Annotated in this window: 56 protein-coding genes and 2 pseudogenes (1 of these 58 only partly in view); 34 read left to right on the top strand and 24 right to left on the bottom strand. The window is 63.6% G+C overall.

The window, feature by feature from the left end:
- The 19 genes from SPI01S_RS10335 to SPI01S_RS10245 all read right to left on the bottom strand — a co-directional run.
- Positions 1-840: the 5' portion of a conjugal transfer protein TraH gene (locus tag SPI01S_RS10335; RefSeq protein ID WP_066721865.1), read on the bottom strand. 543 nt of this gene lie to the left of the window's left edge; only the first 840 of its 1,383 coding nucleotides appear in the window; it begins with the start codon at positions 838-840; the stop codon falls past the left edge of the window.
- Positions 841-929: 89 nt separating this feature from the next.
- A complete protein-coding gene (locus SPI01S_RS10330) occupies positions 930-1,778 on the bottom strand; it encodes a conjugal transfer protein TraF (protein ID WP_084253384.1) in 849 nt (282 codons plus the stop codon).
- Positions 1,779-1,794: 16 nt separating this feature from the next.
- Entirely contained in the window at positions 1,795-2,157 is a 363-nt protein-coding gene (locus SPI01S_RS10325) for a hypothetical protein (protein WP_066721864.1), read from the bottom strand.
- 31 nt (positions 2,158-2,188) lie between these two features.
- Positions 2,189-3,967, bottom strand: coding sequence for a conjugal transfer protein TraN (locus tag SPI01S_RS10320; protein WP_066721863.1), 1,779 nt, complete (start codon positions 3,965-3,967; stop codon positions 2,189-2,191).
- Positions 3,964-4,728, bottom strand: a complete 765-nt coding sequence (trbC, locus tag SPI01S_RS10315; RefSeq protein ID WP_066721861.1) for a type-F conjugative transfer system pilin assembly protein TrbC — start codon at positions 4,726-4,728, stop codon at positions 3,964-3,966. The genes SPI01S_RS10320 and trbC overlap by 4 nt, the downstream gene beginning before the upstream one ends.
- A gap of 13 nt (positions 4,729-4,741) precedes the next feature.
- Positions 4,742-5,761, bottom strand: a complete 1,020-nt coding sequence (traU, locus tag SPI01S_RS10310) for a conjugal transfer pilus assembly protein TraU (protein ID WP_066721859.1) — start codon at positions 5,759-5,761, stop codon at positions 4,742-4,744.
- 91 nt (positions 5,762-5,852) lie between these two features.
- Complete coding sequence (locus SPI01S_RS10305; RefSeq protein ID WP_066721857.1) at positions 5,853-6,125, bottom strand: hypothetical protein; 273 nt, start codon at positions 6,123-6,125, stop codon at positions 5,853-5,855.
- Positions 6,125-6,763, bottom strand: coding sequence for a type-F conjugative transfer system protein TraW (gene traW / locus SPI01S_RS10300; protein ID WP_066721855.1), 639 nt, complete (start codon positions 6,761-6,763; stop codon positions 6,125-6,127). The genes SPI01S_RS10305 and traW overlap by 1 nt, the downstream gene beginning before the upstream one ends.
- Positions 6,760-7,302 (bottom strand): S26 family signal peptidase, encoded by a 543-nt coding sequence (locus SPI01S_RS10295; RefSeq protein WP_066721853.1) that lies wholly within the window; start codon positions 7,300-7,302, stop codon positions 6,760-6,762. The genes traW and SPI01S_RS10295 overlap by 4 nt, the downstream gene beginning before the upstream one ends.
- Positions 7,286-7,966: a TrbI F-type domain-containing protein gene (locus SPI01S_RS10290; RefSeq protein ID WP_066721851.1), complete on the bottom strand. Its 681-nt coding sequence runs from the start codon at positions 7,964-7,966 to the stop codon at positions 7,286-7,288. The genes SPI01S_RS10295 and SPI01S_RS10290 overlap by 17 nt, the downstream gene beginning before the upstream one ends.
- Positions 7,959-8,339 carry a hypothetical protein gene (locus tag SPI01S_RS10285; protein WP_066722022.1) on the bottom strand — a complete coding sequence of 127 codons (381 nt, stop codon included), beginning with the start codon at positions 8,337-8,339 and terminating at the stop codon, positions 7,959-7,961. The genes SPI01S_RS10290 and SPI01S_RS10285 overlap by 8 nt, the downstream gene beginning before the upstream one ends.
- A 5-nt stretch (positions 8,340-8,344) precedes the next feature.
- Positions 8,345-10,921, bottom strand: a complete 2,577-nt coding sequence (gene traC / locus SPI01S_RS10280) for a type IV secretion system protein TraC (protein WP_066721849.1) — start codon at positions 10,919-10,921, stop codon at positions 8,345-8,347.
- Positions 10,918-11,856, bottom strand: a complete 939-nt coding sequence (locus tag SPI01S_RS10275) for a TraV family lipoprotein (protein WP_066721847.1) — start codon at positions 11,854-11,856, stop codon at positions 10,918-10,920. The genes traC and SPI01S_RS10275 overlap by 4 nt, the downstream gene beginning before the upstream one ends.
- On the bottom strand, positions 11,853-12,734 hold the full coding sequence (locus SPI01S_RS10270) for a DsbC family protein (RefSeq protein ID WP_066721845.1): 882 nt from the start codon (positions 12,732-12,734) through the stop codon (positions 11,853-11,855). Before SPI01S_RS10270 ends, SPI01S_RS10275 begins: the two co-directional genes overlap by 4 nt.
- Positions 12,721-14,067: a TraB/VirB10 family protein gene (locus SPI01S_RS10265; protein ID WP_066721844.1), complete on the bottom strand. Its 1,347-nt coding sequence runs from the start codon at positions 14,065-14,067 to the stop codon at positions 12,721-12,723. Before SPI01S_RS10265 ends, SPI01S_RS10270 begins: the two co-directional genes overlap by 14 nt.
- Positions 14,068-14,069: 2 nt before the next feature.
- Entirely contained in the window at positions 14,070-14,882 is an 813-nt protein-coding gene (locus tag SPI01S_RS10260; protein WP_066721843.1) for a type-F conjugative transfer system secretin TraK, read from the bottom strand.
- Positions 14,879-15,451 carry a type IV conjugative transfer system protein TraE gene (locus SPI01S_RS10255; RefSeq protein WP_066721842.1) on the bottom strand — a complete coding sequence of 191 codons (573 nt, stop codon included), beginning with the start codon at positions 15,449-15,451 and terminating at the stop codon, positions 14,879-14,881. The genes SPI01S_RS10260 and SPI01S_RS10255 overlap by 4 nt, the downstream gene beginning before the upstream one ends.
- 1 nt (position 15,452) lies before the next feature.
- Entirely contained in the window at positions 15,453-15,740 is a 288-nt protein-coding gene (gene traL, locus SPI01S_RS10250) for a type IV conjugative transfer system protein TraL (RefSeq protein ID WP_066721841.1), read from the bottom strand.
- 56 nt (positions 15,741-15,796) lie between these two features.
- Entirely contained in the window at positions 15,797-16,111 is a 315-nt protein-coding gene (locus tag SPI01S_RS10245) for a TrbC/VirB2 family protein (RefSeq protein ID WP_066721840.1), read from the bottom strand.
- A 361-nt stretch (positions 16,112-16,472) separates the two neighbouring features.
- Here SPI01S_RS10245 and SPI01S_RS10240 point away from each other — a divergent pair, with 361 nt between their 5' ends.
- The 4 genes from SPI01S_RS10240 to SPI01S_RS10225 all read left to right on the top strand — a co-directional run bounded on the left by SPI01S_RS10240 (position 16,473) and on the right by SPI01S_RS10225 (position 20,799).
- Positions 16,473-16,934: a hypothetical protein gene (locus SPI01S_RS10240; protein WP_066721839.1), complete on the top strand. Its 462-nt coding sequence runs from the start codon at positions 16,473-16,475 to the stop codon at positions 16,932-16,934.
- Between the two features lie 88 nt (positions 16,935-17,022).
- Entirely contained in the window at positions 17,023-17,550 is a 528-nt protein-coding gene (locus SPI01S_RS10235; protein ID WP_066721838.1) for a hypothetical protein, read from the top strand.
- 836 nt (positions 17,551-18,386) lie between these two features.
- Positions 18,387-19,730: a plasmid replication protein RepC gene (gene repC, locus SPI01S_RS10230; RefSeq protein ID WP_066721832.1), complete on the top strand. Its 1,344-nt coding sequence runs from the start codon at positions 18,387-18,389 to the stop codon at positions 19,728-19,730.
- A gap of 166 nt (positions 19,731-19,896) precedes the next feature.
- Positions 19,897-20,799, top strand: a complete 903-nt coding sequence (locus SPI01S_RS10225) for a replication initiator protein A (RefSeq protein WP_066721830.1) — start codon at positions 19,897-19,899, stop codon at positions 20,797-20,799.
- A gap of 26 nt (positions 20,800-20,825) precedes the next feature.
- Here SPI01S_RS10225 and SPI01S_RS23030 read toward each other — a convergent pair whose 3' ends face one another.
- The gene (locus SPI01S_RS23030; protein WP_281179436.1) at positions 20,826-21,248 is read right to left on the bottom strand and encodes a lytic transglycosylase domain-containing protein; all 423 of its coding nucleotides are present in this window, start codon (positions 21,246-21,248) and stop codon (positions 20,826-20,828) included.
- Between the two features lie 577 nt (positions 21,249-21,825).
- On the opposite strand from SPI01S_RS23030, the gene SPI01S_RS10220 reads away from it, so the two are divergent.
- Entirely contained in the window at positions 21,826-23,112 is a 1,287-nt protein-coding gene (locus tag SPI01S_RS10220) for a DUF8535 domain-containing protein (protein WP_066721828.1), read from the top strand.
- Between the two features lie 13 nt (positions 23,113-23,125).
- On the opposite strand, the gene SPI01S_RS10215 is transcribed toward SPI01S_RS10220, so the two are convergent.
- Positions 23,126-23,395, bottom strand: a complete 270-nt coding sequence (locus tag SPI01S_RS10215) for a hypothetical protein (protein WP_066721826.1) — start codon at positions 23,393-23,395, stop codon at positions 23,126-23,128.
- Between the two features lie 207 nt (positions 23,396-23,602).
- Between SPI01S_RS10215 and SPI01S_RS10210 the strand changes: the two genes are divergently transcribed.
- The 10 genes from SPI01S_RS10210 to SPI01S_RS10165 all read left to right on the top strand — a co-directional run bounded on the left by SPI01S_RS10210 (position 23,603) and on the right by SPI01S_RS10165 (position 36,829).
- Entirely contained in the window at positions 23,603-23,854 is a 252-nt protein-coding gene (locus SPI01S_RS10210) for a hypothetical protein (RefSeq protein ID WP_066721824.1), read from the top strand.
- Positions 23,851-24,711 (top strand): DUF7146 domain-containing protein, encoded by an 861-nt coding sequence (locus SPI01S_RS10205; RefSeq protein ID WP_245653548.1) that lies wholly within the window; start codon positions 23,851-23,853, stop codon positions 24,709-24,711. Before SPI01S_RS10210 ends, SPI01S_RS10205 begins: the two co-directional genes overlap by 4 nt.
- 36 nt (positions 24,712-24,747) lie before the next feature.
- Complete coding sequence (locus SPI01S_RS10200) at positions 24,748-28,965, top strand: strawberry notch family protein (protein WP_066721822.1); 4,218 nt, start codon at positions 24,748-24,750, stop codon at positions 28,963-28,965.
- Positions 28,966-29,069: 104 nt separating this feature from the next.
- Entirely contained in the window at positions 29,070-31,367 is a 2,298-nt protein-coding gene (locus SPI01S_RS10195) for a ParB/RepB/Spo0J family partition protein (protein ID WP_066721820.1), read from the top strand.
- A 78-nt stretch (positions 31,368-31,445) separates the two neighbouring features.
- Entirely contained in the window at positions 31,446-32,336 is an 891-nt protein-coding gene (locus SPI01S_RS10190) for an ArdC family protein (RefSeq protein ID WP_066721818.1), read from the top strand.
- A gap of 14 nt (positions 32,337-32,350) precedes the next feature.
- Positions 32,351-32,638 carry a hypothetical protein gene (locus tag SPI01S_RS10185; RefSeq protein ID WP_066721816.1) on the top strand — a complete coding sequence of 96 codons (288 nt, stop codon included), beginning with the start codon at positions 32,351-32,353 and terminating at the stop codon, positions 32,636-32,638.
- Positions 32,639-33,229: 591 nt separating this feature from the next.
- Positions 33,230-35,152 (top strand): reverse transcriptase domain-containing protein, encoded by a 1,923-nt coding sequence (locus SPI01S_RS10180; protein ID WP_020819409.1) that lies wholly within the window; start codon positions 33,230-33,232, stop codon positions 35,150-35,152.
- Complete coding sequence (locus SPI01S_RS10175) at positions 35,149-35,553, top strand: DUF6927 domain-containing protein (protein ID WP_066721814.1); 405 nt, start codon at positions 35,149-35,151, stop codon at positions 35,551-35,553. Before SPI01S_RS10180 ends, SPI01S_RS10175 begins: the two co-directional genes overlap by 4 nt.
- A complete protein-coding gene (locus tag SPI01S_RS10170) occupies positions 35,544-36,074 on the top strand; it encodes a thermonuclease family protein (RefSeq protein ID WP_066721812.1) in 531 nt (176 codons plus the stop codon). The genes SPI01S_RS10175 and SPI01S_RS10170 overlap by 10 nt, the downstream gene beginning before the upstream one ends.
- A 107-nt stretch (positions 36,075-36,181) precedes the next feature.
- On the top strand, positions 36,182-36,829 hold the full coding sequence (locus tag SPI01S_RS10165; RefSeq protein ID WP_066721810.1) for a hypothetical protein: 648 nt from the start codon (positions 36,182-36,184) through the stop codon (positions 36,827-36,829).
- Between the two features lie 938 nt (positions 36,830-37,767).
- Here SPI01S_RS10165 and SPI01S_RS10155 read toward each other — a convergent pair.
- Together SPI01S_RS10155 and SPI01S_RS10150 are read right to left on the bottom strand one after the other, a co-directional pair.
- The gene (locus tag SPI01S_RS10155) at positions 37,768-37,959 is read right to left on the bottom strand and encodes a hypothetical protein (RefSeq protein WP_053556559.1); all 192 of its coding nucleotides are present in this window, start codon (positions 37,957-37,959) and stop codon (positions 37,768-37,770) included.
- Positions 37,960-38,397: 438 nt separating this feature from the next.
- Positions 38,398-38,784 (bottom strand): MerR family transcriptional regulator, encoded by a 387-nt coding sequence (locus tag SPI01S_RS10150; protein WP_019368266.1) that lies wholly within the window; start codon positions 38,782-38,784, stop codon positions 38,398-38,400.
- Between the two features lie 73 nt (positions 38,785-38,857).
- Between SPI01S_RS10150 and SPI01S_RS10145 the strand changes: the two genes are divergently transcribed.
- The 19 genes and pseudogenes from SPI01S_RS10145 to copM all read left to right on the top strand — a co-directional run bounded on the left by SPI01S_RS10145 (position 38,858) and on the right by copM (position 55,329).
- Complete coding sequence (locus SPI01S_RS10145) at positions 38,858-39,508, top strand: cation efflux transmembrane domain-containing protein (RefSeq protein WP_066721800.1); 651 nt, start codon at positions 38,858-38,860, stop codon at positions 39,506-39,508.
- A gap of 65 nt (positions 39,509-39,573) precedes the next feature.
- A complete protein-coding gene (locus tag SPI01S_RS10140; RefSeq protein WP_066721798.1) occupies positions 39,574-39,867 on the top strand; it encodes a hypothetical protein in 294 nt (97 codons plus the stop codon).
- Between the two features lie 60 nt (positions 39,868-39,927).
- Positions 39,928-41,205 carry a TolC family protein gene (locus SPI01S_RS10135; RefSeq protein ID WP_066721796.1) on the top strand — a complete coding sequence of 426 codons (1,278 nt, stop codon included), beginning with the start codon at positions 39,928-39,930 and terminating at the stop codon, positions 41,203-41,205.
- Positions 41,205-42,383, top strand: coding sequence for an efflux RND transporter periplasmic adaptor subunit (locus tag SPI01S_RS10130; protein WP_004212877.1), 1,179 nt, complete (start codon positions 41,205-41,207; stop codon positions 42,381-42,383). The genes SPI01S_RS10135 and SPI01S_RS10130 overlap by 1 nt, the downstream gene beginning before the upstream one ends.
- 3 nt (positions 42,384-42,386) lie before the next feature.
- Positions 42,387-45,632, top strand: a complete 3,246-nt coding sequence (locus SPI01S_RS10125; protein WP_066721794.1) for an efflux RND transporter permease subunit — start codon at positions 42,387-42,389, stop codon at positions 45,630-45,632.
- A 53-nt stretch (positions 45,633-45,685) separates the two neighbouring features.
- Positions 45,686-46,174 (top strand): SRPBCC family protein, encoded by a 489-nt coding sequence (locus SPI01S_RS10120; protein WP_066721792.1) that lies wholly within the window; start codon positions 45,686-45,688, stop codon positions 46,172-46,174.
- Positions 46,171-46,545: a hypothetical protein gene (locus SPI01S_RS10115; RefSeq protein ID WP_066721791.1), complete on the top strand. Its 375-nt coding sequence runs from the start codon at positions 46,171-46,173 to the stop codon at positions 46,543-46,545. Before SPI01S_RS10120 ends, SPI01S_RS10115 begins: the two co-directional genes overlap by 4 nt.
- A gap of 45 nt (positions 46,546-46,590) precedes the next feature.
- Positions 46,591-46,932 carry a flagellar hook-basal body complex protein FliE gene (fliE, locus tag SPI01S_RS10110; protein WP_066721790.1) on the top strand — a complete coding sequence of 114 codons (342 nt, stop codon included), beginning with the start codon at positions 46,591-46,593 and terminating at the stop codon, positions 46,930-46,932.
- Between the two features lie 31 nt (positions 46,933-46,963).
- Positions 46,964-47,851 carry a bestrophin family protein gene (locus tag SPI01S_RS10105; RefSeq protein ID WP_066721789.1) on the top strand — a complete coding sequence of 296 codons (888 nt, stop codon included), beginning with the start codon at positions 46,964-46,966 and terminating at the stop codon, positions 47,849-47,851.
- Positions 47,848-48,240, top strand: coding sequence for a hypothetical protein (locus SPI01S_RS22880; RefSeq protein WP_066722018.1), 393 nt, complete (start codon positions 47,848-47,850; stop codon positions 48,238-48,240). Before SPI01S_RS10105 ends, SPI01S_RS22880 begins: the two co-directional genes overlap by 4 nt.
- Positions 48,241-48,243: 3 nt before the next feature.
- Entirely contained in the window at positions 48,244-48,930 is a 687-nt protein-coding gene (locus tag SPI01S_RS10095) for a ZIP family metal transporter (protein ID WP_018251225.1), read from the top strand.
- Positions 48,927-49,535 (top strand): cation efflux transmembrane domain-containing protein, encoded by a 609-nt coding sequence (locus SPI01S_RS10090; protein WP_066721788.1) that lies wholly within the window; start codon positions 48,927-48,929, stop codon positions 49,533-49,535. Before SPI01S_RS10095 ends, SPI01S_RS10090 begins: the two co-directional genes overlap by 4 nt.
- Positions 49,532-52,033: a heavy metal translocating P-type ATPase gene (locus tag SPI01S_RS10085; RefSeq protein ID WP_066721787.1), complete on the top strand. Its 2,502-nt coding sequence runs from the start codon at positions 49,532-49,534 to the stop codon at positions 52,031-52,033. Before SPI01S_RS10090 ends, SPI01S_RS10085 begins: the two co-directional genes overlap by 4 nt.
- Positions 52,030-52,779, top strand: coding sequence for an HAD-IIB family hydrolase (locus SPI01S_RS10080; protein ID WP_066721786.1), 750 nt, complete (start codon positions 52,030-52,032; stop codon positions 52,777-52,779). The genes SPI01S_RS10085 and SPI01S_RS10080 overlap by 4 nt, the downstream gene beginning before the upstream one ends.
- Positions 52,780-52,893: 114 nt before the next feature.
- The gene (locus SPI01S_RS10075; protein ID WP_066721784.1) at positions 52,894-53,349 is read left to right on the top strand and encodes an MgtC/SapB family protein; all 456 of its coding nucleotides are present in this window, start codon (positions 52,894-52,896) and stop codon (positions 53,347-53,349) included.
- 98 nt (positions 53,350-53,447) lie between these two features.
- Positions 53,448-53,825: a hypothetical protein gene (locus SPI01S_RS10070; RefSeq protein ID WP_019368200.1), complete on the top strand. Its 378-nt coding sequence runs from the start codon at positions 53,448-53,450 to the stop codon at positions 53,823-53,825.
- A 12-nt stretch (positions 53,826-53,837) separates the two neighbouring features.
- Positions 53,838-54,433, top strand: a pseudogene (locus SPI01S_RS10065) (DedA family protein).
- A 220-nt stretch (positions 54,434-54,653) separates the two neighbouring features.
- A complete protein-coding gene (locus SPI01S_RS10060; RefSeq protein WP_245653546.1) occupies positions 54,654-54,884 on the top strand; it encodes a hypothetical protein in 231 nt (76 codons plus the stop codon).
- 58 nt (positions 54,885-54,942) lie between these two features.
- Positions 54,943-55,329: a CopM family metallochaperone gene (gene copM, locus SPI01S_RS21755; RefSeq protein ID WP_306305025.1), complete on the top strand. Its 387-nt coding sequence runs from the start codon at positions 54,943-54,945 to the stop codon at positions 55,327-55,329.
- Positions 55,330-55,491: 162 nt separating this feature from the next.
- Here the strand turns inward: copM and SPI01S_RS10055 are convergent.
- Positions 55,492-56,142 (bottom strand): annotated as a pseudogene (locus SPI01S_RS10055) (ArdC family protein); the annotation flags it as partial.
- Positions 56,143-56,160: the final 18 nt, after the last annotated feature.

The following is a 56,160-nucleotide window of genomic DNA, read 5'->3' as shown; positions in this document are numbered from 1 at the left end:
GTCGCACTTGAGGATCTTGACCGGAGGGCCGCCGTCGGTGCCATCCAGTAGGGCGGTGACCACCGCGTCCTCGCCGGGACCGAAGTAGCGAATGGAAGGCGTCCCGTCGGTTGCCGCGGTGTTCACGACAACAGTCCCGACCAGCGTCATCAGGTACTCGGAAAACTGCGTGTCGTAGCCGCCAAACTTGTTGGAGCGCTTGATGGCTTCCCAGGTGTAATTCCGCGGCTCGCCGGGGATGTGATCCGCCATTTTTGGATCGTTGTTGCCGGCAAGGATGGAGTCCTGCTCGCCATCCGCGTTGCAGCCCTGGCGCGATCGCGCCCAATCGCTGAACTTGCCCTGAGAGTTAGCGACCGCCGTACAAATCGTGGACCGAGCGCCCTGCATCTTCGGCCAGACCGAGCCAACCAGGCCCTGCGCCGCTTCGCAGGACGAGATGTTCATCTGGTTCATCTGCTGAGCGGCCTGCTGAAACTCGCTCATCACCTTGCCAATCTGCGGCGAGACGCTGTCGATCGCGAGCTTGAAGGCGAAGCCGAGGGCGTTGTTCGCCGTCGCCTTCAGCATGGCGATCATCTCGGAGGCGTTGATGAACGAGAAGGAGCCGGTGAACAGGTCGATGCCGCCGCAGCCGGCACGCGCGCTCGGCAGCTGCAGGTTGAAGGGCGAGACGCTTTTCTGCGGGAATCGCGTCCAGACATTGCCGCCGGTGTAATAGCCGGCGGTCTGCCCCTGATATGCCGACGGGCCGCTGACATTGGCGGCGCCGCCAGCTTCATTGAAGAAGCTGTTCATCTGCCCTGCGACGTCCGCGCGGGCGATACCGATAGGGATCATGCTTGCCGCCGCAAGAACGGCGACGCTCGATGACAGCTTTCGGCCTAAGGCGCGGAGAAGGGGGAAGCGGGGGGGCTGGGGAGGGCGCATCAGTAGTCACTCCCGGGCTTGGTTTGGGTGAGGGTGAAGATCCGGTCCATGATTTCGTCGGCCGTGAGGATGCCGTAGCCGATCGGGACGGTGCGCTTTGTGGCGGTGTCGAACAGGACCAGCGCCGGCGTCACATTGCCGGGAACGCCCATCCGAGCTCGCTGACCGGAGTCGACGACATAGTTTGGGAAGTCCTTGCTCGGTCCACCGTCCATCGAGACCGCCATCACCGCGATGCCGTTGCTGTCGGCGACCGAGCGCAGGATCGGGCCGAACACCTCGCAGGCGCCGCAGGACTGCGCAAAGAAGTAGAACATGCCGTAGCGCTGGCTCAGGTGCTGCAGGGCCTGCGTGCGGTCGGCCTTGCGGTTATCTGTCCACGCGCGCTTGCCGACCGTCGAGACGGGGCGCTGCAGCGTGTAGTCGATGTCGGGGTTCTGCCACAGGGCGCGCTGCCAGGTGTCGGAGAACAGCGAGGCGCGGTCGAGCTGCTCGCGCTGGAAGCGAACATAGGCGATAATGTTCTCTTCCGTGGGATTGAGAACGGCACGTGCCTTCAGCTCGTCCAGCTCCTTGCCGATTGCCGCCAGCTGCTCCGTTGCCGTCTTCTGAGGAGCAGGGGCCGCCTGCTGCTGCTTCGGCTTCTCCACCGTCGGGCGCTCACAGTAGAACCACTGTCCGAGGCGGCGCTCGCGGCAATAGAAGTCGTCGCCCTGCTGGACGTCGCCGGCGTCGCGATCCTGGTCGACCGCCTGAGCCGGCTCTGGCCCGTCTGTCTGAGCGGCAGCGTGCATCGGCGTGCCGAGCCCGATCAGGGCAACGAAAGCGAGGCTCACAAGTTTGCGCATCGAGAGATCCTTCCCCTCAATCAACGATGGTTTCATTGTCGATTTCGCCGTCGAGCTCGTGGGCGGCGATGCCGACCAGCGAGAGCATGACGGCCGCGTCCAGCATCTTCGTGCCGGAATCGAGCATCTGGACAACGCCGTAGAGATGCGGCCGCGCATGGCGGCGGCCGTGGCTGGTTGCGCGGACGAAGCCGCGGGCATGGTTGGCGAGAAAGCCGCGACTGACCATGCCGACGAGCATGTCTCGGAGATCCGCGCCGATGATGTCGCAGCGGAACCAGATGCTCAGCGTGGCGGCGATTTCCTCGGCCGAGCTGGGCTTGCCGGAGCGGTAGACCCGCATGAAGGTCGCCAGCTCGAGCACCGACAGGTCGATCACGCAAGGATGCCGCGGCGTCGCCACGGGCAGGTCATTTGCCGGTGTTAAGGTCATAATAGTCCTGAATTTTCTTCTGGATGTCGGTCATGGTCTGGACTTCATCCGGAAGCTTCACGGCCTCGGTGAACTCGGCATAGACCTCGGAAAAATCCATCTTCGACAGGTCGAGGCGCTGGAACTCCTCGATCGTGAAGCCCTTGCACTGCTCGTTCTTGGGGCTGCCCCACGGCTTGTTGATCTGGGGGCGACCCTGGACCTGCAGGATCCGGCTCAGCTTGCTGCCGAAGCAGCAATAGGCATCGCGCGACGTGATGCAGACGCCAAGGATCTTGGAGGCGCAGTAGGACCCGACCTTGTAGCAAAGGCCCTTGTCGTCCTTCTTATCCAGCTCCTTCTCGGCCGAGCTGCACAGCCAGGGGGTGAGCAGCGGCACGCCCTTGCCGGAACAGCAGTTGGAGGCGCCGAAGATCTGCTTGCTGCAGGTGTCGCGCTCGCCGGTGAAGACGGTCAGCTTGTCCGGATCGAATTCCTTGCCCGCTTGGCCGAGCGCGTTCAGGGCGACGAGCGCGTCCTTGAATTCGGTCGAGGCCTCGCGCTCGATCGGCTCGCAATTGCCGTTCATGCAGTAGACGTCGTTGCCGCAGATGTACTCGCTCTGCCCCGATGCCGGCGCATCGGGCAGCGGGCAGCTGTAGACGCGCTGGTTTACCTGACAGGCACCCGACTGCGGATCATCCAGGCACTCGTTGCGCAGGAACTTGCACTTGGGATCGGCATCGAGCGTGCTGCAGTCGCTGGCCTTGACGATGCGCTGGCACATGAACGGCTTGGACCAGGCCCAGCAGCTCTGGGTGACCGACACGCCCTCGATGACGCGGGTCTCGGGGCCTTCCGTGCAGACCTCGGATCCTTGCGCGGTGCAGTTGGGGTCCCCGTCGAGCGCGCCGCAGGTGGTGGTCCGGTGGACGTCAACCGTCTTCGTGCCCTGCTTGGCATACCAGCTATAGCCCGTCTTGCTCGGGCTGAAGGTCGCCATTTCCGGGAAATCGGCCTTGCAGATGTACTCGCGCGCCGTGAAGTCGCCGCAGAACTTGTTGCGGGCGAAGCCGAACATGTCGTGCGCGGTGCAGCCGCCATAGGAGGCACCCGACGCGCGGCACTGGCCGGAGGCGACGAGCGGATCCACCTGCGATTGCCGGGTGAGGGGGGTGCCATAGGCGTTGCTCGGCACCACCAGGTACTTGAACTCCTCGGTGTTCTTGACCTCGGTCTCAATTCGGCTCGTGCAGCTCTCCTGGCGCTCCTCGGGCTTGGAGCCCTGGTTGCATGTCGCCTCGTAATAGCCCTTCTGGCCTGCACCCGGGGGGAGCGGCTTGCAGGTCCCTTGCGAGCCGCCGAGGCTTTCGCCGCCAAGGTAGCTGTTCGGATCCTGCTCAACGGCGGTCGCGCGCTTGGTCGTGTCGATCAGCTCGTTGTTGGTGAACTGCGCACGCGTGCCTTGCTTGTCGATGACGGTATCGAAGGTTTCATTTGCCTGCGCCGCGATCGCGCCGTCCGTAGTCAGCTGCTCCGGATTGTTGAAATAGCCAGTCTGCGGGAGGTTCGTGCCGGCGTAGCCAGGCACCTGGTTTTCCATCCCGTTCGTGGGCTTGTCCGCGCCGGCACGGGTCGCCTTGCCGAACGAGTTGCCCTCATCGCGCGCCTGCTGCGTGGTCTGCGTGGTCTGCGTGGTCTGCGCGGACTGCTGCGCGACGCCCGCGGCCGAGCCGAGCGCGACCGAGATCAGGAGGGTGAGGGCGAGGCGCTTCACGACCCGGCCTTTGCCATATTGGCCAGCGCGATCTTCGAGACGGCGGCACCTGGTCCACGCGCATCGGAGAAGGTCTCGAGCGCATAGCGAACGGTCACGTTGCCGGTCATCCGGTCATAGGGCGGCAGCTTGTCCTGGCAGGTGAAGCCCGAGCACAGGTCGAAGTCTGAAGAGACCGCGACATAGGCGGGCACGGCCTGCACGTTGAAGGCGCGGAAGAGGCGGGGATCGATGCCGACGTTGGAGAGCTGATCCTCCTTCTTCACGACGTTCCGCATCGCCGCGCTGAACTCCTTCAGCGAGTTGTTGGGGAAGCCTCGGAACACCACGATGCCGCCGGCCTTGGTCGTGTCGGCGATCATGCGGCGAAGCGATTCCGGCGGCATGGAGAGGCTTGCAAAGGCGATGATCTGCGGAGCCTGGCCGCGCGTCGTGGTCGCATTCTGGCTTGCGCCCTTGATGATCTCGTTGAAGTCGAAGGCGCCTTCCGGTCCGCGCGGCAGATCCGTCTTGGCAAGGTTCGTCAGGGTTTGCGGCAGCCTGTCCTGCATCTCGAGTGCTTCGTCTCGGAAGGCATCGCCGCGATTGCGGACATGCTCGGCGAACTTGGCCGCATCCTCCTGCATCGCGGCCGCACGCTTCTGGATGGCGTTCACGTCGAGGTCTTGGACCTGCTGCATCACCGCCGGGGCATTCTGGGCGAGCGCCTGAATGCCAGCACCGGCGGCGAGGGCAGCTGCTACGATCAGGAAGCGGCGCATGTCTGGTGTCTCCTCAAAGCACGCAGCAGTTGCGCTTGCGCCACACGAGGTAACCCATGTCCTCGCCGATGACGGGGAAGGCACGGCCTGTCGTGGCGAGCAGGGTCGAGCCGCCGAGCGGCCCACAGGATCCGGGACCGAAGACGGTCGGGATCGGATTGGTCATCTGGACGCGGTATTGCTGCTTGCGCAGCACCGGCATCAGATACTTGTTGCACAGACCCGCCGAGCCCATCGTCCCCCAGGCCAAGCCCTCGCGGTGCAGCTTGAAGGCGAAGCGGGTGAGGGCGAGGCGTGACGCCTGCACATGGTCGACATGCGCCGGCACGTTGCCGTTCACCGGGTACATCGGGCCCTGACAACCAGCGCACCAGAAGAGCGGATCGAGGGGCAGTCCAACCGTGCCCGCGATGCAATCTGCGGCGCACGCCGCCTGCGCGATCGGGTTCGAGAAGAGGACCGCTTCGGGGTTCAGGATCGTGGTAAGGCTGTCATCCTGCCACAGCGGATCGATCTCGGTGATGTAGGCAATGTCAAAGCTGGTTTGCTCGAAGCAGATGAAGTCGGTGAGAATTTCCATCCAGTAGAGCAACGGGTAGATATACCAGTGGACGTGCCACTTCGACGTGCTCTGCGACTTGCCGCCGATCTGCGATGGACCCTGGACGTAGCCATTGCCGATGTTGAAGTTGGGCGCGATCTTGGCGCCGCCGAGTGAGACGAAGCACCAGGGCTTGGTCGACACATCGGCGAGACGGACAGGCTCCCAGAAGCCAGCGGCGATGCCGATGCGCGGCACAGGCGACCCGCATGCGCAGATCGGTAGGGCGGGGTTGCTGGTGTCGGGGCGCGTGCTCGGCCAGATCGACAGGCCGCCGATCGACAGCGGAAAGAGGCACGACCAGCAGACGTCCGTGATGGGGTTCACGAACCGCCCGCTGCACGTCGTTACCTGCGCGTTGGCACGTGGTGCGATGGTGGCGCCGGCGAAGATCGCAAGGAACACGACCAGGAGGTGGCGGAAGGCCTTCATCGCCGCATATCCGCGACACTGATCAGCACGACTGCGGCTGAGGCGAAGGTGACGATCGCGCACGCGACCTGCCAAGGATCGATATGTGCGATCACAGGCCGTCCTCCGTCACGGTCTCGAGGTAGCGATCGTCGGCGGCCTTCTTTCGACCGAGATAGAAGCAGGTCTTGATCGCCGTCATGGCGAGAAGGGCGCCCACCAAAACGGCTGCGGCGCTGCCCAGAAGCTTGGTCAGCGGAACGATCAGCAGAACCGAGGCTGCGGACGCGACACAAAGCGCCTGCCAGATCCGGCGATCGGCGCGGAGGGCAGGGGTCTCGGGCGCTGCCATGGGCGTGCGAAGCATGTCGAGCCAGAGGGGCATCAGTCGGCTCCCTTGAGGACGATTTCGGAGATCTTCAGGACGCGGCCCGCCTGCTCGACGATTGCCGGCGTGTGGCGAATGCCAAGCCGACCCGTGAGGCGACCCTCCTGGTCGAAGTAGAAGCGCCGCTGGCGATTGGTCATTTCCTCGAGCGGTGCGCCGCTCACGAGGATGATCTTGGCCTTCAGGTCGCTGTAGCGCTCGGTCGCCCAGGCCATCTGCGGCTTGCTGTCGCCGTCGACGAAGACGAGCGCCTGATGCATGGTCACGAAGTCGAGCGGGTTCACCGCCTGCCCCGCGCGAGCGATCATGTTGCCCTTGGTGTCCCGCACGTCGTGATCGACGGAGACGGAGGGGTCATAGTCCCACACACGCGCCTCGGTGGCGCGGGAGATGCCTGCCACTGGAACGGGGCGACGCACCTTCGCCTCCGCACGCTTGGCGAAGACCGCGTTCATGCGGTCGATCTCGCCGGTTGCCTGCAGGTGCTTGAGGCGGCCCTCGATAGTCGCGAGCAGATCCGGCTCGATGATGGGGAAGGTCTGCCCCATTGTGCCATGATCGCTGGCCTGGATCGACGAAGTGAGGCTCACCGAGAGCAGCGCCACGATCGCGACGGACTCGAGGGCGCGCTTCACAGGATCGGCACTCCCGTGCCGATGATCTTGCCCGCGCACGCATAGCCGATCTCGGCATAGCGACTGTCGAAGCCGTCCTTGTGCGGCGTGCCGACATAGTAGCAGCCGGCGGGGATCTTGCCTGTCGGACCAGCGGTCAGCGGCTCGCCGGCCTTGGTCAGCGGCTTCATGTGGGCGACGAGCTTCCCGTTCACGAAGACATCGGCCGCATGATGCGTCACCGTGTCGCCAGGCATGCCGTAGACGATCTTGCCGAACATCTCCGGCTTGTTCCCGAAGTGTCGGACGACGAGGGCATTGGCGGGCGGCTTGAAGAACACGTACTGGCCGCGCTCGGGCATATGGTTCTTGTGGATCCAGAAGGCCCAGACCGGCAGCGAGTCCGTGCGGTTGATCAGGAAGGCATGCTCCTCCCGCCACGCGCTGATGCCCTGGTAGCAGGCGGTGCCGCCGATCATTAGCGCCACGGCCGCCCAGAGGTGCTTGCGAGGCCGCCAGCGCTGAGGCGCCGCTGCAGCTGCTTCAGTAGCCGCCGGCATCGGGGCCTCCGAAGGACTGCATCGCGGCGCCGACAGGTCCGTTCGACGACGCTGCGGCTGCAGGCCCGCCCTGCGGCGCCGCGAAGCCGCTCATGTCGGGTGCGGCAGCTGCGGGCGCGGGCATCTGCGGGGCGAGCTGCTGCTGCGGCGCAGCCTGCTGACCCGTCTGCATCTGCTGGCGCTGGATCGCCGCGCGCAGCTCAGCCTCAGAGGCAGGCTTCGGCCGATTGACGCCAGAGGCGTATACCGCCTTCGCAACGTCGTCGGTGATGTCCGGCACGCCCTTCGACAAGACTGCCTCGCCGACGAGCACGACCTGGCCCTTGGCCCCGCGCCGGCCAAGCTCGGCGTCGAGCGAGGACATGAACTGCTTCATTTCGGTCTGGACGCGCTCGGGCGGGGTGAGCGTGCGCGACTGTGCCGTCACATACTCTCCAACGATACGGGAGAGGTCGGCGCGAACGATGTGCTGTTCGCGCGGCATCATCAGCGTGCGCGTGACCCAGATCCCCCAGATGGCGAGCGCTAGGATCACAAGGCCAAGGAGCAGCTGGGCGGCCGTGTAGCCGGCGAAGACAGTCCGAGCCCGCTTGACCTCAGCCGCGGAGGTCGCGGACGGGGTCGGCGAAGCAGCGGGCTCGGTGCTCTCGATCACATCAGACATGGGTCTGGCCTCCTGCGAGCGAGGATGCGGGGGTACGCGGCGGCAGGATCGCACCGCGGCGGAAGAACATGATCGCCAGCGCAATCAGCATGCCGGCGCCACCGATCATCAGCTTGAAGCTCGCCACGCGACCCGCATCGGCTGCGATGTAGCGCGACGAAAGGTTGGCGAGGTGGTGCATCATGCCGTCGATCGAGAAGTCGCCGATCGCCAGGAAGGCGAGCACGAAGACGCCCATCGTCATGAGGAGTGTGGTGGCGATGAAGCCGGCGAAGTGGAGGAATGCGTACGCGACGAAGCCATAGTCGGGCTTCGGGGGCTGACGCCTGAGGTGCAGATGCACCACCTTGGGTTCCGTCTGTGCAAGCGACATGTCGGTCACTCCGCTGCCATGGCGAGGCCAGTATCGGCGCCGCTCCATTTCTCGGGATTGTCGGGGAAGGCGATCCGCTCGATCGCGGCTTCCATGGTCAGGCCCTGCGCCATCAGCGACTTGATGTCGGCGAAGGTCTGCGGGCTTGAGGAAAAGACGGTCGCCGAATAGGGATCGAGTACGAGCCGACCCGTGGCGAGCATGTCCGGACCCTTGATGAGAATGTCCGAATACTCCCGGCCCTGGCGCTTAAGCGAGCGCAGGAGCGCGTCGGTGTGATCGTCCATTTCGAAGCGATCGTGCTTCTTGAAGTCGGCGATCGTCTCTTCCTTCTGCTGAAGGATTACGAACCAATCGCTGTTCTCGAGCGCGGCTTTGGAGCCGTCTGACTTGTAATAGTCGTTGAGGCTCTGCGTGGCGGTCACCAGCGACGCGCCGTACTTTCGGCACGTGCGGGCATAGGCCTCAATGAAATCGGCCATGGAGCCGCCTTTAAGCATCTGCCAGGCCTCATCGAGGAGCAGCGCCTTGGGTATCGAGCGATCGACCTTGCGCATCATCTGGCTGGCCAGGAACATGATGGCGGTCAGCACCACCGAACGCAGCTCTTCGCGGGAGGAGAGGTCCGACAGCTCGAAGACGGTAAGATCGGCCTTGAGCTGGAACGACACCTCACCTTGGAAGAACCGGCCATAGGTGCCGGCGGCCGAGAAGGGCCGCATTGCGATTCCAAGGTCGCGCGCCAGATCTGTGCCGGCTCCGTTGAGCGCCTCGATCACTTCGTCAATCGAGCCCTGACGGCCGCTGGTTGACCACACATGGTTCACCGCCCCGTCAATGAGGCCGCGTTCGGTGTCGTTGAGCTTGTCGATGTGGCGGGCCATCTGGCTGATGATCGACTTGAGCATCGCCAGGCAGTCGAGGAGGTAATCCTCGTCGTTTTCGGCCTGCACCGGGTCGATCATCGAAAAGGGGTTGATGCAGAACCCCGAGGACATCGTGAACTCGACGAACGCGCCGTTCTGCAGCTTGGCCGAGTGCTCGAACGAGCGCCCGTCATCGATCACGACAACCTTGGAGCCGGCACCGCACAGCGCTGCGCAAAGCTCCTGGAGCGCGACCGACTTGCCCGACCCCGATTTGCCGAAGACAGCCACGTTGTGGTTGCCGGCGCTGTTCTCGAAGGGCGACCAGTAGAAGGGTTGGCCCCGCCTACCGATCAGCATGAGATGCGGGATATGCCCGCCCAGATACTCGCCCTGCATCGGCGCGAGATTGCCGGCGGTCGTGCTGAGCATCGTCCGCATCCGCTTCATGTTGCGCAGGTCGTAAGAGAGACCGTTGCTCATGGTCATCGGCATGGCCGCGAGCAGGCCCTGAACCTGCAGGTAGCGATCGTCGAGCAGATCCCACCCGGCAGACCGGTAGATCGACTTCAACACACGCTCGTTCGCGTCGCCCTTGCCCATGGGGCTGAATGCCGTGACCGAGTAGAATACCTGAAGGAGCCTGCGGCCTTGGCGAAGTTCGTCTCTGACGTGCTGCCACTCGGCAGACTGGTCCTTCAGCTGTGGGAGCAGCCGAGCCGACTTGCTGTCGGCCAGCGAGGTCGTTCGAAGGAACTTTCGCCCTGCGCGCTGCGCCTCGGCCTCGGCATCAGGGAAGTCGATCAGCAGGTTGGTCGAGACGGGGCAGGGGAAGCGCAGCTTGTCGGCGAAGATGTCGCCGATGAGCTTGGCACTATCCCAGGGAGCCCAACGGGGCGGCAGATTGCGGACCGAGAAGCTGCGGACGTCGAATACGTCAGGGTAAATTTCCCCGATCTCCGGCGTGTTATCGACGGTGCGACCAGTGGGGCGAAAGCGCTCGGTGCGGAGGAGCACCCGGTCCGGCTCGATTTTCATCTCGAGGTCCTGACGGACCGCCTGATCGGCGATCGGATCGAAGGGGTTGTAGGCGATCGTATCGTCACCTGGCGCCGTGGTCGGCGAGATGATGTCGTCGATCCACCCGATCAGACCGACAGGATCGATCGCCCTTGCGTGGACGCTGATCGATTCCAGCATCGCGAGAAGCGCATCAAGCGTAGCCGTGATTTCTTCGTTGGTGACGCGGCTCGTCTCGGGCGTGGCATAGGCGATGAGGAGACGATGGTTGCGCAGGTGCATCGGTGAGGACGACGAGAGCGACGACCAAACGCCATTCTGCAGATACTCCGTGCGGTGCTTCGCCATCCGCTCGTAGATGCCGGCGGCGGCGTATCGCGGCATGTACCACTGGGAGAGGCGGCCGCCCACGCGCGGGCTCTGCCAGGAGTGGAACTCTAAAGATCCCGGTGCAGGCACCGCCTCCGAGAGGAACTGCGTCATGATCTCGCCGGTGCGCTCGCTGGCGCCGACCATAGGGGTCGCTTCCACGACGAAGCCGCGCGAGCCGGCGTTGTAGAAGATGTTCGTCTTCGGATCGAAGCTTCGGTAAGGCAGCCAGTTGCAGAAGCGCGGCACCGCGGTCGACGGACGCTCGGACTCCGGCGTCGCGGAATCCCCGAGCATCAGGTTGAGCATGTTGCGCACGAAGCTCATTGGTCGCCTCCGGTCACACCGGGGAAGGAGGGCGCACGGAGGGTCGGCACCGGCACCGAGCCAGCTGCGGCGCGCGTGTCGCTCTCAAGGGTTGCAGCCGCCGAGCGGATAAGCGGGTTCGCGTTCATGGCGCCGATCGCCGCCTTGCCCGCCTCTGTTGCCCGCGCCGGCACGATCGTGCCGTTCGCACGAGCAGGGGAGAGGTTCGCGGAAGAGGTGGGCTTGGGCTGGGCGGACGGGAGGTTGAGCGACACCTTGGGGATTGGATTGGAGCCGGCGTTGGTGGAGCGGACCGCCTCGGAGGGCTTGGCGGGGGAGAGCCGCCGCGCCACGTCTTCCTTGATCGCGCCGATCGGATCCGAAGGAGTCGGCGCCGTTGATGCGCTAGCCCGCGATCGTGCCGCCTCGACCGCAGCAGGATCAGGAATTGCAGCGTCGTCGCCGTCGGCCACGGGCTCTTCTGCGCGCTCGACGGCGGCCAGGAGCGTGCCTGAGCCGGTGGCGGCAGCGACCTCGGCGGGGCTGGTTGCGACCGTGTCCTGGGCGGCAGCGCTCTGCCAGTCACCGCGGTCGACCACGGCATGCACGACCGACCGCTCGTGAAGGCGGCCGATGCCGTCGATATAGGACGGGAAGACGATCCGGAGCACCTTCTCGCCAGTGCGAGCGGGATTGGCCGAGGCAACCGCGCGGATCGTCTGCGCCGCATCCTTGGGAGCGCTGTAGGGGCCAGCTGGGGAGAGCTGGGTGTCGCCCTGGTCTCCTGCGATCATCGACAGCGCCTTGTCGTCGATGATCGACGTCGGGGCGCAGCTGCCACCTTCAGGCGCGCCGCAGGTGAAGCTGCCCTTGATGTTGCCGCTGAGGCCCATGCAGCTGGACAGCGTGGCGGCGCTGGCGAGGAGAAGCGCGGTGCGCGCGAGGTTCGCGTTCACGAGCGACCTCCATCGATCCAGGCCTTCAGGAACTCCTTGGGGCGATAGCCTTCGATGACGGCACCATCGGAGCGGACAATGACGGGCGTGCCGGCGAGGCCGTTGGCACGGGCGTACTTCTCGTTCGCATCCAGCCCCGAGGTGTCGCAGGAGCCGACCGATTGGACCGGCTCGCCGGCATAGGCCTGGTGCAGCGCTTTCTCGCGATTCTTCGCGCAGTAGACCTGGTTGGCCAGCTCGCGGCTGCCGAGCGTCGAAATCGGCCGCTCTACCACCCGGACGTTCATGTCGCGCAGGCTGTTGCTCAGTGCGCGGCAATAGCTGCAGCGGAAGTCGCTGAAGACGGTGACCGTCGTGCCCGAGGGGTTGCCCCAAGCGATGGCCCCGCTCTGGGGCAATCCGCTCAAGTCGAGGTGCTTGATGGCCGGGGGCGGGGTCTTGGCCGAGCGGCTGATGGGCGCATCCTTGTCGCCGTCGCCGCCTGCGTTGGCCGCCTTGGCTGCGCCGCCAACCAGCATGTCCGGGTTCATCTCGAGGAGGCGAACCGCGGTTAGATCCTGCTGGGTCTGCATGTCGTAGACGCGGCCGATGACGAGGAAGCGAGCGCTTTGGTCGACATAGAAGAGCGTCGTGCCGGCGGTCACCTCGCACAGGCCGTTGACCTTCTCGCAGTTCACCTTGGTGATCTGCGTCTTGGGCAGGCGCGCCTTCAGGAGCTCCACCACCTTAACCTGCCGTGCCGAAGCGCCGGAGAGATGTGGAAGGAGGCTCGGCGTCGCCCAGGCTGCGCCGGCGAAGCTGATGACGCCAAGAAGCGCCGTCACACCAACGTTACGCAGTTTCTTGCTGCGAAGATCCTTATTCTCAGTTGCGGACATGGACGCCCTCCAGGAAGACGATTTCGACATCGATACCCGTCGGCATTTCGATGACGGGCTGGTACTGCTCGGCGCGCTCGATGAGGTACTTCGAGACCATGTCGCCGGTCTGCGCGACACCCTGGCCGAGGCCGCCCTGCGCGATGTCCTCGACGCTGAGCTGCTGGCGCTTGCCGTTCACGGTCACGCTCGGTGCCATGAAGGACTGCTGCGCATTGGCGGAAAAGCCGCGGCCGAAACCGCCGACGAGGCCGGCGAGGAAGGCCTGCGATACAAGGGAGCCTTCGCGGCTCACCACGCGGCCCCGAACGCCGGCCTTGCCGCCGAACGCGATAAAGCCCTTCACCTCGCTCACCGCGTAGCGACCACCCGGCTGCGGGCAGGTCATCTTCTGCAGCTTCACATAGACCTTCTCGCTCGACAACTCGCCGCGCGCCGCGCCGTTGATGAGGCAGCCCTGGATCTTTGTCGTGAGGAGCTTGCCGTTGGCGAAGACGCTGCGGGCGGGGCCGGTGACGCGGAGGACCACCGGCATCGGATCGGTCTGGCTGTTCGTGCCGGCGGTTGCGTCGACGCCGACGATCACGCGCGCGGTCGCGAAGGAGTTCGCCGGCAGATAGTTCGGGCTGTCCGTGTAGACGGTGTTGCCCTTCTCAACCTTCTTCGCCGTCCCGGTGTCGGCCGTCGTGAAGGAGACGAGCTTGATCTCGTTGAGGCGGCTCGGCGTCGGTACCGGACCTGCGTCCGCGGCTTGCTTGGGGCCGCCCTTCGCGTCAGGCCGCTGATAGAGCTGCTGACCGGTGGGGCCATACATGGCTGCGGGACCGGCAATCGCCGGGGCAGGGGCAGCCGCACGCTCGTTGAGCTGGCGGCGTAGCTGCTCGTTCTCGGCCTGATAGGCGCTGACCACACGCTGGCCGTCGGCGCTCATGGATTGGTTCTGCGACTTCAGCTGATCCAGCTGCTGCTGCAGCTGGTCGACGCGGGAGTTGGTGCCGTTTGCCGCCTTCAGCTGGTTGTCGACGCTCTGGAAACGATTCTCGGAGAGCGACATCCACTCCTGCTCGGAGAGGTTGCGATTCATCAAATCCTTGGTCGAGACCGTCACCTCGGTCGGCTTGTCCGGATCAGCCTTGGGCTTCCCGTCACCGCCGAAGATCCAGAAGCTGGCGCCGACGAGGCCTACAAGCCCGCCGCCCGCCAGCATCATGCGCTGCTTCTTCTTGATGGCATCATTGCCGCCCAGGTCGCCGGCGACGGGTGAGACGGTGCTGTCGGTCGGCGCTGGATCCAGCGCCTTCCGGTTGCGGGAGAACATGTCGGATAGGCCCATGGTCAGTTCCCAGTGGTGCGAGAGACGAGATACGCCGTCGTCACCTGCCCAGCGGCGAGCTTGGGCTGGACGATCGACACGGCGAGAGCGGTGGAGGGTGCGACGGTCGCTTCGTTGAGGAGCGCCTCGTCCGTTCCCCTGTTCTCGATGCGGAGGACACGGCCCGTCATCTCGTCGCCGCGATACTCGGCGATCATCTGGACCTTGAGGTTGCCGACATAGACAGGGCGCAGCGAGCGCTGGCGCATCTCGTACCCATCGAGAACGCGGTTGGTGTACATGGCCTGGACCAGATCCACCGCGGCGTCCTGCGGGGAGCGCTGTGCCGCCTTGACGCCGGTGCCGCCCTCAGCGGCCTCAGCCTTGGCGATTGCAGGGTTCGAGATGAACACCTGGACCGCATCGGCACCGGAGACCCGGCAGACGAACTTGTAGACGTAACCGCGCTTGCTGGTCGCGAAGAACGAGAGCGCGGGACGGGTGAACCCTTCGGGCACCGACAGATAAATGTCGCCGCGAACCGGCTCGTTGACCACGCTGAAATCGTCGGTCGGATTGCCCGTGTTGATCTTCGAGACGCTCGAGAACTCGTCCTCGACCAGGCTGATGCGGGTGAGGTCCTTCGCCGAGGCGTTGCACGACACCTGCCCGCCATCTGAGGCCTGAACAGTCTGGTCGGCGGCAAGGGCGGGACGCGCGAAGAACAGGAACATCGCCGCAGCGAGGAGCGCGGCGCCGAGCATCCGGCTGAGCATGCACAGGCGCGAGACGAGCGCGGTGCCGAGCACCGCGCTACCGATGGCCAGGTAGTTCATGGAAGTGCCTTTCGCGACTTGGGATCGACGACCATCCCGAAGCCAGCGAGCTTCAACGAGACGCCATTATACTCCCAATCGAATTGGAAGGTGCGGACGTCGTTGGAGATGATCTTCTGCCCCACGATGGTGTGGAGCTGACCAGTGACGGTCGATCGAAGGTTCTTCGGATCGACGGTCATCGACTGTATGGTGAAGAACTGCGCGATGCTGGAGCTGCGCTGTTCATCCACGACCTTGAGAAGGTCGGCCTTGATCTTCCCGTGCGCCTTGGCGCTCGTGATATCGAGGACGGACTGCATCCAGTATTCCAGATTGCTCGGCGAGCGGTCGAGCACCAGGACGGCGGTGTCGCGCGTCACAAGCTCCAGATATTCGCGCGAGATGCCCGCGCTGCTGAGGAGGAGCGGCGATCGCAACACCGGTTGAAGGACGATCTCGCGAGGCCGGGTGGCCGAGACGAGGAGCATAATGCCGATGACACCCGCGAGGGCGAGGACAGCCATGCCGAGCAGATTGCGCTGGCGGAGGATCCGCTGGCTCTGCCCATGCTGATAGGTGAAATCCATGTCAGCCCACCATCACGCGGAGGTAGGAAGGTGGCGTGGCCCGTACGGAGGGAAACCCCCCTGGCAGATGCCAATAGGCCAGATGGATCAGCCAAGACGTCGCTTTCCCAGCTTTCGCCTTCCGCAGCGCCCACCAGCCAGCGAATGCCGCCACAATGCCGATGAGAATATGCTGGGAGAGGATCCCCCAAACAAAGGGGATGATCATCGCGAGGAACTCGTCCAGCGTCCAAAACCCGATCAGCTCAGGATCGTCCAGATGCGAGTGGATCACGTACTTGTCTGCCATCGCGCCACCTTCTCGAAGGGCTCCGGCGAAGCTGCCGACCTCGCCGGAGCAGACGGTCAGATCGTCGCGGTGACGGTCGAAGTGACGATCGGAATGCCGGTGCCGGCGCCGACGCCCACGCCCACCGGGATCGCGACCTGGCTGAGCGAGAAGCGGCCCGAGGCCAGACCCACGACACCACCGGCCAGCGAAAGGACGGTGATGATCTTGCCGCCCGAGCCCTGGAGGAAGTTGGTGAACTGCGTGAGGGCCGTGTCGAACGTCGTGTCGGCACCGGCGAACGCCGGACCTGCCAGCATCGCAGCGGCGATGGCGGCCGTGGCGACAAGACCGGCGGTCTCGGCGCGACGTGCGGTGAACAGAGTCTTCATACGAAAGGTCTCCTTGGACTGGGCGCGGTCACTGCGCCCAAGCCAAGGTTGGCTCACCGGGATTCTCCGGAGCAAACAAACTCGACGGAACTTGGTACGATTAAGAGCATTTCAACGGTTAGCAGGTACGCGACTATGATTCGCGAGAACCGTGTCCCGAAGCCGGGACATGAACTCGGCTATACTCCGACAATAGAGCGACGGTCGTCCCGAAACCGGGACTTGCCACGCGATTCGTGAAAAACCGATTCGATCATTGGCTCCGGCAAGCCTATAACCGGCTGTTAACGACAACATCGTGCGACAGGGTTGCAAACGTCGCAGCGGCCCATTCTGGGCGGGAAAAGGGCGTCTGGGTTTGATGGAACAGGCAAATCGCGAGTGGAGCTGGAATATCTCGGAGGGTTATTTCAGGTTGATAACCGAGAGCATTCGCTTGTTCTCGAACAGCAAGATGACGTTCGGTAGCCTTGCGCAAATCATCGATGAGCGTAGCGCTACTGCGAGTGAGTTGCATAAAAACTATCGTGCCGAAGATTTGAAAAAGCATTTGGAAATCATTCCAACCGACGGCGATTTACCCTTAAAAATTACCATTCTTGAGTCGAGCTACGATGCCATCGATGATTCGATACCCGAGATCGAAAAACTTTTAGGCGACAGTGTTAGTTTCGCTAACGCGGTATCACTGATGCTCTTTGACCTTGTTGTCGAGGAGAATAGAACTGAGTTCGTAACGAAATTCGGGCTCTCGATGCTTGAGGCTAAGGCATACAAAGGGGCTGCAAAGCGTGCAGACGGGAAGGTAGTACCTATCCGATAACTCCCAGGCCTTCATCCACGGCTCATTTTAGGTTGCAAAATGGGACGGCTGATGGTTACTTTTCCCTGTCCTGAACAGGGGGTTTCGTATGCAGTTAGTACCCACTGCGGAGCGATCCGCGGACGAGTGCGGTAGAGCGGAAGTCGAGTATGCCGACTTCTTGGGAGCAATTATCAAGGAGCAGAAGCTCAGCTATAGAGACATCGAGGCAGCGTCGCGCCGGAGGTTAACCAAAAGCCGTTTAGGGCGCATATTCAACGATGATCGATCGAAGCGCTCCCCGATCAAGCTCGGAGAGGTTTACGTTTTGCTCGATGTCTTAAACGTCGGATATTACCAAGCGGCCCTTTCGATACAGCTTATCCGTGAATATCCGCAGGTAGAGCATGATACCTATACCAGTATCGCGATGCTCATATCGAATGCGCTCCAGGGCCTTCCTGAGAGGATATTTGATCTCCTTGCGATGATCGATGGCTTGGAAGCCTCTGATATTTATCCAACTCATGGCAGGCACATCCAGCAGGTGGTGTTGGAGCGGCTTGAGATAGACTATCGTGGCTTCGCTCAGCGCAAGGATCAGCGGATAGCGCTAAGCGCCGTATCGAATTTCTGAGGTAACAGGGTCGCACCTGTCATTTGCTCGCGAGATAAGCGTAATTGGCTCCGCGAGCCGGCTGTTGAGAACTAACTCCAGCCACCACCAATCACCAGAACACACTTTCTAGTCTGACCGCGAAGAGCATCCGGAGGAGGTTCCAGTCGTACGGTCACGGCATGCCCGAAAGCACGAGCCCGCTCGCGTTTCGCACCGATCGGGGGACCGGACGGCCAAACGAGCGCGGTAATCCCGTTTAAGAATGACTATCGGACGTGGCGGATAACACGTTGAAAAATATGCAGCCTAGTTGACGTGATGCCTGATAGCACGAGGCCCGAAACCTGGCTCTCACGGGAAGCGCAGAAGAACACCCCTCGAACATACCCGTCGGGATCTGCCCCGAATCGGTGGCCAAGGAAGCGTCCCAGGGGCTGGGACGGGCGAACAGAAGGCAAATAGGCGCGACGCGATACCTGAAAGCACGAGGACGCGAGGCGACGCGTTACCTGAAAGCACGAATGTTCGGGCACGCGATACCCGAAAGCACGAACTTTTGCGTGCAGCTATACCCGATAGCACGAACCAAAGGTGAAGACCGGCAACGATGACGGTGTCTATCGTGGCCATGACCTTCGAGGCGGACCAAGTGTGCGTCCACGAAGGTGAAGATCGCAAACAGGAGACTCGAGCAGAGCGCAGCCACCGGCCTATGGCCGACAAGGTCAAATGGGTTTGAGCCCGGTCGATGAGCGGCCTCGAAACCACCGCTGAACAAGCAGATCCTTTTCGCGCCGATTGGTAGCCACGGGATCTCTTTGCCTGCACGGGCTCCAGTACCGGAGAACCGAACGATGACTCATGCCCTGCGCCCTGGAGCGGGACTGCGCAAGTATGACCAGGCGGCAGCAACCGCCGACGCGTTCGCCGCGAAATTCGATGGCGTGGACCTGTCGCTTTCACCGGGGAAGGTGCTGATCGCCCTCAAGAGGGCCGCCAGCTACGAGCGCATTCCTCTCCGAGTTATCACCTTGATCGATCTGCTGTTTTCCTGGACGAAGCCGCAGGATTGGATGCCAGGTTCGACCCCGGTGGTCTGGCCGAGCAACGCACTTCTCGCTGAAAAGCTGGGTGTAGGCGTTAGACAGGTACAGAACATCCTGAAGCAGGCACAGCAGCTCGGCTTGATCGCCTTTCGCGACAGCCCCAATGGACATCGAGGCGGCCAGAGAGCCGCAAATGGCGCTCTCCGCTGGGCGTACGGGATCGTTCTGGCACCGATCGGCGCGCGGTACCGTGAATTCGTCGAGATTGCGGAACGAGGCGCGGCCAAGGACAAGGAGCTGGAGGTTCTCAATCGGCGCCTCAAGGCCTGCCGGCGCAAGGTTCGAGAGCTGGCTCAGACCGTAGTCGATAGGGACTTGCTGCACGTGGACGGCGATCGAGAGCTTGCGCTGGTCCACATGGCGGCTGCCCAGCTGAAGGGATCGCGTGATCCTGATCTGCTACGTTCGTGCGTTGAGCAGATGGAGGAGAGAGAGAAAGCCTTGGCTGAGGAAGTTAGGCTGGCGCTGACCGAGAAATCCAACATGGCGATGGAAGAAATTTCATGCACGCATGAAGCTGGCTTCGCCCACATAACAACTACAAACCAAATTCAATCTGCTAAAGCAGTTACAGGTAGTGGCTCAGCAGAGAGCAGTAGTCGCGGATCGGTCACGCTCAGGTCCGCCGAGGAATCGCTGGTGGAAAAGGATCTCGCGATTCATGGGGTCACGCCATCCTTCCTGGCCGAAGTGGCGCCCGACATCTGCGCGGACCTTCTCCATGACGATCGGCCATGGGGTGTTGTCGTTGCGACTGCCGAGAGGTTGTCTGCCCAGCATCAAATTCCCGCACATGCCTGGAGGGAAGCCTGCCGCGTGATGGGGGTACGAGGCGCCGCAGCTTCGGTCATTGCTACGATCCAGAAATTTCGCTCAGGGGACGTGCGAAAGCCTGGTGCGTACCTGCGCGGGATGAGTGAAAAGGCCGCTAAGGGCGAGCTTCACTTAGGAAGGACCATGCACGGTCTGAAGGAGGCGAACCGCGCGCTAGCAGTCCGCTGCATGGAGACGACAGCGACCGCCAGGCCGATAGGAGCTCTACTTCGCTCGCTGGATGGGACGGCCCAAGGCATGCTGAGACGACATACCTGAAAGCACGAGCGCGACCCGCCAATCGGCCCATTTCGGCTTTCGCTCGGCAGTGCCACGGGCCAGATGGTGAACAAATGCTCGTGCTATCGGGTATGCCGTGTCCATTGGGGCTGACCGCAGGCTAGAGATCGCATATTCTCCGACCGGAGAATCCGAGGAAAGAGGGATGACCAAGACAATCAGCGCCCCGATGCAGGGTCGGCTTTTCGATCGCTTGGACAGCCCGATGACCGGGAAGGTCCGCGGCGAGCGCAGCGTCATGGACTTCCCGCTCTTCGCGCTGTCGAAGAAGCCTCAAATGGAGGAGATCCGCTACGAATTCGGCGACGTGAAGATCCAGATCAAGCCTAGTTCCATGGGTATCGCAACCATGTGGGACAAGGAAATCTTGATTTATGTTTCTTCGGTCATAGCCAATCGGATGCAGGATCTTGGCGAATCTGGTCGAGAGGTGAAGTTCAACACGCACGACTTTTTCCGCGTGACGGGCGTAAATCGTCCTTCTAAACGCGATTACGAGCGGTTTTCTGACGCTTTGGCTCGCCTTCAGGGCACCCAGATTCAGACTAACATCGAGACCGGGAACCGAGGAACGCGAGGCTATTTCTCCTGGTTTTCGGAAGCGCACTCAGAGACTCGCCGCCTGCCAGATGGGACGGTTCAGTTAGAATCGGTACGAGTCATGATCTGTGATTGGCTAGCTCGAGCTATTACCTACGATAACCGAATGTATAATTATCACTCAGATTACTTCAAACTGGGTTCGATCGAACGGCGTATCTACGAGCTTGCCCATTGCTATAGCGATAGCGGGGATTACGAAGTTCCACTCGAATATTTAGCGTCGAAGATCGGGTCGCAAGCCGGAACAGCGAAGTTTCGCCAGCAGCTCAAGAAGGTCGAGAGCGAGGACCGGCTCCCCGAGTATGAAATAGCGATTCACGACGTCGTGTCGAACGACAAGGTCGAGGACGCTAGGGGCCGCAAGATTCGAAAGCAGCAGACCATGGTTGTGCTAAGGCGTCGGCAGCAAAAGCGCGCCTCGAAGGAACGACTGGCGGCCGCCTGAGAGCACGCCACCGGCGTCGACTGCCTTTAAAAGCTTAAGACACTCGCTTCCCGACGTAGCGGCTTCCGTTCGATAGGGCTCGCCTGAAGCACGGGACCTGTCCCGAGGGACGACCATTTATTGATGATGGACGCTACATATTTTTGTGTTTCGCTTATCCGCGGCACGCTGGCTTTCACGCGCCCTGGTCCTGCATTGTAAGCAGCTAGGGCAAGGTGCACCTGACCATATCGGTCCAGTTGTTGGCGGAGATAACGGGCACCGCCGCGGAGATTCTGGACGACATCGTATCGGTCCACTCCCAGACCAGCCGCTGTGCCTGGCATTAGTTGCGCAAGGCCATAAGCCTTGGCGCTTGAGACTGCGAGCGGGTTATAGCGACTCTCCTGCATAATAACCGCGTCGAAGAGGCCAACTGGGATCCCGTGCTCGCACGCGATGGCACTCATCATCGAGTAGTAGCTCGCGCGCCGCACCTCGGCCGCGTAGCCAAGCAAACCTGAGGGCGCATAGGGCACCGGGGCGCAGCCAGGTGTGTATGGAAGCGACGGGAAGCTTGCCCTGGCGCGCATCCATGCCGGGACAGCAATCGAAGAGACGGGCGCGACCCGCGCGAGTCCGGGTACGGGGTGCTCCAGGGCCGGTCGCGGGTCGCCACCGAACCCCTGCGCCATCTGAAATTCGACATACTGCCGGCTCAGATCGTGGACCCGAAAGGCACTCAGCATGGCGTCCGAGACCGCAGATTGAGGCGGTTCCGGTGGCCCGCTCTGTCGCGAAGGAGAACTGTCGACAACAGCGCCTTGAGCGGCGCCGAGCTGGATGAGCTGCACCTCTCGCGAGGGACGGTTTTGCGCCGCAGCTGACGTCACAAGGGCGGCACTGACGGCGGAAGCGAAGTATATCGAGCGCAGCATTTGGGCTCTCCGATGTGCGTTTAAGGAAGTGGAAAGCGAGGGGGAAAGCTTGTCAAGCGCGGGCAACGTAGAGACATTCTATTCGACCGCTGATTTGGAAGCCGGAGCAATGTGGCTTATAGACCGCGACACCCCAGGACTTGACCGGTCCAGGATCCCACTTCCCCCCATCGTGCGCGAGGCGTTGGTGCGCTGGTATGTCGGAGAGGGCAGTCACCACGACGAAATCGCCGGCATCCACCTGGTGCAGCAGGCGCGCATCGGCATGAAATGGATCGCCTGCGACTGCCTCGGCCGAGAGAAGGCTCCGCCGATCCTGACACCGGCATACCTTTCCGAAGCCGAAACCTATTACCTACGTCGGCTGACTCAGCGACCAGAACATCGTGAGGACTGCCCCTTCTTCCGCGACCAGGCCACTAACCGGGTGACCGAGGTGCGATCACGGGCGACGGCCAACGAGCCCCCAGCAGGGTTTTTCTCGGTCTTGAAGCCGGCGCCGGAGAACCTGTCGAAGCGCCCCGAGAGCGATATCACGGATGATCGCACGCGAAATGCATCGACGCCGCGCCTCGCGCGGCTGCTCTGGCGCCTGATGGATACGAGCGGTGTAAATGTGATCGCGCCACTTGCGGCTCATGAAGAATGGTCAATCCGCGAGAACTTTCAAGCAATTGGCCGCGCAGCAGCCCAGATCGAAATTGCTCCAGGCATCGAGCTTGCCCGAGCATTTTGGACGCACCATCGCCCGCTCGAGGCAAAAGCGGTTTACGCCACGCTCAGACGCCTCAGCCAGGATTGGCCCTCCGAGCATGAACCCCAGGGCTTCGTTCTGCTCTTCTCGAAAGGCCACAAGGCGAACGAGATCTTCCTGACGAACGGGGAGAGCGTCTCGGTCGCCAACCGAGTGCAATCGCCGGCGGTCCGCGGCAACCCGGTCCATGGACCTTTTCTCACGATGATCGTCGTGGGCAAATATCCTGAAGCGCGGGGCTATTCGCCGCTGCGCGCCTATGCCCAGCCCATCTACAACGGTCGCCTGTTCGTGCCCGTCGACTCCCAGCTCGAGCGCGATGCGCTCCGTGATTTGCTCGAGGTGCAGCGCCGACTTCACCGGGAAAACGTCGATGTGGCGATCAGGAAGCCGATCTTCGACAGCCAAACACCGGCGGGCAATTGCCGACCCGACTTCATTATCGAGGCGCGGTCGCGTCGAACGGGAGAGATCAAGACGCTGGTTATTGAGGTGATGGGCTTTGAAAATGATACGTACCGAGCGTCAAAAGCGGTCACGCATCCGAGAATGTCTCACCTAGGCACACTTTCCATACTGTCCGCAGGGGAAATTGAAGCGGGCAATGGAGCGCACCATATCCTACAGGAACTGAACCTGTAGCGAGGCAATAGCCTTAGCTCCAAGCCATGGAGGCAGCGAAATAGCTTACAATACCAAGCGTCACGGGCGTCGAGAGCAGATATAGCTTTTGCCACCGCCACCACGCCTTCGGCAGGAAGAGAACCGCGCCCTTCAGCGTCCCCACCTCTGCCCAGGCTCGATCCTTCCAAAGACCATGGAGAGTAACGGAGACCGAAAGCGCCATAGCGATCGCGCAGCACAGGCCTGCGGCGAGATAGATCGCAATCCAGTTGCTGATCTCGATCGGGGAAAGCTGGGTCACACATACCTCGATACGTCGGCACCTGCCTTCAACAGGTGCATCATGGTCACAGTTCCGAAACTATAATCAAGCGACCTTAGCGCACGGTAAATGCATGAGGCGGAGAGAAGAGGGGGAGAGGGATGATGAGCTCAACCGTGAAAAGTCACGGACCTGGGCTGATCCAGAGCAGCCGCGCCGCTCGCCATCTCACCGAAAGCTTGAGCCATGCCGAACATAATCTTGTTCATCCGCGAACCGGGAAAGCCAGACCTGGCCGGCGCCCATGAAAGCCATAGGGCGGCCAAGGCAGCGCTTCTTGAACACGTGAAAGCGCATTGGACCTTCGCCGACATGGCTATGCCCAAGGATCCAGCACGCGCGATCAGAGCGTTCTTCGCGCGGACAGGGGGCAAGTATGTCATCGCCGAAGTCGAAGGCGGGGCGCTTGACGAATTGAGCTTCCCCGGAGAGGCATGATGTCTCTGATCGCAAGGCGCCCAAGCCAGGAGCTGGTCGACCTCGTGGCCACACTCGACGGACGTTGGGACGGATACCGGGCCATGTGCCGATGCCCTGCGCATCAGGATTCCACCCCCAGCCTCTCGATCCGGCAGGGCGATCGAGGCATCCTCGTGAACTGCTTCGCGGGTTGCGCAAGCGAGGACGTGCTTCGAGAACTTGCGCGGGTCCGCGTGACCGGAAGCCATCCGATGCCGGAGGCACGCCCTACCGGCACAGCGAACGTGGCGAAGATCTGGGAGGAGGCGGGACCGGTGCGCGGGACGCTCGGTGAGCGTTACCTATGGCGCCGCGGACTTCCGCCAGACCTGAACGACATTCGCTTCCATCCCCGTTGTCCGCATCATCCAAAGCCGCACACCGTCTACAAGCCGGCGCTTTTGGTGGCCGCGCGCGAGGGCAACAACCTGGTCGCGGTCCAACGGATCTTCCTCGATCCGGAAACGGCTTGGTATACCGAGAAGGTGACGCTCGGTCGCTTGGGAGCCGGGGTCTGGCAGGGCGGCGGCTATTCCAGCACCATCGGCCTTGCCGAGGGCATGGAGACGGCGGCCAGCTACTCGCAGCTCAAGGACGTTCCCTGCTGGGCTTCGTTTGGCACGCGGCGGTTCGATCTCTGCCGGATCCCTGAGAGCGTCACCAAGCTGATCCTTGCCGGCGATCCTGATGGTCCTGGCCGCCTTGCCGTCACCAAGGCCATCCAGCGGTACGTGACCAGCCAACGGATCGTCCTCGTCGACTATTCGCCCAAGGGCAGCTCCGATTGGGCTGCGGTGCTCCAGCGGCAGAAGAGAGGAGAGGGAGGGGAGGGGTGAGGCTGCGCGTGGGCGCGGCAAAGCCAGGAGATCCCCATGCCCGACCTTATCGACCTTGCGACGCGGCCGCCGGCAGATGCCGCCACCGAGATCGCTGGCCTACTGGCAACAGGCGCAAAGATCACTCGCAAGGATCTCAATGCGGCCATGACCAACACGCTGGGCGGCAGCGATGCCGAAGGCTTTTGGACGCAGCGCGACAGCTTCGAAGCGCTCGAGCGAGCACTTACCATCTACCTGCAGGGCCGTCCGTACCCGCTGCAACGCATTGGCGATGTGGCATCGGCGATTGATCTGATGACGCGACTTCCGACGCAGACCGTGCGCAGCGAAGAGCAGCTGCTTTTCCAGCAGTTCTCGACCCCCGCAGACATTGCGGCGATCGCCGTGCTCATGGCTGCGATCGGGCCCGATGACGTCGTGCTCGAACCGAGCGCGGGTAACGGCCTGTTGATTGCCCAAGCACCAGCGTGCGCGGTGCTGCAGCTGAACGAGATCGATGACGTGCGGCGCGCCGGACTGACGCGGGGCTTCGCGGCCGCGACCATCACGGCGGATGACGGGGCCATGCTGGTGACCAAGCATGCCGCGCTGGCGCGGCCAACTGTGGTGCTGATGAACCCGCCCTTCGCGCGAAGCCTCGGCCGCGGGGCCGACGACCTGGCCGCAGCCCGCCACCTGATGGCGGCGCTCCGACGGGTCCGCCCCGGAGGCCGCGTGGTGGCGATCATGCCGGATTGGTTCACGAACAGCGCTCGAATGCGGGATGCCTATGCCAAGGTCCTGGCGGGTTCGTCTGTCCGCACCTCCCTCCGGTTGGAGAGCTGCTATCGCAAGCATGGCACCGACGTCGCCGTGCGGCTCTACGTCATCGATAAGGTGCCGGAGACGCTGGAAGCCGTGACGATCCAGCGGGTCAGTGTCGCTGAGTTCCTGGACGTCATCGAGGTGCCCGCGCGCGCGGAGCTGAAGGCAGGCCAACTGCCGATCGCCGCCGCGCCGGCTCGGCCGTCGCTATTCGGGGCGAGCCGGAACGCAAGGCCGGCGGCGGAGCGCAAGATCGAAGCAGCAAAATCGCATGCTGTTCTGCCGGTTACGTATGCCAGGCTGGAGGAGCCGGCGCCGCTCGGCGAGCAGGTCGGCATCTATCTGCCGTATCGTCCGAGCCGGATCGTCTTCGACGCTGCCGGCGAGCACCCGACGGCACTGGTCGAATCCGTGGCCATGGCCTCGATCGTCATGCCGGTGCCGAACCATGTCCCGCAGCTGCCGGAGCGCATCGTTTCCGAACGTCGGCTCTCCGCGGCGCAGCTTGAGACGGTGGTTTATGCCGGGCACGCGTGGGAGAACTATCTCCCCGGCAAGTGCCGCCCCGCCAAGGAAGGCGTGACGATCGTCCTACACGAGGAAGGCCGCCTCTATCGAATGGGCTTCTTCCTGGGTGACGGCACCGGCGCCGGCAAGGGGCGCCAGATCGCCGCCTGCATCCTCGATCAGTGGCTGCGCGGGAAGCGCCGGCACATCTGGGTGTCGAAAAACGAACCGCTCCTTGAGGACGCGCGGCGCGATTGGGCGGCGCTCGGAGGGCTGTCCGGTGACGTGCAGCCCATTTCCAACTGGAAGATCGACGAGAAGATCACGCTGCAGGAAGGCGTGCTGTTCGTCACCTATCCGACCCTGCGGTCAACCCGCGGCGATGCCGATCGCCTGCAGCAGATCCTGACCTGGGCAGGTGAGGATTTCGACGGCGTGATCGCCTTCGATGAAGCCCATGAGATGGGCGGCGTTGCCGGCGGCGAGGGCGCGCTCGGACCCAAGGAAGGATCACAGCAGGGCATATGCGGCGTTCTGCTCCAGAACCACCTGCCTGACGCCCGCGTGCTCTACGCATCGGCGACGGGCGCTTCCGACATCAACAACCTCGCCTATGCCGTCCGTCTCGGCCTGTGGGGGCCGGAGACCTCCTTCGCCACCCGGGAAGAGTTCATCTCGAATATCCGGCTTGGCGGGATTGCTTCGATGGAGCTGGTCGCGCGCGACCTGAAGGCGCTCGGCGTCTATATCGCACGCGCGCTCAGCTTCGCCGGCGTAGAGTACGAGGTGCTGCGCCACAGCCTTACGCCGGGGCAGATCGAGATCTACGACACCTATTCCGAGGCCTGGTCGATCATCCATCGCAACATGGAGCGGGCGCTCGAGATGACGGGTGTGGTCGACGGCTTCGGGGGAGGGACGCTCAACTCCGGCGCCAAGGCCGCGGCACGGTCCCGCTTTGAATCCTCCAAGCAGCGGTTCTTCGGGCAGGTGCTACTCAGCATGAAGATGCCGACGGTGATCCCGGAGGTAGAGCGCCACCTGGCTGCAGGGCAGTCGGTCGTGTTCCAGCTGGTGACGACGGCCGAGGCGTTGCTCGATCGCCGGCTCGCCCAGATGAGCCCCGAGGAGCGCGCCGAGATCACCCTCGATCTGTCCCCCACGCAGATCTGCGTCGACTATCTGATGCGCGCCTTCCCGACAGCCCAGATGGAAGAGAGCGTCGATGCCAACGGCAATGCCTTCTCACGGCCGATGTATGACGGCGGCAATCCGGTTCACAATCCGGAAGCGATTGCTGCCCGCGACAACCTCATCGAGCACATTTGCGCGCTGCCGCCGATCAAGACGGGCCTTGACGCTCTCCTCGACCATTTCGGTCCCGATCGGGTGGCCGAAGTGACGGGGCGGACGAAGCGGCTCGTCACCGGCGCCGATGGCCGGCAGCTGGTCGAAAGCCGCTCGCCCCGCATGAACCAGGTCGAAGCCGCCGCCTTCATGGAAGGCCGTAAGCGGATCCTCCTGTTCTCGGACGCCGGCGGCACGGGCCGATCGTATCACGCAAGCCTCGACGCCAGGAATCAGGAGCAACGGGTTCACTTCCTGCTCGAGCCTGGTTGGCGCGCCGACCGCGCGATCCAGGGGCTCGGCCGCACGCACCGTACCCATCAGGCGAACACCCCCCTGTTTCGCCCCGTCACCACCGACTGCAAAGGCGAGCTCCGCTTCACCTCGACCATCGCCCGCCGGCTCGATACGCTGGGGGCGCTGACGCGAGGGCAGCGGCAGACCGGCGGCCAGAACCTGTTCGATCCCAAGGACAATCTTGAGAGCCAGTACGCCAAGGATGCGCTGCACACCTGGTTCCGGCTCCTTCACTACGGGAAACTGAAAAGCGTGACCTGCGAAGCTTTCGAGGCACGCACAGGGCTGTCTCTGCGCGAGCAGGACGGAACGCTGAAGGAGGAGCTGCCGCCCATCCAGCGCTGGCTCAACCGCCTGCTGGCGCTGCCAATCGCCATGCAGAACAGCATTTTCGAGGAGTTTCTCGCGCTCGTGGAAACCCGCGTCGAGAAGGCTCGCGAAGCGGGCACGCTGGACGTTGGCGTGGAGACGATCATGACCGAAACGGCGCGTGTGATCGATGACACGCTCCTGCGCACCGATCCGCGCACCAACGCTACATCGCATCTCCTGACGATCGAGATTGCGCGAAAGCGCAGCGTGATGTCGCTTAGCCGAGTGCTCGAGCGGGCCGAGGCCTTCAGAGACGCTACCTTCGTGCGCAACGCCCGCTCCGGCATGGTGGCCCTACGAACGCGCGCGGACTCCTGGATGGGGGACAATGGCGAACCGATCCTGCGGGTCGAGCTCCAGCGGCCGAGCCGGCGCGAGTTCATGCGCGAGGCCGATCTGTTCGAGAGCGCGTGGGAACCCATCGATCGCGCGAGCTTCACCGCCGAGTGGGAGGCGGAGGTGGCCGAGGCGGCCGAGAAGCTGGATGTGGAGACCATCCGGCTAGCCACGGGTCTACTGCTGCCGATCTGGTCGGCCCTTCCCCGGGATCACCTCGCCGTTCACCGCGTCGTCGACAAGGCCGGAAACAGCTGGCTCGGCCGCCTCGTGTTCGACCAGCACGTCGTCGATCTCTTCACCAAGCTCGGCATCTCCAAGACCGAGGATATGCCGGCACGTTCGATCATCGACGCCGCGCTTTCGGGACGACCGATGGAAATCAACCAGCCTTTCCCGATGACAATCAGGCGTTCGCGCGTGAACGGGAGCGAGCGGATCGAGATCGAAGGCGCTCCGGCGAGCCAGCTGCCGTGGTTCAAGTCGCTCGGCTGCTGGACGGAGCTGATCAACTTCAAGACCAGGCTGTTCGTGCCCACGACGGACAAGGCAGCCTCGATTATCGAGACGATCATGCAGCCCCGTTGAGGCCTGTAGCCCCGGCTGCGCCGACATGCCCGTGGCTCTGAGAGAGGAGGGAGAAAGGGAGGGGTGTCCGGAAAAAGCCGGACATCCAGAAGGAGACCCTGACCATGACGAAGCCTGCAATTCAGACGGTGAAGCTGGCCAAGCTGCAGCTTTCCGCCATCAACGTCCGCACGCCGCGAGGCGACCTGATCGAGCAGCTGGCGGCCGACGTGGACGCGCGCGGCATCATCCAGAACCTGATCGTGGCGCCGCTGAAGAAGCCGCGGGGCAACTACGCGGTGATCGCCGGCAGCCGCCGCTACCGCGCTCTAATGCTCCTCTCCGAGCGCGGCCAGATCGATGCGGCCCAGTACGACGTGCCCGTGATGGTCATCGAGGCCGATGACGCGGCACTCTCGGAAACCTCACTCGCCGAGAACTTCCACCACCTGGCCATGTCGCCGGCGGACGAATGCCGCGCATTTCAGCACTTCATCGGCGAGAACGGCGACCTCGATGCCGTCGCCAAGCGGTTCGGCGTCACCCGCAAGTTCGTGGAAGGCCGCCTCCGCCTCGCCGCCTTGGCCGAGCCCATCTTCAACGCGCTCGCTGAAGGCAAGATCACGCTCGACATGGCGAAGGCCTACGCGACTACCCCCAGCCACGATCGCCAGCTGACGGTCTGGAACACCTACAAGAACTACAGCTACAACTCGGACGCGATCCGCCGCGTCATCCTGAATGAGACGATGAAGTCGACCGAGCCGGTGGCGATCCTCGTCGGCGCTGACCGCTATGTCGCCGCCGGCGGCGTGATCGAGAGCGATCTGTTCAGCGACAACGGCGATAGCTGGGTCAACCGGGAGATCGCCGAGGGCATCGCCGCCAAGCTCATGGAAGAGGAAGCTGCTCGCCTCGGCGAAGAGCTGGGATTGGGCTGGGTGCGGCCGATTGCATCGAGCAGCACCTGGGAAGTCGCGCGCGAGCTGCACCGCGTGAATCTGCCGAGCGAACCGATGACGGAGGCGCACCATGCCCGCATCGGCGAGATCGATGCGCGTCTCGGGGCGATCGAGACCGAGATGGAGGACGAGGAGCTCAGCCGGGAGGCTTTCAGCGCTCTCGAGATCGAGGCCGAGGCACTCCAGGACGAGCGCACCGGGCTCCATAATCGGCCAAAGATTCTGCCCGACGAGCTGAAGCCGCGCGTGGGCCGGATCCTCTCACTGACGCAAACCGGCGAGATGCGGCTCGAGCCCGAATACTATAGCGAGACCCCGCTGCGGGTGACACCGATCGTGGAAGAGCCGGTGCGCGGCCAAGGCGACGATGGTGAAGGCGTCGACGGCGGCGGCTCCAGCGAGGCCGAAGACGGCGACGAGGTCGAAGGGCGAATCACCGGTTGGCAGATCGAGGAAGGCCAGAGCGGCCGCGCCGGCGGCGGCGGTTCGACGGCACCCGTGAAGCCGATCGCCGCGGCGCCCGACGGCAAGGCGCTCAGTCAGGTGCTCTTTGATCAGCTGGCGGTGCAGCGTCGCGACGTTTTGGGCGCAGCGCTCCTCGGCAATCCGGCGCTCGCGCTCGACTTCATGCTGTTCGCTATGGTCGACGAGCGCGGTTCCTACAGCATGGGTCAAAGCGGCACGACCATCAAGGCGAGCCGCCCCGATGATCCCGTGCGCGGCGATGCCGTACCGCCGTCCAAGGCCCGCGACTATATCAACGAGTTCGCCGAGGCCCTGGAAGACGGGTGGCGCGACGGGGAGACGAAGGTCGATCGGTTCGAAGCGTTCCGCCTGCTCAGCGACGAGGCCAAGGCGCAGTGGATGGCCTGGGTGGTCGCCACCTCGCTGACCGCCAAGGACTGCTACGGTCTGGCAGACTCGAATCCGCTGCAGAACCGGCTCGCGACCATCCTCAAAGTCGACGTCGCGTCCTGGTGGCGGCCGACTTCGCTCAACTACTTCGATCGCATCTCCAAGGGCGCCATCCTGTCGCTTCTGGACGAAGTTGGAGGGCCTGCGCTGTCGGGTCGCCACGCGACGCAGAAGAAGTCGGAAATTTCCGAATCCTGCCAGAAGCTGTTCGCCGGCGAGGCGATCATCGAGGCCGAAGTTCGCGAGGTGGTCACACGCTGGGTGCCGGAGGCGATGCGGTTCACCGAGGCCGCACCGGCGAAGCCGAGCGGGGGCGGGGCCGAGGACGACGCCGATCTGGGTCCGACGGACGATGCCGGCGCCAGTGAGGACGACCTCAGCCTAGGCGACGAGGACGATCTGCAGCTGAACGCGCTCGATGAGGATGATCCCGAAGAAGACGGCGTGGGTCTGCCGATCAGCGACGACGACGATCTGACCGACGAGCGCGAGGCCGAAGACGACTTCAGCGTGAACGACAGCCTCCACGCGATCGCGGCCGAATAGTTTCCAGCCTCCTTCTGGAACCCCTGGCACCGCCGGCGGCAAGCCCGTCGGCGGTGCTCTTTTTGGAGGACCCCGATCATGAACAGCATCGCCGAAGAGGTGACGAAGCTGCTGCTGCAGAAGCTCGAGCAAGGCATTGTGCCCTGGAAGCGGCCATGGTCGCTCACCGGCGACGGGGGACGCCCGCTACGGCACGAGGGGACGCCCTACACCGGCATCAACTGCCCGTGGCTTTGGAGCATGGCGGACAGCCGCGGCTACAAGAGCCGTTATTGGATGACGAAGCGCCAGGCCGACGAGCTGGGCGGCCGCGTGCGCAAGGGCGCCGAGGCGACCATTTCGATCTATGCATCGAGCTTTCGAAAGCGGGGCAAGTCGCTGCTGACGGGTGAGACCACCGTGCAGGTGATCCGCTTCCTGCGCAGCTATCTGGTCTACAACGCCGACGAGATCGACGGCTTGCCGGCATGGTACTACCCGAGGCCCGTCGCCCCAACGCCGACGCTGCTGTCGCTACGTCAGGAGGCGATCGACGCCTTCTTCGAGCAGATCCCGTCTGTGGTCCGCTATGGCGGCAGCGAAGCGTATTTCTCGCCGCTCAGCGATCACATCCAGATGCCGAAGCTCGCGCACTTCGCCTCGGCCGACTTGTTCGCATCGACGCTTGCGCACGAGCATGTTCACTGGACAGGGGCGCGCAGTCGGCTGGATCGGACCTTCGGCAAGCGCTTCGGCGACAAGGCATATGCATTCGAGGAGCTGGTTGCCTGCCTCGGCCAATCCTTTATCTGTGCCGAACTCGGGCTGCCGACCGAGCTTCACGACAACCATGCGAGCTATCTCGACACATGGATCCGTGTCCTGAAGGACGATAAGGCCGCGGTCTTCCTCGCCTCCACCAAGGCCGAGCAGGCGGTCAGATACCTACATGTCTTTGCCTCGGCGACGCCTGTCGCCAAGGCCGCCTGACGGAGGAACGTCACATGGGTTGGCTGGAAATGAGCCGAACGTCGATGGGCGGGCATGAGACGCCCAAGGCATATCTCGACGCGCAGTTTACCTACGAGAGGGAGGTCGACGGTGCCAAGCGCGGTCACAGGGTGCTTGCATCCACCTGCGTGAACAATCGCGTGTGGTACGGCGCCGTCCAGCAGGTGGACAACGGCGTCCCCGGCGAGGTCTTCGCAATCGTGTGCCTGGTCAAATGGAACCCGCGCTCCAGGAGCGGATACCATTTCGCTTACAAGGACAGTGCGCCGTTGCGGCGCTGAAATGGAGTATCAGTGATGATGAGGTAAGTTGAGAATGCCTCTGCTCGCCGGACTAACCTCGGGCCTCACAAGGTCTGAAATCCCGAAAGGGACGGGGAACAATAGCATGTTCGGAAAAGGCCAGATGCGTCTTAGTCGCAAATGGAGGCGATGACGGTCAGGGCAAGGTGCGTATGGTGAAGGCTACACTGCTTAAATCCCAGTCTGCAGCAATCTATATAGCGATACTGGCGAAAGCGACTGTCACGCCAGGTCCGGATGATGACAGCGGTCTCATGTCTTGGCCGCCTGTTTCTCAGCCCCTCCGGTGCGCCTCTCGTCGAGGGGTTTAGTGGACGAACGGGACACCTAACCGCGCCGCATCTCCATTCAGCGTAACTACGGGATGCCCTAAACAGGCGGCTTCTGCCGGCCTGCATGGGTACGGAGCCGCCATATTACTCAAATGCCCGGGGTAATGCCCGGGACATCGACCTCTTCGGAGGCGGCGGTGCAACTGTATAAGGTCTCGAGCGATCGGGCCGAAAGCGGGGAAGACCGGGGGAAGGGCGGCAGCTGTGATTCTTCAACCACCGATCATGGGGTGTGCTGATGCTGCCAGAAACTGTGAAAGGCCGGTTGGAGGCCATTCCGGCGCTCGTTGCGTCGGGCAAAAGGGTGAATGGACTCTATCGTCTGATGGGGTCTCGCCTCCTTTGGGAGGAGGGGCTCCAGAAGATCGGATCCAACAAGGGTGCGATGACGCCGGGTATTGACGGCGAGACCTTCGCGGACTTCGGACCGGAAGACCTCGACCCGATTATCGCCAGCGTGACGGCAGGGACCTATGATCCCAAACCAGTGCGTCGGGTGTTTATCCCGAAAGGCAAGGGCAAACGGCGTCCGCTGGGCATTCCCACGCGCGACGACCGCCTCGTTCAGGAAGTGGCGCGGCAACTGCTCGAACGGATCTATGAACCGGTGTTCTCGAACGCCTCCCATGGATTCCGGCCGGGCCGGTCGTGTCATACGGCGCTTGAACACGTCAAAGCCGTATGGACGGGGGTGAAATGGCTCGTAGATGTGGATGTCGCGGGGTTCTTCGAGAACATCGACCACGACATCCTCCTGCGGCTGTTGCGGAAAAGGATCGATGACGAGAAATTCATCGGCTTGATCGGCAGCATGCTTAAGGCGGGTGTTATGGAAGACCGGGTTCACACCCGGACCTACAGCGGCACTCCGCAGGGCGGTATCGTCTCTCCAATCTTGGCCAACATCTACCTCCATGAACTCGATATGTTCATGGCGGAACGGATCGCGGCTTTCGAGAGGGGGAAGGTCCGTGCCACGAACCCGGAATATGGGCGACTGGCTGGGCGCATCCAGAAACAACGGAAGCGCGTCACCATGCTGCGGGCCAAAGACAATGTCGACGAGGTGAAGGTTGCGGCCTCCTTGGCCAAAATCCAAACCTTACTGCCGCAAAAGCGGTCCATCCCGTCGAGAGACGCGATGGACCCCGGTTATCGCCGACTTCGTTACTGTCGCTACGCGGACGACTTCATGATTGGGGTTATCGGTAGCAAGGAGGATGCACGAAGCGTGTTCGCCGAAGTCAGGGCATTCCTGACCGAGGCGCTGGCGCTCACGGTGTCCGAGGAGAAAAGCGGTATCCGCAAGGCGAGCGATGGAGCCGCCTTCCTTGGATATGAGGTCCGCACATATACGACACGCCAACGGGTTGTCCGGAGCCGACAAGGTTCCGTCAGCTTCCTTCGTAGGCCGCCGTCGGAAGTGATGCAGCTGCATGTCCCTTGGGAGAAGGTCCACGCGTTCGCTTCTGCAAAAGGTTATGGTGATCTGTCGGTGTTGAAGCCGCGTCATCGTAGCCTGCTGCTCAGCTGCAGCGACGTTGAGATCGTCCTAGCTTACAACGCCGAATTGCGGGGTTTTGCGAACTACTATGCTCTCGCCAAGGATGTGAGCTTCAAGCTGAACAGGCTTGAGTTTCTCCAGCGGTGGAGCTTGTTCAAGACCTTGGCCAGCAAGCACAAAACCAATGTGCGAGCGGTCTTGGCCCGCATGAGGACGGGGCAGGAATTCACCATCGGCTACGACGTCGATGGCCAGCCCCGATCGGTCAAAGTCTGGAAACTGGCTCATCTGAAACGTGATCCGGCCACCTCGTCCAGGATTGATATCCAGCCTTGGACGCAGGTGTTCACCCACTCACGTACGGACTGGGTTGATCGTCAGAATGCCAAGCAATGCGAGGCTTGCGGTCGATCCGATGTTCCGTGTCAGGTGCACCATATCCGGGGGATGGCCGATGTTTCGCACCGCGGTTTTGTCGTGAGAATGAAGGTGGCACGCGCCCGCAGGACGGTGGTCCTGTGCGAGCAATGCCACTGGGATACTCACAGAGGCCGCCTGCCCGATCTACGGCAAAGTGATGGTTCGTCACAGTGGAGAGCCGCATGCGGTGAAAGCTGCACGTGCGGTTCGGCGGGGGGATCAGGGCTGACTCCATGAGCAGCACCAATCCTACCCGACTGGACGAGAGCATGGGCCCACATGAAGCCGAATGTCCCGAGCGGATCCTCGACCTTCTGAGCGAAACGGACAGGCCTCATGCGATCGATTGGCGAGCGCGCTGCCGTGCGGCGATTGCTAGCAGGCGCCGCGAGGTGCCCGATGGCGCCCTAGTGCGCTTCGAGAGCCCGCTGACCTGCAGCGACGACAGGCAAGAAACCGATTTCCGCGTGCGGAAGGATGGCGCCAAGCTCCGCTTCTTCCGTCTCGACGGTAATGGCCCCTACCGGGTGCGCCACTTCTACAAGCTGAAATGGTCCATCGTGCCTGAGACGAAGGTGCATCGGACCGTCTTCACGCGCGCCGGCGAGCCGACAAAGGAAATGCTGAAATGCGCCTAATCGCAATTGCGATTATGTTCGCCACGAGCAGCTGCGACGTGCTGCCTGACGCGAGTGCAGGTCAGCGCGACCGCGACGGCTTCGAGGCGCAGGCGCACGCGATCGACGGGGACACGATTGCCGTCGATTTCCGCCTGTTTGGCGCGGATGCCGTCGAGCGCAAAGCGCTCTGCGCGAAGGGTTCGTCCTGTTGGCCCTGCGGCAAGGCCGCCCAGGACTTCGCATCCAAGCTGATGAAGCGAGGCCCCGTGTCGATCCGGTTGACGGGACAGCAGAGCTATGGGCGGCCGATCGCTGCCGTCGACGTAGGCGGCCAGGACCTCGGAGAAGCGATGATCGCCGCCGGATACGCCGTGCCGACACCCAACTTCCTGAAGACCGATCCTTCCCGCGCGCGGCGCTACCAGGCCGCGTTTGACCAGGCAGAAGCGAAGCACCTTGGCATCCATGGCGGCGATTTCATCGAGCCGAGCCGCTGGCGGAAGGGCGCGCGGCTCTCTTGCGAGCGGCGCAGGCGCTAGCAACTACCCTGCTCCGCACTGGTCGGGAGCTCGCAGGACGCTCAGGAGGAGAGGGGGAAGGGAAGGGGAGAGCGTGATTTCGCGCTCCGCTTCCCCGGAGACATCCCATGACCTTCGATGTTGCTTTCCGCCACCAGCAGGCCCTCGATCCCAGTGCGCTGACCACGATTGGCAGCACGCTCCACGCGATCAGCAAGGCCATGGACGACTGCCGGAACGCCGGCGTAAGCGCAGAGGAAGATCCTGCAGTCATTCTTCTGGCGCGCCATTTCGCCGCGGTATGTGACACGCGACCCGGCCCCGTCGAGCTGCAGGGCAGGTGCATGCAGGCGATCAAGGAACTGCGGGGCGCGCCAGTCCTGGTGACGCTCGCGCACCGCGGCGTGGACTTCGATGCACCAGCGAAGAACGCCTTCCACTCAGAGGGGCAGAAGGCGATGCGCGCGCTGGCCAAGGCCCTGCAGCTGGAAAGCGGGCAGTACGAGGTACGGTCCTGCCGGGGCGGTCCCGCAGTCTCGGGCGAGATCATCCTCCACACGGAGAAGTGCTACGTGCAGCTCAGCCTGGGCCTGTGCGGTCTCGATAGGGAAGTCCTCTACCGGACCTGCCGGGGACGTGCCGATTATACCGGCGGCCGCAACCACTTCGCCGGCGTTCGCGAACTGGTGGATCCGCAGCGGTTCGCACGGCGGATCGTCCACGAGCTGCAGCTCGACTACGCCATGCCGGATCAGGCGGAAACGCTCTTCGGCTAACCGCACCCCGAGGGCGCGGCGCGCCGGCTCCCTCCCCAACTCTACGGTATGTGAGGCGACCATGAGCGTCCCTTCTGCTCGTTTGACGAACCTACACCCGCGCCTGTGGGCCCCGTACTCCATCGTGGCCTACCCTTATGGCTTCCATGCGTGGCCGGAAGAATGGGCTGAGCCGGTATGGGAGCCGCATGCACGGGTAATCACCGCCGCAGGATCGAGCTCGCAGAAGCTTGGCGAGTGCGCGACGCTCGACGATGCTCTCGCGGCCTGCTGGGAGCATCTGGTGAAGCTAGGCCAGGACTAGCCGCTCAAGACTGCGCGCGATTTCGATGATAATTCAACCACGATGGGATGTAGGTCGATGGAACAGTTCGATCCCACCTCTGCGGCGACGTGGATGGCGCGCGGCCGCAGCGCCTGCGATGCCGAGACCCTGGCATCAATTTGGCGGGAATATCCAGACTTGCCGCCGAGCGCGGCTCTCGACGAACGGATGCTTCGCACGCGCGCCCGCGTTGCCGCAATGCGGCCGATGCACGACGCGATGCAGAAGGAGCAGGAGCGGGCCCGCCGTGCGCGGAACTTTGCATTTATCGAGGGGAAGGCTGACGCCGGCACGATCGACGATCGCGATCTGGCCATCCTCCGGGGACGGGACACACATAGGCTCGATTGGAACGAGGCGGTCCGATATGCCGAGGGGTGGTACGCAGCGCGATCCGGATGGGCGTATCGAGAGTGCCGGCGAGATGACGGTGAGAAGGCCAGCGAGAGGGCCGCCTACGATGTCGGTTTCAGCGACGGAGGCGGCGATCGGGGTGATGTATTCGACGCTGCCCGGCGAGCGTTCATCGCCGCCGCGCCGTCGACCACCGCCGCGACCGAGCCTCAGCCGCGGAGCTCGAGGCCATTGCCGAGCACCTGGTTGGGGGAATGGATCAGCCTTCGAGGCTTGCCAGCTCGTCGAACTCGGCTGATGCGCGGGTCGCGGCGTCGCCTGCGTAGGTCGCGCCGGATCGTGGATAGAAGAACACGCGGTCGCCTTTGGCGTAGGGGGTGCCGTCTGCACTGGTCCCGCCCACCTTGGCCCGTTTCCAGTAGGGATCGCCCTTGTATCGGGTGTAAGCCATTGTCCTTTCTACTTCTTCCTGCGGCTGAAAGCCGGTTGCCGCAGCGGCCGGGTCTGCCTCTCCGGCGAGGAGCGGGATGGGGAGGGAGGAGGAAAATCGATGGCCTTGGCGCGGGCAGGCCGCCCTAGCGCGGCCGACGCCCATCAGGGCGTCGGGTGCCGCGCTTGGCGGACAACACGGGGGCGTCTATTTTCCTTCGGGAACGAAAGGGCAGCAGCCCTTGTTGTTCCCCGCGCTGGCGGGCCTCCGGGGGAGGGCCGCGGCGCTAGGCGAGTGAAGTCGCGCCCATCGGGCAGCGGCGACAGGTGTGCCATGTGGCACACCTCACGCGAGGATCGTTACCCTTTGGGCCGAGACGCCGGCACGGTGGCTCGGTCGGCACACGCCAGGGCGCCGATAGAGCCGTGCCCGGCAGGGTCGCGCCCGACTTGGTTTGGTTCAATGCGACAGGGCGTCGATAACCTTGCATTCGGCAACGATGCTGGCGTTGCAGGTGTCACCCCACTGCGCGATTTCCGACCTCAGCGCTGTAAGGTCGGCCAGCTTGCGATCGATTTCCGCGATGTGGACCGCAGCTATCTGGTCGGCCTCGGCACAGGAACCGCGCGGATCATCTGAAAGCCGCAGGAGCGCACGAACCTGATCCAGGGTGAAACCCAGATCACGCGAGCGTTTGATGAACGAAAGGCGATCAAGGTGCGAGCGATCATAGAGTCGATAGTTGCCACCGCTACGGATGGGAGCGGGAACCAGCCCTTCTGCCTCGTAGAAACGGACCGTCTCTATCTTCAACCCAGTGCGCTTTGCGATCTCACCGATTTTCATCGCCGAACCTCTTGACCCTCTAGTAGGATGAGGTTTCATATAGGGCGTCTGATCCACGAATCGAGCTTCGATAATGGCAGACGCATGTTGCTCATCAAAACGCGACACGATCGCGGAACTTGGTCGCAAGGCCGAGCAGCGCCGCGTGCTCATCATCGTGATGCTCATCAATCTCGCGATGTTCGTGGTCGAGTTTGGCGGCGGCGTCGTCGCGCGTTCCTCTGCCTTGATGGCGGATTCGGTCGACATGTTCGGCGACGCAATGGTCTATGCGCTCAGTCTCTATGCATTGCATCGGGGTGCGCGCTGGGAGGCGGGGGCAGCACTGGCGAAGGGTGGCATCATCCTGGCTTTCGGCGTCGCAGTCATTTTCGAGATCGCTGACAAGATTGCGAACGGCGTTCCTCCGGCATCGGGCTTGATGCTCGGGGTTGGCAGCGCCGCGCTGGTTGCGAACCTAATCTGCCTCGCGCTGCTCTGGCGCTTCCGCCGCGAGAATGTGAACATGTCGAGCACGTTCGAGTGCTCGCGCAATGATGTCGCGTCAAACGTCGGGGTTCTCGCGGCTGCCGGATTAGTCGGCCTGACCGGCTCGGCTTGGCCGGACATCATCGTCGGCGGGTTGATCGCCGTGATCTTCCTGCGCTCGGCATGGCGCGTGCTTGGGGAAGCCTGGCCGGCATGGCGTGCCGCGAAGGCACCGGCTCGCGAGTTATTGCAATGACATGGAAACCTTTCCGTGATAGGGGCGGGTTCGTGCGAGCCTTTTTGCCTCTCCTCACATGCCTGATGCTGGTCCTAACCAGCTTCTCCGGCATGGCTCATGCCGCCGATTTGGCGGGGGGAAGCATCGCGGGCGTTGAGTTTACCGTTCATACCGCCGGCGACATCGACGAGGTGCCGTCGGATTCGGACAAGAACGTCCCGCACCATCACAACTGTCATGGTCATGATGTTGGTGCGCCGTCGCGCATGACGATGGAATATACCCACGTCCTCACGATGCCCAAGCCGACAATCTCCGCCTCTGCGTCGCTCGATGGCCGCACTGGCATGGTCCATTTGAGGCCCCCCCAAGCCTGACGTCCGATTTGGGCGCGCATTGGCGCGCCCCTGTCGATCATCGTCAGGAGTCCTATTTTCATGCATCGTATCCTCGCGGCCATGCTGGCCGCAGCGTCGTGCGCCACTATGGCGCAGGCGCAGGTCGGACCATCCGCGCCTTTTGCGCAGGACGCGCCGGTCTACACACTTGACCAAGCGGTCAGTGCAGCGGGCGGTTCGGCCCCTGCTGCCGAAGCGGCGACAACTGCGGTCGATGCGGCCCGTGCGGGCCGCACGGTCGCCGGACTGCGGCCCAACCCGGTTTTCCAAGGCCAGGTTGAGAATGTCATCGGCTCGGGGCCGTATCGTGGGGTCCGCAGCGCGGAATCCACGGTCGGCTTTGCGATCCCGATCGAGCTAGGCGGCAAGCGCGGCGCCCGCGTCGCGGTCGCCAATGCGCAATTGTCCCGGGCCGAAATCCAGGCCGCGATCATCGCGGCAGATGTCCGGCTTCAGGTGACGCAGCTTTATGTCGAGGCGGTCGCGGCCGATCGCCGGGTTACAACAGCCCGCGACCAGGCCCGGATCGCCAGCGACGCGCTGCGGGCCGCGAGCGTTCGCGTGCAGGCGGGGCGGGCCTCCCCGCTCGAGCAACAGCGCGCAGATGTCGCGCGCATCAATGCCGACGCCAATGTGGAGCGGCAGCTTCGCTTGGCGGAGGCGGCGCGGGCCAATCTGGCGCGCCGGATCGGTCGACCGATTGACGGTGCGCTCGATGACACGCTGCTCGATCGCCTGCCGGGGGCGAACATTTATGGGCCGGTGGCACCGGTCGAGGCGACCGGCACGCTCGCGCTGGCGGCGGCGAACGCGGATTTCTCGATCGCGGAAGCGGGCGTGCGGCTTGCGCGCGCCAATCGCGTCCCTGACCTCAATGTCGGGCCTGCGATCCGCCGACTGGAAGCAACCAATGACATGGCGGCGGTGTTCACCGTGTCGATCCCGATCCCGGTGTTCAACAATGGTCGCGCGGCGATCGCGCAGGCGACCGCGCAGCGGACGCAGGCGGATGCACAACGTCGCGTGACCGCGCTCGACATCGAACAGGCGATCACGGACGCGCAGGCGCAGGCGGCCAATGCCGCAACGACGGCTCGTGCGGCGTCGGGGCCGGCGCTGGCGGCTGCACAGGAGGCGGCCCGCATCGCGCGGATCGGTTATCGCGAGGGCAAGTTCGGCCAGCTCGAATTGCTCGATGCGGAACGCACACTCGCCGAGACGCGGGTCGCCGCGATCGATGCGCTTGCCAATTACCAGAATGCCCGCGCGCAAGTGGAGCGACTGACCGCTCGTGCGCCCAATGGGGGGAATCAGTGATGAAGAGCTTTTATCTCGCGGGCGCGGCGTCGCTCGCCCTGCTCTTGGCTGCCTGCGGCGGCAAGGATGGCGGAAACGAGGCAACTGCCGAAGGCGCAGCTGCCAATGAGACGGCAGCGGGCACGGAAAAGGGCGGTGCTGAAGGCGGTCATGCCGGTGAAGGCGTCGTCACATTGGGTGCCGACCAGATCGCCACAGCGGGCGTCCAGGTCGGACGGCCGATCATCGGCGGGGCCGGGACGATCGAGCTGCCCGCGATCATCGAGGGCGACCCACAGGGAACGCAGGTCGTCTCGGCCGCAATTGCGGGACGCGTGGTCGCGCTCACCCGTAACCTCGGCCAATCGGTCGGACGCGGCCAGACCATTGCGGTCATCGAAAGCCGCGAGGCGGCGCAGATCAAGGGCGAGGTCGAGGCGGCGCGGGCGCGGCTTCAGCTCGCTAATTCGAACCTCGCGCGCGAACAGCGGCTGTTCGCGCAGAGAGTCTCCCCTGAACAGGATCTGATCGCCGCCCGCACAGCGGCGACGGAGGCGCGGATCGCCCTGACGCAGGCGCAGAGCATGGTTTCGGCGGCGGGTGTCGGCGGCGGCGGGCTCAACCGGCTCGGCATTGCCGCGCCGATCTCGGGCCAGATCATTGCGCGCCCCGTGACGCTGGGACAAACGGTCGCGGCGGATGCCGAACTCTATCGCATCGCCAACCTGAGCCAGGTGTCGATCGCGCTTAATCTCAAGCCCGAGGATGCGGGCCGGGTGCGTCCCGGCAATACGGTGCTGGTGAAGGCGGCAGGCCGTCAGGCGACCGCCCGCGTGACCTTCGTGTCGCCGGCGCTTGATCCGCAGACGCGGCTCGTGCCTGCGCTCGCCACCCTCGACAATCGCGGTGGCGAATGGCGGGTCGGCGAGCCTGTGACGGCAGCCGTGCAGCTCACGGGCAGCGGCGGGAGCGGGGCGGTCCGCGTGCCGACGACGGCGGTCCAGAGTTTCGAGGGCAAGTCGGTCGTGTTCGTGCGCACGCCCACCGGCTTCAAGGCGACCCCGGTCCAGCTCGGCGATGCGTCGGGCGACACGGTGATCGTCCGGTCGGGCCTGACCGGCAACGAACAGATCGCCACCACCGGAAGTTTCACGCTCAAGGCCGAGATCGGCAAGGGCGAAGCGAGCCACGAGGATTAAGCCATGATCGCCCGTATCGTAACCTGGGCGGTCGAGAAGCGCTGGCTAGTCCTGCTCCTCACCGTCATCGTCGCCGCCATCGGCGCCTTTTCCCTCTACCGGCTACCGATCGACGCGGTGCCGGACATCACCAACAATCAGGTCCAGATCAACGTCCGCGCGCCTGCCCTCTCGCCCGAGCTGGTCGAGAAGCAGGTGTCGTTTCCAATCGAAACCGCGCTCGCCGGCACCCCCGGCCTAGAATATACGCGCTCGTTGAGCCGCAACGGCTTCGCGCAGATCACGGCGGTCTTTTCGGACGCGACGGACATCTATTTCGCCCGCCAGCAGGTGGGCGAGCGTCTGCGGGGCGTGCAAGAGAATCTGCCCGACGGCGTGAACCCTGAAATGGGTCCGATCGCGACAGGCCTGGGCGAGGTGTACATGTACACCGTTCGTCTCGATCATCGCGAGGACGACAAGCACAAGCCCGGTGAACCGGGCCAACAGCCCGATGGCAGCTACATCACGCCAGAGGGCGAGCGACTGACGACCGAAGAGGACAAGGCGACCTACCTGCGCACCGCGCAGGACTGGATCGTGACGCCGCTTCTGAAGACCACACCGGGCCTCGCCGGTGTCGACTCGATTGGCGGTTACGCCAAGCAGTTCCTCGTCGTGCCCGACGTGCAGAAGCTGGCCTCGCTCGGCATCACGCTGACGGACCTGGGAAATGCGCTGGAGCGCAATAACACCAGCGTCGGCGGTGGCTTCGTCAATCGCAATGGCGAAGGTCTGGCTGTTCGCTCGGATGCGCTCGTTCGCAATGCCAGCGAGTTGGCCAGGACCGTGATCGCGACACGTAACGGCGTGCCGATCACGGTCGAACAAGTTGCGACTGTGAAGACGGGTCAGGCGATCCGCATGGGTTCGGCATCGGAGAACGGTACCGAAGTCGTCGTCGGCACGGCGATCATGCGGATCGGCGAGAACAGCCGCATCGTGTCGACCGCGGTCGCTGAGAAACTGAAGACGATCAACGCTTCGCTGCCTCCTGACGTCGTAATTCAGCCGGTGCTGAACCGCACCGAGCTGGTCAATTCGACGATCAAGACGGTCGCGAAAAACCTGTCCGAAGGCGCGGTGCTGGTCATCGTCGTGCTCTTCCTGCTGCTCGGCAACTTCCGTGCGGCCCTGATCGCGGCGCTGGTCATCCCGATCACCATGATGCTGACCGGCTTCGGGATGCTGCGTGCCGGCGTCTCGGCGAACCTGATGAGCCTTGGCGCCTTGGACTTCGGTCTGATCGTCGACGGCGCCGTCATCATCGTTGAAAACGCGCTGAGGCGGCTTGCCGAACAACAGCATCATGAAGGTCGCTTGCTGACCGTCAAGGAACGGCTTGCGACCGTGGCAGCCGCCGCTCGCGAGATGATCCGCCCCTCGGTTTACGGGCAGGCAATCATCATCCTCGTCTACGTACCGCTGCTCACGCTGACCGGCGTGGAGGGTAAAACGTTCGGACCGATGGCGCTGACCGTCATCATCGCGCTCGCCTTCGCCTTCATCCTCTCTCTCACCTTCGTGCCGGCGATGATTGCGATCTGGCTGTCGAAGAAGGTCGAGGAGAAGGACGGCCGCATCATCACGTGGCTGAAGAAGCGCTACGAACCCGGTCTCGACCGGGCCATGAAGCGCCCGACGCTGACGATCGGTGCGGGTGTGGGAAGCCTTGTGGTGGCGGCGCTTGCTTTCACTACGCTCGGCTCGGTGTTCCTGCCGCAGCTCGACGAAGGCGATTTGCTGATCCAGTCGCTCCGCATTCCGGCAACGTCGGTCCAGCAGAGCCAGGCGATGCAGGTGCCGATCGAGCGGATGATGTCGAAGCAGCCGGAGGTGCAATTCGTCTATTCCAAGACGGGCACCGCCGAGCTGGCGGCCGACCCGATGCCGCCGAACGCGACCGACATGTTCGTCATCCTGAAGCCGCGCAAGGATTGGCCGGATCCTGAGCTTCCCAAGGAGGAGCTGGTCAGCCGGATCGAGGGTAATCTCGCGAAGATTCCGGGAAATGCCTACGAGATCACCCAGCCCATCCAGATGCGCTTCAACGAGCTGATCGCCGGCGTGCGCGGCGACATCGCGGTGAAGGTGTTCGGGGACGACTTCAACCAGATGAACCGGACGGCCGAGCAAATCGCGGCGGTGCTGCGCAGAACGCAAGGCGCAGCGGACGTGAAGGTGGAGCAGACGACCGGTCTTCCCATGCTCGACATTCGCGTCAACCGCGACGCGATGGCGCGGTTGGGCGTTACGGCTCAGGATGTGCAGGACACCGTGACTGCGACGATCGGCGGGCGAACATCGGGCCAGATCTTCGAGGGCGACCGTCGCTTCCCCGTGGTGATCCGCCTGTCGGAGGCGCAGCGTGCCGACATCGGCCTGCTCCAACAGGTGCAGGTGCCGGTGGCAGGCGGCGGCTATGTACCGCTGTCCAGCGTCGCCGAGATCAAGGTGGTCGATGGTCCGAACCAGATCAGCCGCGAGAACGGCAAGCGGCGCGTGGTGGTGCAAGCCAACGTGCGTGGCCGCGACGTCGGATCCGTCGTGGCGGATGCGCAGGCGGCGATCGGCAGCCAACTCCGGCTGCCTGCCGGCACCTATCTCGAATGGGGCGGTCAGTTCGAGAACCTGCAATCGGCGAGCGAGCGGCTGAAGCTGGTCATTCCGGCCTGCTTCATCCTGATCCTGTTGCTGCTTTATGGCGCATTGGGATCGGTCCGCGATGCTGCGATCGTCTTCACCGGCGTGCCATTCGCGCTGGTGGGCGGCGTTCTGCTGCTCTTCCTGCGCGGCATGGACTTTTCGATCTCGGCGGCGGTGGGCTTCATCGCCCTGTCGGGCATCGCGGTCCTCAACGGCCTCGTCATGGTCAGCTCAATCCAGGATCTGATCCGGTCGGGGCTATCGCGCGAGGAGGCGGCCCATGTCGGCGCAATGCAGCGTCTGCGGCCAGTCGTCATGACCGCGCTCGTCGCAAGCCTCGGCTTCGTGCCGATGGCGCTTGGCGAGGGGGCGGGCGCGGAGGTGCAGAAGCCATTGGCGACCGTCGTCATCGGCGGCCTGATCTCGGCGACGCTGCTGACGCTGTTCGTGCTGCCGACGCTCTACACCCGGTTCGGGCAGAAAGTGATCGAGAAGCCCGAGCACTACAATGAGGAGCATGAAGGGGACGACCACGGTCAGACCTTCGTGAACAACTTGGCCTGATGGGTGCGCGGGGCGATCCGCGATCGCCCCGCTCATCTCTGGGAGATGGGGATATGCCTCGCACCAAAACCAGCTCAATGCTTCACGGCGGGCCACTGCGGATCTGGTCGGCGATCACCGATCCGGATCATCGTCGGGCTTGGAGTCCGCTCGTATTCCTCGACAACCCGTGCCAGCTTGGCGAAACGGAATGTACCTTCGCGATCCAGGGCATCACCCGGCCAATTCGGACGCCGGCCCGGGTCGATCAATTCGATAAGCCGCGCGCCTTCGCTTGGTCCTGCGGCATCCCTTATCTGTTCACGCTCGAAGAACGGTACGAGCTGGCAGGGGACGATGGTGGCACTAGGCTAACACATAGCTGCAGGCTGGGCGGGGCGCTGTCTCTGCCGTTCGCGGCGATGATGTTGCGTCGTCTGCGGTCCCTGATGATCGAGGCTGACGATCGCCTCGCAACCTATCTGCGCTGGCGGGTGGGTCAGCCTGCCCGTGGGATCAATCGTCAGCACGTCCCCTCCCGCTACAGGAGGAAGGCGCGATGATGCCGTTGAAGCGGGTACTGCCCGCCCTCATCCTCGTTGTCGGGCTGGCGGCTTGCACGGAAAGCAAGCCGCCAGCCCCGCCAACGGAGCAGCAAATCCATTCGTCCGACAGCGCCGTGGCGACCGGGGAAATGGGGCGCCATCCCTATCGCTGTTCCGACGGGGAACCGCTGTTCGTCGACTACAAGGACAACGGCCTGCAGATCGATTTTCGGCGCTCCAGCAGCGCCGTGCCCATGACGCTGACCGCGCCAGCGCAGAGCCTCCAATATGTCGGCGAGACAGCCACCGCGACCTTCAAGGGGTCGCAGCTCACCGTCGTGGAAGGCGAGGGCCGCACCCGAATCTGCGAACGGGAGGGCGCCCGATGAACCGTCCTGTCTTCCGACACGTCGCACTGGAACGGGAGAGAAACGATGTCTGACACGTCGATCTCGAATGTGATGGTCATTCGGGCAGAAGTGATCGCGCGAAGCCGCGCTTTGCGTGAGGCGCAGCCGACGGCACCGCCCGGCGTGACGCCGACCGCTCCGGCGTCGAACTTCGCCGACACCCTCAATGCCGTGGTCGCGAAGGTCAACGAGACCCAGGAGCAAGAGGATGTCGTCACCGAAGCATATGAGCGTGGCGAAACCACCGACATTGCAACCGTCGCGCTCATCCAGAGCCGCGCATCCATTACTTTCGAGGCGACCCTGCAAGTCCGGAACAAGCTGCTGTCCGCTCATCGGGACATCATGAACATGCCGATCGGATGACGATCGCTAAGAGATTTAGGGCGTAATTGATATGATAGTCGGCGCGAGGCCACGTTTTAGGCAGATCATTATCGAGGTTTGGAAGCCTCTCACGATCCTGTTCGTGTGGGACGTGGCGGTGACGGCATTCCACATGATGACCCCGATCAAGGAACCGCCTTTGCCGACGGCGCTGTTCGGCACTGCCATCGCGCTCTTCATGGGGTTTCGGACCAACGCAGCTTATGCGCGCTGGTGGGAAGCGCGAACCCTTTGGGGCACGCTCATCAATGCGTCGCGCAGCCTGGCCAGGATCACACGCAGCCTGACCAAGGGGGAACCCGAGGGCAGTGAGACGCGGCACAACATCATCCTGCGGCAGATCGCCTTCGCGCACTCGATGCGCTGCCAGCTTCGCCGACAGTCGCCCTATGAAGACATTGCCCGGATCGCCGGAACGGACGTCGCCGATATGGCGGTCGCTCGCCTGAACCCTGCCAACGCGCTCTTGGAGGACGTATCGGGCATTTACGCCGCCGCGCTCGCGGAAGGTCGGATCACCGAGATCCAGCAGGCAACTGTGGAGCGCGTCCTGATCGACATCGCCAATGCGCAGGGTGGCATGGAGCGGATCAAGAATACGCCGCTGCCCAATGGCTTTCGGTTCTTCCCGAACCTCTTCACGCGCGTGTTCTGCGTGCTGCTTCCGATCGCGCTGGTCGAATCCCTGGGCCTTGCCACGCCGATCGGATCGACGCTGATCGGACTCGTCTTCCTCGCGGTGCTGAGCATAGGCGAGGATCTGACCGATCCGTTCGCCAATAGCGTCCACGATGTCCCACTCACGGCCATGTGCCGCACGATCGAGATCGACCTTCTTCAGACGGCGGGACTACCGGCCCCTGAGCCGCTGACGCCCGATCACGGCGTGCTGTGGTGAGGGCGGTGCGCGCCTTGCGGCACCTGCCTGGCCTGACAGCCGCGCGCATCGGCGCCGTTCTGTTCGCGGGTATGGTCGTAGGGGCGTGCAATCCCGCTCCAAGCGAACCGGCCGAGCCGGCGCATGAAAAGCATCTGACGCCTCGATTGATCGCGCAGCGCATCATGTATTGCGACGATGGATCGCGCGCCGATGTCGACTTCATCGACGACGGCCTGAAGATGGCTGTCACCTGCCTGCCCAAAGGCAGAACCGAGATCCTGCACGCGCAACGGACCGGCGAAGAATTTCGCGGCGACCAGTCGCGGGCAGTCGTGGCGGGCGGGTCGATCGCCTTCACGCAGCGCGGGAAGATCCGCGTCTGTCATCGAACACCGGAGGAATCATAGGATATGCAGGCATTGCTCTACACGCTTGCGCCTGTGTTGGCGGTCGTGCTCGGCGCGATCATCGCGAGCCGCACCAAGTTAAATCCTGGCCTCGTGGCGGGGCTACAGCATCTTGCTGCCGGCGTCGTGTTTGCGGCGGCAGCGACTGAAATCCTGCCGCAGGTCAAGCATGAGGCTTCGCCCAGCGCGACGTTGATCGGCGGGGCGGCGGGCGTCGTAACGATGCTGGGTCTCAAGGCTTTCGAGGCCCGCTTCAAGGGGCCGATGGCGCTGCTCGCCGCGATCGGCATCGACATCCTGGTCGATGGCCTGGTGCTCGGCCTTGCGTTCGTCGCGGGCGAGAAGGCGGGATTTCTGCTGACGATCGCGCTGACACTCGAAGTGCTCTTCCTGGGTCTGACACTGACCAACGAGCTGGCGGAAACCTATCGCTCGCGCCTGCGCATCATCGTGATCGTCTCGGCCTTGGCGCTGCTGCTGCCGATCGGCGCGCTCGCTGCCGTTCCTGTCGCCACGCTCTCGCCGGTAATGGTCGCTGGCTTCCTGAGCTTTGGGCTGATGGCGCTGCTCTACCTCGTCACGGAAGAGCTGCTGGTTGAGGCGCACGAGAAGCCTGACACCCCGCTCATCAGCTCGATGTTCTTCGTAGGGTTCCTTGCCCTGCTAACGCTCGAGGAGATCATGGGATGATCCCGAGCAACGACAATAATGGCGGCGAAGAGCGTCGCACCCTCTGGATCGTCCTGCTGCTGAACGCGGCAATCGCGGCGGGCTTCTTCGTCTCAGGATTTTTCGCGGATTCGAGCGCCCTGATCGCCAACGGTGTCGACAACCTGTCCGATACGGCCGTGTATGCGTTGAGCCTTGTGGCGCTAACCCGGGGCCAGACGTGGAAGACACGCGCTGCGGTCGCTTCGGGCGTCATGCTGCTGATCTTCGCGGGCGGTATATTGATCGACGTTGGCCGGCGCTACCTTCAGGGCAGCGAGCCGATCGGACCGACCATGATGGTCATGTCGGCGATCGCCGGCGTCGTAAACTACCTCTGCCTGCGGCTGCTCCAGCGGCTCAAGGATCCGGACGTTAACCTACGGGCCGCCACCACCTTCAGCTTCAATGACTTCATTTCCAATGGCGGCATCCTGATCGCGGGCGTGCTGGTGCTGTGGCTGGGCACCAACTGGCCGGACCTTCTGGTCGGCTTCGCTACCGCCATCATCGCCATCAAGGGCGGTGTCGAAATCCTGCGCGACGCGAGCGCCGAAACCAAGAAAAGCGAAAGGAGGTCGTCATGAACGACAAGCTCGAACTCGATATTCCAGTATTGTTGCCGGACCTTCCTGACGCGGCCGACGCTTGCCTGGACCGTCTCGTATCAACCCTGTCGAAGCGCGAAGGCGTCGACCGGGCGCATGTGATCTGCCTCGACGGCGACACGCCGGCGGCCCTGTGCATCCATTTCGACGCCGCCAAGCTGCCGCTGCCGCGATTGCGTGAAATGGTGCGGGCCGCAGGTGCCGAAATCACTGAACGCTACGGTCATGCGATCTGGCAGGTGACAGGGATCAGTCACGAACGGCGGGCGCGCACGGTCAGCGATGCGCTATGCGCGTTGCCCGGGGTGGTACAGGCAAGCGCCAGCACCAGCGGGTCGGTCCGGGTCGAATATGATCGCCGAGAGACCACAGAAGAGGAAGTGCGCGCTGCTCTTCGCAAGCTGCAGGTGAGGGTTGGCAAGCGGGTCGCCGCCGATGACCATGCCGGCCACGACCACGGCCCCGGGGGCCACGACGCAGGCGAAGAGAAGCACGGCCCCGGCGATGGTCACGACCATAGCCACGCCGAATTTCTCGGCCCCAATACCGAGTTGATCTTCGCGCTTGCCTGCGGCGCGCTGCTGGGAATCGGCTATGCGATCGAGAGGCTGGTTGCCGGCGCACCGGAGTGGCTGCCCACGGCCTGCTATGTCGCAGCCTATTTCTTCGGCGGGTTCTTCACGCTGCGCGAGGCGATCGACAACCTTCGGATGAAGAAGTTCGAGATCGACACGCTGATGTTGGTCGCTGCCGCCGGCGCCGCTGCGCTGGGCGCATGGGCCGAAGGCGCGCTGCTGCTATTCCTTTTCAGCCTTGGCCATGCGCTTGAGCATTACGCGATGGGACGCGCCAAGAAGGCGATCGAGGCGCTGGCGAAGCTCGCGCCCGAAACCGCGACCGTGCGACGCGACGGCCAGACCAGCGAAATCCCGGTCGAGCAAATGGTCGTTGGGGATGTCGCCATCGTCCGCCCGAACGAGCGCCTGCCTGCTGACGGCTTCGTCATCACGGGCACCAGCGCGATCAACCAGGCCCCGGTGACGGGTGAAAGCATCCCGGTCGACAAGGTGCCGGTCGCCGATGCCGCCGCGGCGCGGGCAAAGCCTGATGCAGTGGACGCGGAGAGCCGGGTTTTCGCCGGTACGATCAACGGTGGCGGCGCGATCGAAATCGAGGTGACACGCCGTTCCAATGAAAGCGCGCTCGCCAAGGTCGTGAAGATGGTGAGCGAGGCGGAGACGCAGAAGTCTCCGACGCAGCGCTTCACCGATCGGTTTGAGCGGATCTTCGTGCCTGCTGTCCTGATCCTGTCGGTGCTCCTGCTCTTCGCATGGGTGGTCGTCGACGAGCCGTTCCGCGACAGCTTCTATCGCGCGATGGCGGTGCTGGTGGCAGCAAGCCCGTGCGCGCTCGCCATCGCAACGCCGAGCGCTGTCCTGTCTGGCGTTGCCCGTGCAGCGCGGGGCGGCGTGCTCGTGAAGGGCGGTGCACCGCTCGAAAACCTCGGGTCGCTCAAAGCGATTGCTTTCGACAAGACGGGGACGCTGACCGAAGGTCGTCCGCGCATCACCGATGTCGTGCCCGTCGATGGCGCCGATGAAGGCGAGCTGCTGGCGCTGGCCGTCGCCGTCGAAGCGTTGAGCGACCATCCTCTGGCCCAAGCGATCGTCAAGGACGGCCGCGAACGACTGAACGATCGTGCCGTGCCGACTGCCGGCGACCTCAAGAGCCTGACCGGTCGGGGCGTCACCGCGAGCGTGGATGGCGAGACGGTCTGGATCGGCAAGGCCGAGATGTTCGGGAGTGAGGGCATTCCGGCGCTGGGGCAGGGAGCGCAGAACGCGATCGCGAAACTGCGCGAGAACGGTCGCACGACGATGGTGGTCCGCAAGGGAGACCGCGACCTGGGCGCGATCGGCCTGATGGACACGCCCCGCGAAGCGGCAAAGACCGCGCTGCGCCGGCTGCACGAGATGGGCGTGTCGCGGATGATAATGATCTCTGGCGACCACCAGAAAGTCGCCGAAGCGATCGCCAACGATGTCGGGATCGACGAGGCGTGGGGCGACCTCATGCCCGAAGACAAGGTTGCGGCGATCAAGAAACTCGCCGGCGAAGACAAGGTCGCAATGGTGGGTGACGGCGTGAACGATGCCCCGGCGATGGCAAGCGCCACGGTCGGCATCGCGATGGGCGCGGCGGGGTCGGACGTTGCGCTGGAGACAGCCGACGTCGCCCTGATGGCTGACGATCTGGCGCACTTGCCATTCGCGGTGGGCCTAAGCCGGCATACGCGTGGAATTATCCGGCAGAACGTCTTCGTCAGCCTGGGTGTCGTCGCCTTCCTCGTTCCTGCCACCATCCTTGGCCTCGGTATTGGGCCAGCGGTGGCGGTTCATGAAGGATCAACGCTGCTTGTTGTCATCAATGCGCTCAGGCTGCTCGCCTACCGCGATCCGGCGGGGAAGGCAGCATGAAGTGGATGATCGCCTTCGACCTCGACGGCACGCTTGCCGAGAGCAAGCGGCCGCTATCGGAAGATATGGCCGCAACCCTCGCCCGATTGCTCGCCGTCACGGATGTGGCGGTGATCTCGGGCGGGGACTGGCCGCAGTTCGAAAAGCAGGTCGCCTCGCGTCTTCCTGCCGGCGCCGCGCTTGACCGTCTCTGGTTGATGCCGACCACAGGCACAAAACTCTATCGGTTCATCAATGGCGCTTGGCGCGCAGTCTATACCGAGCTGTTCGACGATGCAGAGAAGGCGACGATCCGCGCGGCCTTCGATCAGGCCCTGACCGATGCCGGCCTCGCCGACGAACGTATCTGGGGCGAACGGATTGAGGACCGGGGCAGCCAGATTACCTTTTCGGGGCTGGGGCAGGCAGCGCCGCTAAAGGAAAAGGAAGCGTGGGATCCTGACCGAAAGAAGCGGACCGCGTTGCAGGCCACGTTGCGCGCGACGCTGCCGGACCTCTCGATCAATCTAGGTGGCACGACATCGATCGACGTGACCAGGGCAGGGGTGGACAAGGGCTATGGCCTGAAGCGCTTGAGTGCTGAAAGCGGCGTCCCGCTCGACGGGATGCTGTTCATCGGCGATGCGATCTTCCCCGGTGGGAATGACTATCCCGCCGCTGAAATTGGCCTCGATACGGTGAGAGTGCGCGACGTTGCGGAAACCACCGCCGTCGTGACTGCCATCATCGCATGTCTGCACCGGTAGGGATCGCCGATGTTCGCGATCCCCGCCTTGGGCCTGAACGTCTGTGGGACTCTCGGCCCGACCTTACCCCTTTACCTCCGATCTGGAGCAATCGCGTAGAACAGGCAGGCCGGCATGTTTCAAAGCTCGTGGTGGGAGATAACCACCCATATCATCAGTCTCGCCGTCGCCTACGCGCTCGCCCTTCCTGTTGGCTGGGATCGCGAGAAGGACGCCCGCAGCGCAGGCATCCGTACATTCCCGTTGGTTGCCATCGCCAGTTGCGGCTTCGTGCTGGTGAGCATTGCGATCCTCGGCCGCACGTCTCCAGCGCAAGCCAGGTTGCTCGAAGGTCTGATTACGGGTGTCGGCTTCATCGGGGGCGGCGCGATTCTGAAGAAGGGCGACAAGGCGTCAGGCACAGCGACGGCGGCCAGTCTGTGGGCGACTGGCGCGCTCGGCGCGGCCGTGGGCTACGGCCTATACGACATCGCCTTCATCCTGAGCGCTACCACCTTCCTCACCCTGCGCTGCTCTCGTCCGCTCAAGCGCGCCACCAATGGCGACGTCGGCAGCTCGGCGAGCCGATGACGAGCCCTTGGGCGAGCCGATGGATGCGGCCTGTGCGATCCCTTACCCGGCGCTGGGCACCGGCAAGGACCATCGCGGCGCGTGACCGCCAACATCGCTTGCTGCGCTGGGCGACGCTGCTGGAGCGCAATCCCCACCAGATCATCGGCCTGCTGTCCCCTTCGTGGGCGGGCGGCGACGCGCGCGGCACGATGGTCGATCGGCCGAGCGCGATCGATGTCGCATGGAGCGACGTGGTGCTGCGGGTGATGGGGTTGGCGGGACGATCGCGCGGTGAAGCAAAATCGTTCTTCGGGTTGTCGGATGCCGAGCTGGATCGGATTGCCGCAGGTTCGTGGCGGTGTCCGGTTCGACCCGCTTGGCAGGTCGCCGTGCGGATCAGGAACGTCGAATGTCCGCGCCTGGAAAATCGGATCGTTGGGTCCGTCGTCGCCCTCCTGCTCGTGATTTGCGCGATCTCCTATTGGATCTTCTGACGAGGCTGGTTTGTGTTCGACATTATAACATCGATCCTCGCGTCACTCGGCGGCTTTGGCGTCTTCCTGTTGATGCTGGCGGAGAACGTCTTTCCCCCGATCCCGTCGGAAGTGATCCTGCCACTTGCCGGCTACACCGCTGCGCAGGGGCGCGGCTCGCTGTGGGTGGTGGCAATCGCCGGCACCCTCGGATCGGCTGCAGGGGCAGTGCTGTGGTACTATGTCGGCCGCTGGATCGGCATCGATCGATTGAAGCGCTTTGCTTCCCGCCACGGCCGATGGCTGACGTTGACGCCCGGCGAGGTCGATCATGTCGACCGCTGGTTCGACCGCTACGGTCGTTGGGCGGTTCTGTTCGGGCGCATGGTCCCGGGAGTCCGGACCCTGATTTCGGTGCCCGCAGGGGTCAGCGGGATGCCCCTTGGTCCATTCTTGGTCTCGACGCTCACCGGCTCGGCCATATGGACCGTTATCCTCGTGCTGGCGGGCTATGAGCTGGGCGAACGCTATAGCTCATCGAGCCGGTCAGCAACGCCGTGCTCGCGCTGGCCGTCATCTGGTATCTTTGGCGGGTCGCGACTTTCGGGCGATCAAGGGGTGGCCATTGATGGCTGACCTGCTGCCCGCCTTTCCTGCCGGCCTTTGGCTCATGGCGGCTTCGATGCTTGTCCGCATCACACGCTTCGCTCGTGCCTTTAGCCTGATCTCGCCAGCCAGCGCGATCGTTCTCATCAAGTGGGTTGGATGGCTTCACCGCAGCGGATTTCACGCATGGCGTCGCAACGGAGGGAAGTGGCGTTGGGCCGGAATATGGAGAGGATCGACATAATGGGGAACAGCAAGCAGCAGGCGATCATCGCCGTTGTCGCGACAATCGTTCTGTCCGGATGCGGGCTGATTAAACCACGCGACGCCGGCTATTTCCGCTTCCACGCGGAAGAGGCGAGACCGGTCGTCACACGCTGCGAGCGGGGCCAAGAGACCGGCAGCGACTGCGAGGCCGCGGCGCAGGCCGTGGCCGAGCTCGACGCGGCGGCGGGGCGGCAGTCCGGACGCTGAAGCGAGCCACCTTCGCCCGCCCCATGAACCGAATCACTATCACTGGAGAAGAATCGTAATGATCGGAAGCAACAGGCCGTTCGCGCTGATGCTGGCAATGACCGCTGTCTTAACCCCGCTTTCCGCGAAGGCACAGCATACCCAGCATGGGTCAACTGGTGCCGTGTCAGGCTCGCGAAACGAGCCGCCCGCTACGCGGGCCTACCGGGCCGCAAATGCCAAGATGCATGGCGATATGGACGTAGCCTTCACGGGTGATGCCGACGCCGATTTTATGCGCGCGATGATTCCCCATCATGAAGGCGCTATCGCGATGGCTGAAATCGAATTGAAGTATGGCCGAGATCCCGCCGTGCGCCGCCTCGCGGCCGCAGTGGTGGCAACCCAAAGGCGCGAGATCGCCGAAATGCGGACCTGGCTTGCACGTCGGCAACCCCGAAAGTAGCGGCTGATTGAAATGGTGGCGCTCACCGCCGTCAATGATGGCGACGGTCGTGATTTTGGGATCATAGGCCAGTCGCGCCGCCGCGTCCAGTTCAGGGGCCGTCTCAACGGCCATGCGGCTCAAGAGCCAGTCGGACGCGTCCTGGGCTAGGCGGGCGGCGGTGAAGATGCACCGCTTGTCGTTGCGCAGGGCCTGTAGCCAACTCGCCAGATAGGCGGCGTGGTCTTCACGGTCGTGAAGCTTGATGCCGATGGTCGCGCTGACGAACGCCGCCCCTAGCTCGGCAACCAATTCCTCTCGGGCGTAGTCCTCGCGCTTCGTGGAAATGAGAGAGGGACGGGCAAGTCGGTCAACATGTCCCGTCGCGTGGCAAAGTTCGTGCGTTAGGGTCGAATAATAGTCATCGCTGGTGTGGAAATCGGCAAACTCGGGCATGACCACATGATCGCCCCTCGGCTGATAATAGGGCTGAGATCCGAAGTGTTTCAGGGCGACGGGGATGCGAGCGAAAAGCGCGTCCAGCTCGGCATCCCGCTCATCGGAATTGGTTGCGGTGATGATCGGCGCGGGGGTTGGATATTTCGCCTCGATGCCATCGATTTGCTCGGCATTGAAAACGGTATAGCGCTTAAGGAACGCCACCTGACGCTTGCCGTCCTCGCTGCTCTCTCCACTCTTGTCGGCGTCAACCTCAATCTTGTTGGCATAGACGACGGTCGAACCCTTCTCGCCCTTGCGGACGCATCCACCAAGCGCAAGCGCTTGCTTGAAGGTCAGCCAATGCGGAGAGGCATAGCTGTAGGTGCTCGCAATCCTAGCGGCGTTTGCTCG

This window comes from Sphingomonas pituitosa NBRC 102491 (assembly GCF_001598435.1).
Classification (GTDB): Bacteria; Pseudomonadota; Alphaproteobacteria; order Sphingomonadales; family Sphingomonadaceae; genus Sphingomonas; species Sphingomonas pituitosa.
Note: the sequence above shows the minus strand (reverse complement) of the source record. Positions and strands in the feature narration are given on the sequence as shown.

Coding starts and splice junctions, on each gene's coding strand:
- SPI01S_RS10330 (WP_084253384.1), bottom strand. CDS start 1,778: ATGCGCAAACTTGTGAGCCTCGCTTTCGTTGCCCTGATCGGGCTCGGC.
- trbC (WP_066721861.1), bottom strand. CDS start 4,728: ATGCGCCGCTTCCTGATCGTAGCAGCTGCCCTCGCCGCCGGTGCTGGC.
- traU (WP_066721859.1), bottom strand. CDS start 5,761: ATGAAGGCCTTCCGCCACCTCCTGGTCGTGTTCCTTGCGATCTTCGCC.
- SPI01S_RS10305 (WP_066721857.1), bottom strand. CDS start 6,125: ATGCCCCTCTGGCTCGACATGCTTCGCACGCCCATGGCAGCGCCCGAG.
- SPI01S_RS10295 (WP_066721853.1), bottom strand. CDS start 7,302: ATGCCGGCGGCTACTGAAGCAGCTGCAGCGGCGCCTCAGCGCTGGCGG.
- SPI01S_RS10290 (WP_066721851.1), bottom strand. CDS start 7,966: ATGTCTGATGTGATCGAGAGCACCGAGCCCGCTGCTTCGCCGACCCCG.
- SPI01S_RS10285 (WP_066722022.1), bottom strand. CDS start 8,339: ATGTCGCTTGCACAGACGGAACCCAAGGTGGTGCATCTGCACCTCAGG.
- traC (WP_066721849.1), bottom strand. CDS start 10,921: ATGAGCTTCGTGCGCAACATGCTCAACCTGATGCTCGGGGATTCCGCG.
- SPI01S_RS10270 (WP_066721845.1), bottom strand. CDS start 12,734: ATGTCCGCAACTGAGAATAAGGATCTTCGCAGCAAGAAACTGCGTAAC.
- SPI01S_RS10265 (WP_066721844.1), bottom strand. CDS start 14,067: ATGGGCCTATCCGACATGTTCTCCCGCAACCGGAAGGCGCTGGATCCA.
- SPI01S_RS10260 (WP_066721843.1), bottom strand. CDS start 14,882: ATGAACTACCTGGCCATCGGTAGCGCGGTGCTCGGCACCGCGCTCGTC.
- SPI01S_RS10255 (WP_066721842.1), bottom strand. CDS start 15,451: ATGGATTTCACCTATCAGCATGGGCAGAGCCAGCGGATCCTCCGCCAG.
- traL (WP_066721841.1), bottom strand. CDS start 15,740: ATGGCAGACAAGTACGTGATCCACTCGCATCTGGACGATCCTGAGCTG.
- SPI01S_RS10245 (WP_066721840.1), bottom strand. CDS start 16,111: ATGAAGACTCTGTTCACCGCACGTCGCGCCGAGACCGCCGGTCTTGTC.
- SPI01S_RS10240 (WP_066721839.1), top strand. CDS start 16,473: ATGGAACAGGCAAATCGCGAGTGGAGCTGGAATATCTCGGAGGGTTAT.
- SPI01S_RS10235 (WP_066721838.1), top strand. CDS start 17,023: ATGCAGTTAGTACCCACTGCGGAGCGATCCGCGGACGAGTGCGGTAGA.
- repC (WP_066721832.1), top strand. CDS start 18,387: ATGACTCATGCCCTGCGCCCTGGAGCGGGACTGCGCAAGTATGACCAG.
- SPI01S_RS10225 (WP_066721830.1), top strand. CDS start 19,897: ATGACCAAGACAATCAGCGCCCCGATGCAGGGTCGGCTTTTCGATCGC.
- SPI01S_RS23030 (WP_281179436.1), bottom strand. CDS start 21,248: ATGAGTGCCATCGCGTGCGAGCACGGGATCCCAGTTGGCCTCTTCGAC.
- SPI01S_RS10220 (WP_066721828.1), top strand. CDS start 21,826: ATGTGGCTTATAGACCGCGACACCCCAGGACTTGACCGGTCCAGGATC.
- SPI01S_RS10210 (WP_066721824.1), top strand. CDS start 23,603: ATGCCGAACATAATCTTGTTCATCCGCGAACCGGGAAAGCCAGACCTG.
- SPI01S_RS10205 (WP_245653548.1), top strand. CDS start 23,851: ATGATGTCTCTGATCGCAAGGCGCCCAAGCCAGGAGCTGGTCGACCTC.
- SPI01S_RS10200 (WP_066721822.1), top strand. CDS start 24,748: ATGCCCGACCTTATCGACCTTGCGACGCGGCCGCCGGCAGATGCCGCC.
- SPI01S_RS10195 (WP_066721820.1), top strand. CDS start 29,070: ATGACGAAGCCTGCAATTCAGACGGTGAAGCTGGCCAAGCTGCAGCTT.
- SPI01S_RS10190 (WP_066721818.1), top strand. CDS start 31,446: ATGAACAGCATCGCCGAAGAGGTGACGAAGCTGCTGCTGCAGAAGCTC.
- SPI01S_RS10185 (WP_066721816.1), top strand. CDS start 32,351: ATGGGTTGGCTGGAAATGAGCCGAACGTCGATGGGCGGGCATGAGACG.
- SPI01S_RS10180 (WP_020819409.1), top strand. CDS start 33,230: ATGCTGCCAGAAACTGTGAAAGGCCGGTTGGAGGCCATTCCGGCGCTC.
- SPI01S_RS10175 (WP_066721814.1), top strand. CDS start 35,149: ATGAGCAGCACCAATCCTACCCGACTGGACGAGAGCATGGGCCCACAT.
- SPI01S_RS10170 (WP_066721812.1), top strand. CDS start 35,544: ATGCGCCTAATCGCAATTGCGATTATGTTCGCCACGAGCAGCTGCGAC.
- SPI01S_RS10165 (WP_066721810.1), top strand. CDS start 36,182: ATGACCTTCGATGTTGCTTTCCGCCACCAGCAGGCCCTCGATCCCAGT.
- SPI01S_RS10155 (WP_053556559.1), bottom strand. CDS start 37,959: ATGGCTTACACCCGATACAAGGGCGATCCCTACTGGAAACGGGCCAAG.
- SPI01S_RS10150 (WP_019368266.1), bottom strand. CDS start 38,784: ATGAAAATCGGTGAGATCGCAAAGCGCACTGGGTTGAAGATAGAGACG.
- SPI01S_RS10145 (WP_066721800.1), top strand. CDS start 38,858: ATGGCAGACGCATGTTGCTCATCAAAACGCGACACGATCGCGGAACTT.
- SPI01S_RS10140 (WP_066721798.1), top strand. CDS start 39,574: ATGCTGGTCCTAACCAGCTTCTCCGGCATGGCTCATGCCGCCGATTTG.
- SPI01S_RS10135 (WP_066721796.1), top strand. CDS start 39,928: ATGCATCGTATCCTCGCGGCCATGCTGGCCGCAGCGTCGTGCGCCACT.
- SPI01S_RS10130 (WP_004212877.1), top strand. CDS start 41,205: ATGAAGAGCTTTTATCTCGCGGGCGCGGCGTCGCTCGCCCTGCTCTTG.
- SPI01S_RS10125 (WP_066721794.1), top strand. CDS start 42,387: ATGATCGCCCGTATCGTAACCTGGGCGGTCGAGAAGCGCTGGCTAGTC.
- SPI01S_RS10120 (WP_066721792.1), top strand. CDS start 45,686: ATGCCTCGCACCAAAACCAGCTCAATGCTTCACGGCGGGCCACTGCGG.
- SPI01S_RS10115 (WP_066721791.1), top strand. CDS start 46,171: ATGATGCCGTTGAAGCGGGTACTGCCCGCCCTCATCCTCGTTGTCGGG.
- fliE (WP_066721790.1), top strand. CDS start 46,591: ATGTCTGACACGTCGATCTCGAATGTGATGGTCATTCGGGCAGAAGTG.
- SPI01S_RS10105 (WP_066721789.1), top strand. CDS start 46,964: ATGATAGTCGGCGCGAGGCCACGTTTTAGGCAGATCATTATCGAGGTT.
- SPI01S_RS10095 (WP_018251225.1), top strand. CDS start 48,244: ATGCAGGCATTGCTCTACACGCTTGCGCCTGTGTTGGCGGTCGTGCTC.
- SPI01S_RS10090 (WP_066721788.1), top strand. CDS start 48,927: ATGATCCCGAGCAACGACAATAATGGCGGCGAAGAGCGTCGCACCCTC.
- SPI01S_RS10085 (WP_066721787.1), top strand. CDS start 49,532: ATGAACGACAAGCTCGAACTCGATATTCCAGTATTGTTGCCGGACCTT.
- SPI01S_RS10080 (WP_066721786.1), top strand. CDS start 52,030: ATGAAGTGGATGATCGCCTTCGACCTCGACGGCACGCTTGCCGAGAGC.
- SPI01S_RS10075 (WP_066721784.1), top strand. CDS start 52,894: ATGTTTCAAAGCTCGTGGTGGGAGATAACCACCCATATCATCAGTCTC.
- SPI01S_RS10060 (WP_245653546.1), top strand. CDS start 54,654: ATGGGGAACAGCAAGCAGCAGGCGATCATCGCCGTTGTCGCGACAATC.
- copM (WP_306305025.1), top strand. CDS start 54,943: ATGATCGGAAGCAACAGGCCGTTCGCGCTGATGCTGGCAATGACCGCT.